46 protein-coding genes and 1 pseudogene are annotated in these 57,671 nt (G+C 40.5%); 21 read left to right on the forward strand and 26 right to left on the reverse strand.

What is annotated here, in order from left to right; genetic code table 11:
• Positions 1 to 42 precede the first annotated feature (42 nt).
• A complete protein-coding gene (locus tag PSR9079_RS00475) occupies positions 43 to 396 on the reverse strand; it encodes a MarR family winged helix-turn-helix transcriptional regulator (RefSeq protein ID WP_246175457.1) in 354 nt (117 codons plus the stop codon).
• Here PSR9079_RS00475 and PSR9079_RS23610 point away from each other — a divergent pair.
• Positions 388 to 573: pseudogene (locus tag PSR9079_RS23610) on the forward strand (hypothetical protein); the annotation flags it as partial. The gene PSR9079_RS00475 and the pseudogene PSR9079_RS23610 sit on opposite strands and share 9 nt — an antisense overlap.
• A 357-nt stretch (positions 574 to 930) precedes the next feature.
• Positions 931 to 3,663 (forward strand): choice-of-anchor I family protein, encoded by a 2,733-nt coding sequence (locus PSR9079_RS00480; RefSeq protein WP_149980022.1) that lies wholly within the window; start codon positions 931 to 933, stop codon positions 3,661 to 3,663.
• A gap of 305 nt (positions 3,664 to 3,968) precedes the next feature.
• On the opposite strand, the gene PSR9079_RS00485 is transcribed toward PSR9079_RS00480, so the two are convergent.
• From PSR9079_RS00485 to PSR9079_RS00495, 3 genes are all read right to left on the reverse strand, one after another.
• Entirely contained in the window at positions 3,969 to 4,361 is a 393-nt protein-coding gene (locus PSR9079_RS00485) for a GreA/GreB family elongation factor (RefSeq protein ID WP_145234244.1), read from the reverse strand.
• A gap of 230 nt (positions 4,362 to 4,591) precedes the next feature.
• Positions 4,592 to 7,681 carry an efflux RND transporter permease subunit gene (locus tag PSR9079_RS00490; RefSeq protein ID WP_149980023.1) on the reverse strand — a complete coding sequence of 1,030 codons (3,090 nt, stop codon included), beginning with the start codon at positions 7,679 to 7,681 and terminating at the stop codon, positions 4,592 to 4,594.
• Entirely contained in the window at positions 7,681 to 8,730 is a 1,050-nt protein-coding gene (locus PSR9079_RS00495) for an efflux RND transporter periplasmic adaptor subunit (protein ID WP_149980024.1), read from the reverse strand. The genes PSR9079_RS00490 and PSR9079_RS00495 overlap by 1 nt, the downstream gene beginning before the upstream one ends.
• A gap of 170 nt (positions 8,731 to 8,900) precedes the next feature.
• On the opposite strand from PSR9079_RS00495, the gene PSR9079_RS00500 reads away from it, so the two are divergent.
• On the forward strand, positions 8,901 to 9,506 hold the full coding sequence (locus PSR9079_RS00500) for a TetR/AcrR family transcriptional regulator (RefSeq protein ID WP_145234238.1): 606 nt from the start codon (positions 8,901 to 8,903) through the stop codon (positions 9,504 to 9,506).
• A gap of 17 nt (positions 9,507 to 9,523) precedes the next feature.
• Here the strand turns inward: PSR9079_RS00500 and PSR9079_RS00505 are convergent, their stop codons facing one another.
• On the reverse strand, positions 9,524 to 10,213 hold the full coding sequence (locus PSR9079_RS00505) for a VC0807 family protein (RefSeq protein WP_149980025.1): 690 nt from the start codon (positions 10,211 to 10,213) through the stop codon (positions 9,524 to 9,526).
• 107 nt (positions 10,214 to 10,320) lie between these two features.
• Positions 10,321 to 11,229, reverse strand: coding sequence for a LysR family transcriptional regulator (locus PSR9079_RS00510; RefSeq protein WP_149980026.1), 909 nt, complete (start codon positions 11,227 to 11,229; stop codon positions 10,321 to 10,323).
• A gap of 120 nt (positions 11,230 to 11,349) precedes the next feature.
• Here PSR9079_RS00510 and PSR9079_RS00515 point away from each other — a divergent pair, with 120 nt between their 5' ends.
• From PSR9079_RS00515 to PSR9079_RS00530, 3 genes are all read left to right on the forward strand, one after another.
• A complete protein-coding gene (locus PSR9079_RS00515) occupies positions 11,350 to 13,338 on the forward strand; it encodes a ligand-gated channel protein (RefSeq protein WP_149980027.1) in 1,989 nt (662 codons plus the stop codon).
• Positions 13,339 to 13,770: 432 nt separating this feature from the next.
• Entirely contained in the window at positions 13,771 to 15,789 is a 2,019-nt protein-coding gene (locus tag PSR9079_RS00525; protein WP_145234230.1) for a hybrid sensor histidine kinase/response regulator, read from the forward strand.
• Positions 15,790 to 16,042: 253 nt separating this feature from the next.
• Positions 16,043 to 16,906, forward strand: coding sequence for a diguanylate cyclase domain-containing protein (locus PSR9079_RS00530; RefSeq protein WP_145234228.1), 864 nt, complete (start codon positions 16,043 to 16,045; stop codon positions 16,904 to 16,906).
• Between the two features lie 72 nt (positions 16,907 to 16,978).
• Here PSR9079_RS00530 and PSR9079_RS00535 read toward each other — a convergent pair whose 3' ends face one another.
• The 3 genes from PSR9079_RS00535 to PSR9079_RS00545 form a co-directional block, all read right to left on the reverse strand.
• On the reverse strand, positions 16,979 to 17,842 hold the full coding sequence (locus PSR9079_RS00535; protein ID WP_149980028.1) for an EamA family transporter: 864 nt from the start codon (positions 17,840 to 17,842) through the stop codon (positions 16,979 to 16,981).
• A 131-nt stretch (positions 17,843 to 17,973) separates the two neighbouring features.
• Entirely contained in the window at positions 17,974 to 19,548 is a 1,575-nt protein-coding gene (locus tag PSR9079_RS00540) for a PepSY-associated TM helix domain-containing protein (RefSeq protein WP_145234223.1), read from the reverse strand.
• Entirely contained in the window at positions 19,545 to 19,841 is a 297-nt protein-coding gene (locus PSR9079_RS00545) for a hypothetical protein (RefSeq protein WP_145234221.1), read from the reverse strand. The genes PSR9079_RS00540 and PSR9079_RS00545 overlap by 4 nt, the downstream gene beginning before the upstream one ends.
• A 355-nt stretch (positions 19,842 to 20,196) precedes the next feature.
• On the opposite strand from PSR9079_RS00545, the gene PSR9079_RS00550 reads away from it, so the two are divergent.
• Complete coding sequence (locus PSR9079_RS00550; RefSeq protein ID WP_179959130.1) at positions 20,197 to 22,272, forward strand: TonB-dependent receptor; 2,076 nt, start codon at positions 20,197 to 20,199, stop codon at positions 22,270 to 22,272.
• A 61-nt stretch (positions 22,273 to 22,333) separates the two neighbouring features.
• On the opposite strand, the gene PSR9079_RS00555 is transcribed toward PSR9079_RS00550, so the two are convergent.
• The 5 genes from PSR9079_RS00555 to PSR9079_RS00575 all read right to left on the reverse strand — a co-directional run bounded on the left by PSR9079_RS00555 (position 22,334) and on the right by PSR9079_RS00575 (position 26,865).
• Entirely contained in the window at positions 22,334 to 23,995 is a 1,662-nt protein-coding gene (locus PSR9079_RS00555; RefSeq protein ID WP_149980030.1) for a methyl-accepting chemotaxis protein, read from the reverse strand.
• Positions 23,996 to 24,212: 217 nt separating this feature from the next.
• Entirely contained in the window at positions 24,213 to 25,202 is a 990-nt protein-coding gene (locus PSR9079_RS00560) for a Gfo/Idh/MocA family protein (RefSeq protein WP_149980031.1), read from the reverse strand.
• Between the two features lie 2 nt (positions 25,203 to 25,204).
• Complete coding sequence (locus PSR9079_RS00565; protein WP_145234211.1) at positions 25,205 to 26,008, reverse strand: class I SAM-dependent methyltransferase; 804 nt, start codon at positions 26,006 to 26,008, stop codon at positions 25,205 to 25,207.
• Positions 26,009 to 26,016: 8 nt separating this feature from the next.
• A complete protein-coding gene (locus PSR9079_RS00570; RefSeq protein ID WP_145234209.1) occupies positions 26,017 to 26,388 on the reverse strand; it encodes a hypothetical protein in 372 nt (123 codons plus the stop codon).
• A 57-nt stretch (positions 26,389 to 26,445) separates the two neighbouring features.
• Positions 26,446 to 26,865, reverse strand: coding sequence for a DUF3429 domain-containing protein (locus PSR9079_RS00575; protein WP_149980032.1), 420 nt, complete (start codon positions 26,863 to 26,865; stop codon positions 26,446 to 26,448).
• 245 nt (positions 26,866 to 27,110) lie between these two features.
• Between PSR9079_RS00575 and ahpC the strand changes: the two genes are divergently transcribed.
• The 3 genes from ahpC to PSR9079_RS00590 all read left to right on the forward strand — a co-directional run bounded on the left by ahpC (position 27,111) and on the right by PSR9079_RS00590 (position 29,897).
• A complete protein-coding gene (gene ahpC / locus PSR9079_RS00580) occupies positions 27,111 to 27,680 on the forward strand; it encodes an alkyl hydroperoxide reductase subunit C (RefSeq protein WP_149980033.1) in 570 nt (189 codons plus the stop codon).
• 103 nt (positions 27,681 to 27,783) lie between these two features.
• Positions 27,784 to 29,358, forward strand: coding sequence for an alkyl hydroperoxide reductase subunit F (gene ahpF / locus PSR9079_RS00585; protein WP_149980034.1), 1,575 nt, complete (start codon positions 27,784 to 27,786; stop codon positions 29,356 to 29,358).
• A 134-nt stretch (positions 29,359 to 29,492) separates the two neighbouring features.
• Positions 29,493 to 29,897 (forward strand): GFA family protein, encoded by a 405-nt coding sequence (locus PSR9079_RS00590; protein ID WP_145234201.1) that lies wholly within the window; start codon positions 29,493 to 29,495, stop codon positions 29,895 to 29,897.
• 98 nt (positions 29,898 to 29,995) lie between these two features.
• Here PSR9079_RS00590 and PSR9079_RS00595 read toward each other — a convergent pair whose 3' ends face one another.
• Both PSR9079_RS00595 and PSR9079_RS00600 read right to left on the reverse strand, forming a co-directional pair.
• Positions 29,996 to 30,466: a DM13 domain-containing protein gene (locus PSR9079_RS00595; RefSeq protein ID WP_145234199.1), complete on the reverse strand. Its 471-nt coding sequence runs from the start codon at positions 30,464 to 30,466 to the stop codon at positions 29,996 to 29,998.
• Between the two features lie 200 nt (positions 30,467 to 30,666).
• Entirely contained in the window at positions 30,667 to 31,479 is an 813-nt protein-coding gene (locus tag PSR9079_RS00600; RefSeq protein ID WP_246175458.1) for a type 2 periplasmic-binding domain-containing protein, read from the reverse strand.
• A gap of 140 nt (positions 31,480 to 31,619) precedes the next feature.
• On the opposite strand from PSR9079_RS00600, the gene PSR9079_RS00605 reads away from it, so the two are divergent.
• The gene (locus PSR9079_RS00605; RefSeq protein WP_145234197.1) at positions 31,620 to 33,245 is read left to right on the forward strand and encodes a methyl-accepting chemotaxis protein; all 1,626 of its coding nucleotides are present in this window, start codon (positions 31,620 to 31,622) and stop codon (positions 33,243 to 33,245) included.
• 156 nt (positions 33,246 to 33,401) lie between these two features.
• Here PSR9079_RS00605 and PSR9079_RS00610 read toward each other — a convergent pair whose 3' ends face one another.
• From PSR9079_RS00610 to PSR9079_RS00645, 8 genes are all read right to left on the reverse strand, one after another.
• Complete coding sequence (locus PSR9079_RS00610; RefSeq protein ID WP_392352556.1) at positions 33,402 to 34,241, reverse strand: patatin-like phospholipase family protein; 840 nt, start codon at positions 34,239 to 34,241, stop codon at positions 33,402 to 33,404.
• Between the two features lie 32 nt (positions 34,242 to 34,273).
• Positions 34,274 to 35,509: an ABC transporter permease gene (locus PSR9079_RS00615; RefSeq protein ID WP_145234192.1), complete on the reverse strand. Its 1,236-nt coding sequence runs from the start codon at positions 35,507 to 35,509 to the stop codon at positions 34,274 to 34,276.
• The gene (locus PSR9079_RS00620) at positions 35,509 to 36,705 is read right to left on the reverse strand and encodes an efflux RND transporter periplasmic adaptor subunit (RefSeq protein ID WP_149980035.1); all 1,197 of its coding nucleotides are present in this window, start codon (positions 36,703 to 36,705) and stop codon (positions 35,509 to 35,511) included. Before PSR9079_RS00620 ends, PSR9079_RS00615 begins: the two co-directional genes overlap by 1 nt.
• On the reverse strand, positions 36,702 to 37,862 hold the full coding sequence (locus PSR9079_RS00625) for an efflux RND transporter periplasmic adaptor subunit (protein WP_149980036.1): 1,161 nt from the start codon (positions 37,860 to 37,862) through the stop codon (positions 36,702 to 36,704). Before PSR9079_RS00625 ends, PSR9079_RS00620 begins: the two co-directional genes overlap by 4 nt.
• Entirely contained in the window at positions 37,852 to 38,823 is a 972-nt protein-coding gene (locus PSR9079_RS00630) for an HlyD family secretion protein (RefSeq protein WP_149980037.1), read from the reverse strand. The genes PSR9079_RS00625 and PSR9079_RS00630 overlap by 11 nt, the downstream gene beginning before the upstream one ends.
• Positions 38,817 to 39,491, reverse strand: coding sequence for an ABC transporter ATP-binding protein (locus PSR9079_RS00635; RefSeq protein WP_149980038.1), 675 nt, complete (start codon positions 39,489 to 39,491; stop codon positions 38,817 to 38,819). Before PSR9079_RS00635 ends, PSR9079_RS00630 begins: the two co-directional genes overlap by 7 nt.
• A gap of 317 nt (positions 39,492 to 39,808) precedes the next feature.
• Positions 39,809 to 40,261, reverse strand: a complete 453-nt coding sequence (locus PSR9079_RS00640; protein WP_149980039.1) for an NfeD family protein — start codon at positions 40,259 to 40,261, stop codon at positions 39,809 to 39,811.
• A gap of 18 nt (positions 40,262 to 40,279) precedes the next feature.
• On the reverse strand, positions 40,280 to 41,233 hold the full coding sequence (locus tag PSR9079_RS00645; RefSeq protein ID WP_145234179.1) for an SPFH domain-containing protein: 954 nt from the start codon (positions 41,231 to 41,233) through the stop codon (positions 40,280 to 40,282).
• A gap of 491 nt (positions 41,234 to 41,724) precedes the next feature.
• Between PSR9079_RS00645 and cas6f the strand changes: the two genes are divergently transcribed.
• Together cas6f and tkt are read left to right on the forward strand one after the other, a co-directional pair.
• A complete protein-coding gene (gene cas6f / locus PSR9079_RS00650; RefSeq protein ID WP_149980040.1) occupies positions 41,725 to 41,934 on the forward strand; it encodes a type I-F CRISPR-associated endoribonuclease Cas6/Csy4 in 210 nt (69 codons plus the stop codon).
• Positions 41,935 to 42,667: 733 nt separating this feature from the next.
• On the forward strand, positions 42,668 to 44,668 hold the full coding sequence (tkt, locus tag PSR9079_RS00655) for a transketolase (RefSeq protein ID WP_149980041.1): 2,001 nt from the start codon (positions 42,668 to 42,670) through the stop codon (positions 44,666 to 44,668).
• A gap of 107 nt (positions 44,669 to 44,775) precedes the next feature.
• On the opposite strand, the gene tal is transcribed toward tkt, so the two are convergent.
• Positions 44,776 to 45,729, reverse strand: coding sequence for a transaldolase (gene tal / locus PSR9079_RS00660; RefSeq protein ID WP_149980042.1), 954 nt, complete (start codon positions 45,727 to 45,729; stop codon positions 44,776 to 44,778).
• Positions 45,730 to 45,967: 238 nt separating this feature from the next.
• On the opposite strand from tal, the gene PSR9079_RS00665 reads away from it, so the two are divergent.
• The 8 genes from PSR9079_RS00665 to PSR9079_RS00700 all read left to right on the forward strand — a co-directional run bounded on the left by PSR9079_RS00665 (position 45,968) and on the right by PSR9079_RS00700 (position 56,893).
• Entirely contained in the window at positions 45,968 to 47,620 is a 1,653-nt protein-coding gene (locus tag PSR9079_RS00665; protein ID WP_149980043.1) for a ribulokinase, read from the forward strand.
• A complete protein-coding gene (locus PSR9079_RS00670) occupies positions 47,617 to 48,318 on the forward strand; it encodes an L-ribulose-5-phosphate 4-epimerase (protein ID WP_064665185.1) in 702 nt (233 codons plus the stop codon). The genes PSR9079_RS00665 and PSR9079_RS00670 overlap by 4 nt, the downstream gene beginning before the upstream one ends.
• A gap of 22 nt (positions 48,319 to 48,340) precedes the next feature.
• Positions 48,341 to 49,840, forward strand: a complete 1,500-nt coding sequence (gene araA / locus PSR9079_RS00675) for an L-arabinose isomerase (RefSeq protein WP_149980044.1) — start codon at positions 48,341 to 48,343, stop codon at positions 49,838 to 49,840.
• An 88-nt stretch (positions 49,841 to 49,928) separates the two neighbouring features.
• The gene (locus PSR9079_RS00680; RefSeq protein ID WP_149980045.1) at positions 49,929 to 50,519 is read left to right on the forward strand and encodes an HAD family hydrolase; all 591 of its coding nucleotides are present in this window, start codon (positions 49,929 to 49,931) and stop codon (positions 50,517 to 50,519) included.
• 216 nt (positions 50,520 to 50,735) lie between these two features.
• Positions 50,736 to 51,803 carry an aldose epimerase family protein gene (locus PSR9079_RS00685; RefSeq protein WP_246175459.1) on the forward strand — a complete coding sequence of 356 codons (1,068 nt, stop codon included), beginning with the start codon at positions 50,736 to 50,738 and terminating at the stop codon, positions 51,801 to 51,803.
• Positions 51,803 to 53,770, forward strand: coding sequence for a glycoside hydrolase family 97 protein (locus tag PSR9079_RS00690; protein WP_149980047.1), 1,968 nt, complete (start codon positions 51,803 to 51,805; stop codon positions 53,768 to 53,770). The genes PSR9079_RS00685 and PSR9079_RS00690 overlap by 1 nt, the downstream gene beginning before the upstream one ends.
• Complete coding sequence (locus PSR9079_RS00695; RefSeq protein WP_145234164.1) at positions 53,742 to 55,712, forward strand: family 43 glycosylhydrolase; 1,971 nt, start codon at positions 53,742 to 53,744, stop codon at positions 55,710 to 55,712. The genes PSR9079_RS00690 and PSR9079_RS00695 overlap by 29 nt, the downstream gene beginning before the upstream one ends.
• A 416-nt stretch (positions 55,713 to 56,128) precedes the next feature.
• Complete coding sequence (locus tag PSR9079_RS00700; RefSeq protein ID WP_145234162.1) at positions 56,129 to 56,893, forward strand: substrate-binding periplasmic protein; 765 nt, start codon at positions 56,129 to 56,131, stop codon at positions 56,891 to 56,893.
• 289 nt (positions 56,894 to 57,182) lie between these two features.
• On the opposite strand, the gene PSR9079_RS00705 is transcribed toward PSR9079_RS00700, so the two are convergent.
• Entirely contained in the window at positions 57,183 to 57,602 is a 420-nt protein-coding gene (locus PSR9079_RS00705; RefSeq protein WP_246175461.1) for a hypothetical protein, read from the reverse strand.
• Between the last annotated feature and the right edge of the window lie 69 nt (positions 57,603 to 57,671).

Genomic DNA, 57,671 nt, shown 5'->3' on the forward strand with positions numbered 1-57,671 from the left:
CATTCTTTAACTTATTGGATAAGTTTTTAAGTGGGGTGTACTTTATTTAATTGCATTTTCTACTGGGCAACCACGCTTTCTACATACACCTTCGTTACATAGTTTGCATATTTTACGGGCTTTTATCTGCTCGCTTGTTATGCTGCTAAGCGCTAGTTCTATCAAGCTTAAAAAGCTTTGTTTTTGTTCATCATTAAAGCTATTTAGTATTTTAGAGGTGGCTGTTTCTCGGCTGTTTAGTACTCGTTTAACCCTTTGACTTCCTTTATCAGTTACGTATAAAACAACAGAGCGAGCATCCTTTACCGATTTACGCCTCTTTACAAGCTCTTCTTTTTCAAGCGTATTTATTAATCTAACCGCACCAGAGTGCGTTAAGCCTAAAACCTTGCTCATTTAGGTAAAGAAGCGCGTTTAGTGATGTTACCTTACGAAGCTCATGGTTATCGTGCTCGTAAGGGTTTACTGCATGTGCTTTGGGAGCAAGAGCAATGGCTGGATAAATACTTGTTAACTGACGAAGCTCCTGCAAACGATGCTCAAGCAAATACTGAACCTTCTGTATCAGAGTAAATTGAAAGCGCGGATTATGCTGCGCTTTTTATGCCAAAAAGTGTCCCTCACAATTTTAAGCATTTTATAAATTTTTTCTATTGCGCAGAGTTACAACCTGATATTCAGTACATCACTACAGCTATTAGTTAGAGAGCAACGGCAAGTAAATTCAACGTAGTTAGAGTTGGAAATTACTACCTGCACGTCTGAATTTTGGTTATTTAGAATGAGGTGAATTATAAATTAAATCATGATCTTATAGTTTATTCTCGTTCGCAATGTCATCCCATTGACATGATAATTACATTTAGCTGTCAATATTACGCTTTAGGGTATCGTGATTAATTAAAACTAAAACGATACCAAGGAAATGTGATGAAATTGAAACCGATAGTAGGCAGCTTATTAATGCTAGGTCTATTGAGTGGCTGTGATCTAGCAGATGATGATAATGATTTAGAGCCTTTGCGTTACCAACTGATATTAAATATCACAGAGCAAAGTGCTGGAAACGTAGTAATAAGTCCAGAGCGTGCTGATTATGAGCAAGGTGCTATTGTTATGCTAAACGCTCAGGCTGCACAAGGATATAAATTTGTTTCATGGTCTGGCGATATTGGTAATGCAGACTATAGCGCGACTTCTTTAACTCTTACAATGAATAACCATAAAGAGGTTACTGCAACATTTAGCCAAATTACTGAGACACCATCAGCAGGGCAAGTGGTGATCAACGAGGTGCGTTCAAATGAAGGCGGTTATGATTTTATTGAGTTGTTTAATAACTCTGAACAAGCATTTACCTTTAGTGACGCTAATTGGGCAGTAAATGATTTAAAAGGCTTTGAGATTGATAAAGAGCCGGGCATTAAAATTCCACAAGGTACAACCATCGCTGCAGGTGGGTTTTTAGTGATTGCCACAGATCAAACTAGCATTCCATTTGATGCACCAACAGATACTTTAGTTGCCACTGCTGGCGATACTGATTTTGGTTTAGGTAAAGGCGACACCGCATTACTGGTGCACAACAATCAAATTGTAGATAGCGCACATTGGAGTGATGGTAGCCATGTGTCTACATGGGGGCGTTTACCAGATGGTGGTAATTGGCACACTCAAGATGAAGCGCTCGCGCCAACGCCTGGTGCTGCCAATAAATTACCAGCGCCGGTTGATGGTGCAACTGCCGCTAATATTGTGATCAATGAAGTGGTTTCAAAAGGCCGTGATGACGCCGATTTTGATTTTGTTGAGCTGTACAACACATCTTCTGAACCATTTGTTTTTGCAGCTAATGAGTGGGAGTTAGTTGATTTAGACCGTGAAGCGAATAACCAAGCGGGTTTAACTATCCCTGCAGGTACAGAAATTCCTGGCCACGGCTTTATTGTATTATTGCCGAATTTAGTTACGGGTGCTCAGTTACCTAACGGTGCACCCGCAACGGCTATTTTAAATAATAATGAAGACTTTGGCTTAGGCAAAGGCGAAACCATTAAACTAAAATACCAAGGCCAAGTGCATCAACAAGTCAGTTATGGCGATTTCCATGTTAATAGTTATGGCCGTTTTCCTGATGGTATGGAATTTATAGAGCTTGTTGATGAGAATGCGCCACAACTTTATGCCAGCCCTGGACGTAAAAACTTCAAAACTCCTATGCATGTGGGTGCTGCAACTACATTAAATTTCACATCATTTAATGATCAAGAAGCGGCTCTTGAAAGCAAAGGCTTCCGAGTATTTGGTAAAGGTGCAGATTTAGCTGCAGACGTTGAGCCTGAGTATGTCGCCGTATCAGCTGATTCAAGCACTGCATGGGTGTCATTGCAAGAGAATAACGGCCTTGCAAAAATAGACTTAACCACGAAAACTATCACTGATATTTTTCCGCTGGGCTTTAAAGATTATGGTATGGCTGGCAATGAAATCGATGCCAGTGATAAAGATAATATGATCAAACTACAAACCCGCGCAAACGTAGTGGGTGTGTATCAACCTGATGGCATCGCAACATTTACACAAGATGGCATAGATTACGTTTTAACTGCCAACGAGGGGGATATACGTGACTGGTTTAGCAACTTCGCTGAAGGTGAGAAAGTTGCAGATATCGTGCTTGATGAGTCGGTATTTACAGACGTAAGTATATTACAAAACAACGTCGAATTAGGGCGTTTATTAGTATCGCAATATGTTGATTCTGATACTGCAGCATCAAGTCATAATAAACTCTATAGTTTTGGTGCACGTTCATTCTCAATCTTCAATGGTGATACCGGTGAGCAGGTGTTTGATAGTGGTTCATCACTTGCCTTTGAAGCTAATAAAGCCGGCGTTTACCCAGATGGTCGCAGTGATGCGAAAGGCACTGAGCCTGAGAGTGTAACAACAGGTATGGTTGCCAATAAGCGCTATGCATTTATTGCTTTAGAGCGTGCTGATGCGGTTGCAGTATATGATATTAGTGATGTTAATGCCGTAAGTTTTGTGCAAATGCTCGTTACCCAAGGTGATGATGCGCCAGAAGGGGTGTTATTTATAACCGCTGATCAAAGCCCAACGTCAAAAGCGCAGCTGGTAGTTGCAAACGAAGACAGTGGTAATATCACCGTCTATAGTGAAAACAACGAAGGCAAGTTTGATTTTGCATCACGCTTGTTAATTGAAGGTGGTGAAGGCGCCGCAGAGATCACGGCTTATGATGCACAAACAAAACGTTTATTCGTAGTAAATAACGGCAGCTTGCTTAACGCTCCTCGTATTGAAGTGATTGATTTTGCTAACCCAAATAACATTGCAACACTTGGCGCAATTGATATTAGCTATTACGGTGCAGGTGTTAATTCTGTCGCAGTATCAAACGGAAAACTTGCCGCTGCGATCGAGTCAGGCGTGAAAACTGATACTGGCGTTGTTGCTATGTTTAACACGAGTAGTTATGAGCTTGAAATGATATCTGCGGTCGGAGCACTGCCAGATATGGTAACTTTCAGTCCCGATGGTAAATTAATCATCACCGCTGACGAAGGCGAACCGAGTGAAGACTATAACGTAGATCCGCTAGGCTCTGTATCAATTATTACCGTGCCAACAATACAGTAGCTAATTCAGTTTTATTTAAACTTCATCTATAACAAAGGTCTCTATTGAGGCCTTTGTTATTAATATATTTAAACGATAAAAGCCCGACATTTTTATAATGCCGAGCTTTGGACTTTATTAAGGTTTCCATGAAACGTTATATGTAAAGTGACAACTCTTTACTTTTCGGTTGTCTTTGTTTTCTCCTTACGTATTTTTCGCTTTTCTTTTAACGTCATTTTTGCTGGTTTTTTAGCTTTTTCTTTACTCATTATAAATAACTCCAATTAAATATATAAAAATTAATAAATAAAAATTGAAATGATTTACTCTATATAATTCTCCTTACTATTAATTGCTAATATTTGCCAAGAGTGAAAACATCCATATTCTTTACACTCAAAAATGTGACCTATTTTATGTCCTAAAAGATCAGTACCTATAGAAGAGTGTAATGACACAACATTATTAGATAGCTCCTTTTCTGTAGCCGGAACTAAGCTTATACGGCGTTTATAACCCGTATCAGTATGCTGGATGACTACGGTACAGCCAATTTGTACATGTGGGCTAAACTTTGACCAAGGTCGTTGTGAATACTCTATTTTTTGCAACACATGCGCGAGTTTCAGCGGATGTAAAAATGCTGAACTTTGGCTTAAATAGTTTTTATACTTATAAAAAGCAGGGGTTTTGTACCCGAACAGAAAAGCAAACACGGACTAAATCTCCACGAAAACTGAACCGAACTTAAATTTAAAATAATACAGTGAGACTGCCGAGTGTAAGAGTTACACTCGGCTTAAATGTCGAAGGTGAGATTTGTTTTTTGTGGATGAGATATTAATATAAACATGATGTTCCTCTTATTTAAAGTAATCATACCTCATAAAAATATTATATCAATGGTGTTTTATAATTTAAAAATAAAGATATTAATTTAAATTTACTAGTGTGCGTTAATTCCATGTTTTTTTGTGCGTAGCGTGCGTTTTGATACTAAATAATATGCCACAGGAACAAAGTAAAATGACAACACAGTGGTTAATACAGTACCACCTGCGATAGCGACGGCAAACGGAGGCCAAAAACCTCCGCCGGCGAGTATGAGTGGTAAAAAGCCACCAACGGTGGTGATAGTAGTGGAGCTGATATGGCGTGAGCAAGTCATCACAGCGGCAACGATTTTGTTTTTATCAGTGAGGGCTTGCAGTGAATTTAACTCTGATAAAATGACAATGGCGGCATTTATGGCCAGTCCCATTAAGCCCAATAAACCAATGATCACAGTAAAACCAAACGGGTAGCCAGCAATAAATACACTGAGCAAGCCCAGCATTGCAGCTTGCAGGGCGTTTATTAAGATTAGCCCTGTGGTGGTAAATGAATTAAATGACATCACCAGTACGGTGATCAATAACACGACAATAATCCCCACTTGGCCAAGCAATTTACCAACCGCTTCGTTGCGTTTTTGCGACTCACCACCGAGCTCTAATCTGTAGCCATGGGGTAATACAAAGCCTGATTGTGCAATGGTGGCGGTCACTTCATTCAGTACGGTTTGCGGTAATACGCCAGTTGCTAAATAAGCTTCGATAATATTAACACGTTCACCGTCACGGCGAGCGATAGAGCCACGAGAAGGGCTCAGTGTTGCACTGGCAAATGATTCAACCACTAGCGGTTGTGCAGTATCTATTTGGCTTGAACTGGCTGGCGTATTTAACTGCGTACTAAATAGCGAGCTAATATCATCTCGGCGCTTATCTGCAACTCTAACACGTACGGGAACGGTTTCGGTATTATCAATAATACTGCCGACCACGACACCATTGAACTGGTTTTGTAGTTGTGTTGCCATATTACTTAGGCTTAATCCTGCATGAGTCAGCGCTGCTTCATCGGTGTTTAACCATAGTTTAGGCGAGCCCGACAATAAGGTTGGACGGGTGTGGGTTATATCGTTATGAGCAATGAGCTGCGTGCGTAATTGTTGGCCCAGTTCAGAGAGAGTATCTAGGCTTGGGCCATAAATACGCATTTCGATTGGTGCATTGAATGGTGGACCTTGCTCAAGCTTTCTGACTAAAGTTTGTGCGTTTGGAAATGCTTTATCAAGTTGTATTTGCAAGCTTTTTATTAACTCGTTGGCACGTTCAAAGTCGGTTACTTTTACCATCGCTTGCGCATAGTTATTGGCGCCGCGATTACGCTGGAGCATATTATAGTAAAAGCTTGGGAAATTAGTTCCGATCATCCAATCGAGCTTTTCAATGCCTTCAGATTGCCGAATTAGTTGATCCATTTTCTCTATGGCTTGTCGAGTTGATGTAATACTCACATGAGGGGCAAAATGCACTTCAATTTGAAACATATCGCGATCTGAGGGCGGGAAAAACTGCTCGGTGAGTTGTCCTGCCCCAAAAAAACCGGCAACAGGGAGTATAAAGACCAGTAGTAAAGTGAGTATTGGTTTTTCTAGGCTACGCTTTAACGTTGCTTCAAAGCGTTTACTGAGTCTAGGTGTGCGTATACCTTGATAAAAGATACCAGTACGCTGTTCGTTATTGATGAATTGCCCTGCAAATACCACCACTAAAGAGTGTGAGATCAGGTATGAACCAATTAAGGCAAAAATAACACTTAAGGCAATACCGCCAATAAACTCTCCTGCAGCACCTGGCATCAGCACAATCGGTGCAAACGCTAAAATAGTTGTTAGAGTTGAGCCAAGCAGTGGAAGCCAAAAATGTGCTACGGCTTTTTCTACTGCGGCTAAAGCTGTTAGGCCTTGTTGGCGAAAGCGCTGAACAGCATCGGTGATGACAATGGCGTTATCAACCATAATGCCCAGTGCCACGACTAAACCGGTAACCGACATTTGATGAATAGGTAAGCCATAGAGCTGCATACTTACTAACGTAAACAATACGGTTAAAGGTAACGCGGTGCCGACAACCAGAGCAGCTTTAAAACCTAAAGTGATAAATAATACCACTAGAATAAGCACAAACCCCACGGTAATATTGCTGAGTAAATCGGCTAAACGAGTTTGGGTATAACCGCGTTGATCAAAAATATCTTGGAGTAAAATTTGGCTTGGTAAGTCTTGGCTAAAGTTATCGATGGCGACATCAACACGCTTAGAAAAAGTATCGATACGCAAGTTTGGTAACATGCGGATCGCAATATAAATACCGGGTTTTCCATCAATTAATGCAATTTCGTTCACGGGGGTTTTTACTGAGCGAGTAATTTGGGCTACATCAGAGAGTTGATATTGCCCTGCATTTTGATTACTACTTAGTGGAATTGCGCCAATGCGAGCAATCGAGTCAAACGCACCGGTCACTTCAATTTGCATTTGCGATTTGTCATTTGTAAGGGTACCAGCGGCTACTTTTGCATCTGCACCTTGAATAGCTGCATGAATATGCGCTAATGGAATACCGGCTAAACTGGCTTTTTGTTGATCAACCGCAACTAAAATTTCCTCATCAACTTGGCCAAAAAAATGCACCAACTCCACACCCGAAACATTACGTAATTGATTTTGCAGTTCTTTTGCATAGCGATTAACCGTTGCTAATGTGGTTATATCGTCATTGGCGTTAAGCGATAAGATACGAGTATAAGCATAGCCACGCTCGTCATCTAGTAGCGGTGATGAAGCATTTACTGGCAACTGGTTGTTGACATCACCTAATAAATCACGCATTCGCGACCAAATGGGTTTAACGTTCGTGACTTCGTCTTTTAGCTCAATGGTGATCACTGAGAGCCCAGGACGAGAAATCGACGATAAATGCTTTACTTCAGCTTGGGATTTTAGTTTTTGTTCGATTTTTTCACTTATTTGCACCTCAACTCGTTCAGCACTGGCGCCAGGTAAAGCGGTGGTTACGATAGCGATGCGATTAGTTATTCGAGGATCTTCACTGCGTGCTAAGCCACTGATCGCAGCTAAACCACTAACGATAAGTAACGCCACTAAAAGCGCTTGGACACGCCCGTGATTAAATAAATAGCGGATCATCACAGCACCTTGGTTGGTTGATTTGCAACAACATTAACCGAAATGTTGGCCGACAGCTTATGCATGCCATTGGCAACAATTTGCGCACCATTGTGTAATGGGGCGCCAATAAACGCATAGCCATCATGGGCATAATAAAGCTGCACAATGATAGGTTTTAGTACCTTGTTTTTTATTTGATAAACCTGCCAAGTACCGCGCACACCATCGGCAAGGGCATCAAGAGGCACCCAAAAACCGCTTTGTTGCTGATATTGTTGCACTGTTAATTTTGCTAATTGGCCAGCATAAACAACTGCGCTAGTTGGCAAAGCAAAGCGCATTGTTAAGGTTTGTGTATGTGGGTCGATACTCGCTCCTTTACTGATAGATTGTGCAGTAAAGTTTTGTCCGGCAATCTCAATGTCCATGCTATTTTGGATGGTGCTTTGCAGTGTCAGTGGGATCCCCATGCTAACTTGCGCATGTTGGTTTTCGATTAAACGCACAATCGCTGTACTGGCTGCAACAATTTCACCTTGTGAGGCAAAGCGCTGGCCTAAAATACCGTTGAATGGCGCGGTTAAATGTGCCTTTTCAGTGCGGATACTGACTTCATTCAAGCTTGCTGCTATTGAGGCTAGTTCTGCGTTAAGTACAGCGATATTGGTTTTAACTTGGTCAAGTGCCGAGGTGGCCGAGTAGTTCTTTTTATCAAGTTCTGCTAAACGCTTTTTTTCAAGTTCAGCGAAGGTAAGTTGTGCTTGAATTCGTTGTTTTTGCGCCTGAAGTTTTTGTTCTTCGATAACTAAAAGCTGCGTATTTTGGCGTGCAATAATATCACCATGTTTTACTTGCTCGCCTTGATCAAAATAAATTTGTGCAATTTTTCCTGGAAATTCAAAACTCAACTTTGCATCGTTTTGTATGACCACTTTGCCACTAAGCGTACGTGTTTGATAATAGCCCGCCTCTTGTTGTACTGTGTAGGCAGCTACATGAACCAGACTTTCGCCGTAACATATAAATGGTGTGAATAAAATGAATGCACTAAGCAGATATTTTTTCATTATAATATCCTTATTTATCGCCATGTTAAATCAGCGTGGTTAGTCAGGTGCATTAAACACAGTTATGCTTTGTGCTAGACGCAGAATGATTTAGAATTGGACTCAAGAGTCTAATTTTGTATAAATATAAACCAATCAAACTAGACTGTCTAGTTTGATTTGAGGTGAAAATGGAAATAACTACCCTAAGTCGGTCAGAACAAAAACGACAACAAATTATTACAGCTGCAACGACCTTGTTCATGGATAAAGGCTTTCCTAATACCAGCATGGATCAAATTGCTAAATTAGCCCAAGTATCTAAACAAACGGTTTATAGTCATTTCAAAGACAAAAATAATCTATTTGTTGAAACTGTAACAGCGCATTGTTCCTCCTCAAACTTACGTAAAGAGCGTTTTGAGCCAGCGCAAAGCCTAGAGGAAAACTTACTACGTGTTGTGACTAATTTTATTACACTGGTATTTTCACCCGAGGCATTGAAAGTATACGACACGTGCGTAGCGCACAAAGATGAATACCCTGAGTTGGCCTTATTGTTTTATGACGCCGCCCCTAAAGTAGTGATGCAGCAGGTAGAGGTCTGCTTATGTAGTATTGCACAGGCGGGCTTGCTTGATATCGACAACCCTAAGTTTGCCACGTTACAGTTACTGGGCATGGCCACAGGTGATTGGAAATTACGCCATGCACTTGGGCACGCAAAAATTAATGATGTACCGCCAGCAGCATATATTGAAGATTGCGTAAGGCGGTTTATTAAAATGTATCGCTAAGGCTTTTGAGTAACCACTTACTGCAATATAAATTCATCGATAGGTTGTTTAGTTAATTTACCTATTTGCTTAAAAATGAAAATAATTGCTCCGCCTAATAGCACCATAGTCGGCGCCACAATGACTGGGTAGCTTAACCAAGTCATACGTCCTAACTCTTCGGCATAAGCTGTGGTGCCGGGCATACTAACAACAATACTTTTCGCTAAAAAGTAGTTGAGTGTTGCAGATAAAAAGAACGCACTGGCAACAATAAAACCGGCAAGACGCATTTTTGCATCAAATACCGCGGTGTTGTTTTGTTGCTCTAACGAATGCATAAGTTTATCAATATCAAGCAATTCAGGGTTAATTAGTAATTTACGGATCAGCGGATAAGGGGTGTACTGGCTGATCAATACAATCACACCAATAATTGCTGGTACCATCGCTTCTTTAATCGCGATATAAGCTGGGTCAAGTTCAAATAAACTGATACCGCCAGTAAGTAGTACGCTGATAATGCCAAGTACTGAGAAAAAGTTTACTTTGCCTGATTGTTTAAGTTCCCACAAACCAAATAACAGCGGAAAAGCAAGTGCTACCACTACTGCCCATACCGGGCCTAACGTATCAGGTGTACTAAAGCGGCTTAAAATCACCGCAGGTAAAATAATATTAAAAATTATATTACTAAAAAAATTACTCTTCTTTTTTGCCGCTGTCATTATGCATCAATCATTGGTATTCAATACATAAAGTATATACACAAGTTACTTTAAGATATAGACCCGCTGTGTTGCAGTAGTTACAAGTAAGTTTAGGATAATTTGCTTTATGCAGACTGCTTTAATGAATCTGAGATTTCATCACAGTGCTGTTTTAAAATTTCGATAGCCAGTTTGGTTTTACCTGCCAAAATATCTCTTGCTGGGGTAATTGCATACACACTGTAGGTGGGCAGTTGCCAGTCAGTGCATAACTCAACGAGTTCTCCTTCTAGCAATAATGATTGTACTTCTGGCTTTGGTAAAATTGCATAACCAACGCCATCACACACTAATTGAATAATACTGTGCATGTTATTAACCACGATACGTGGTTTTGGGAGCGCTTTTTTTTGGCTGTTTAAACTATGCGTTAGTGGGTGATCTGCAGTGCAATGCGAGATACGAGTATGATGGTTTAACTGCCAAGGCGACAGTGTGCAATGCTCAGCCAATGGGTGACTTTTATGCACACATAATACGAGTGGCCACTTCGCCAAAGGCCGAGCAACTAAACTTGAATCATCCAGCGGGCCAATCGCTATAGCCAAATCAGCGCCCGACTTTATTATATCAAGGGGTTCGTCAGATAAAGTCAGTTGCACATCAAAATCAGGGTACTGGTTGGTTAATTTTTTAAGCGGTTCACTTAATATTCCGCCACCAAATCCAACCGGTGCTACTAACTTTAATTGACCACTAGGGCTGTTTTGTAAATATTGCAGCTTTTCACCAGCTTGTTTTGCAGCGGTGAGGATGGTTACACAGCTTTGATAATAAATCTCGCCAGCCTCGGTGAGTGTCAGTTCTCGTGGACTGCGATTAAATAAGCTCAACTTAATATCAAGCTCTATTTGTTTGATTTGTTGGCTAATTGCTGATGTGGTCATGGCAAGATCAACTGCGGCTTTACTCATACTACCCGTTTCAACAATGCGCACAAATACAGTTAATGTGCGAAGTAATTTTGTATTCATTTGGTTAAGTCTTACTTAATACAGTTTTAAGAAAATACACATTGTAGAAAAAGGAACATCTCACTACCATGCAAACGCTAATTATTATCATTTAAACTGCATTTGTCACGGAGAAAAATCATGAACACGGTAAGTTGTAAGTTAATACCGTTAACTAGCGCCATTTTAACCGCGCTTAGTTTATCCAGCTCAATAGTGTTAGCTGATGAAATGAAACAAGATATGGAAGTTATCGTGGTATCAGCGTCAGGTTATGAGCAAATGTTAAAGGACGCGCCAGCAAGCATCAGTGTGATTGATCGCGCAGACCTGGAAAAACGCTTTTATCGTGACTTAACCGATGCAATGACCGATGTCCCTGGAGTTGTGGTTACTGGCGGTGGCGATCGCAAAGATATAAGCCTGCGAGGCATGGCTAGCCAATACACATTAATTTTAGTTGATGGCCAGCGACAATCATCACGTGAAACAAGGCCAAACAGTGATGGACCAGGTGTTGAAGGTGCATGGACACCGCCAATCTCTGCAATTGAACGCATTGAAGTGATACGTGGGCCTATGTCGTCCTTGTATGGCTCAGACGCTATCGGTGGGGTGATAAACATTATTACTCGAAAAACACCCCAGCAGTGGTATGGTGAGCTGCGTTTAGACAGTACAGTTCAACAAAGTAGCGACTCAGGTAATACTAATCAAGGTAGTTTTTTCGCAGCTGGTGGACTTGTCCCAGAATTATTAGGTGTGCAATTATATGGGCAGTTTTCAAAACGTGACGAAGATAACTTTACTTCAGGCTTTAGGGGCAAAGAGCAAAGTAACCTTAAAGCAAAGTTTATTTTAACGCCAAACGATAATCACGAAATAATGCTAGAGGTTGGCAGCGCGCAGCAAAAATTTGAAAACACACTGGGTAAAACAGTTGAACCATTGGCGCCGGGTGAAAGCTGTGGCCGAAGAGGTTGCCCAGAATCATCGACAACAGAGTATGAGCAACAAACTTACTCGTTAACCCATAACGGTTATTATGACTTTGGTAACTCGCGCAGCTATTTAAAATACGATAAGTACGATAATACTTCTCGTGAAATGTTTGTTGAAAACACGGATGCGCAAACCAGTTGGACTTTACCGATTTTTGCCGGTCATAACGCGACGCTTGGTGCAGCCTACTTAAAAGAAGTGCTTGATGATTACACGAGTAATAGGATCAGCGAGTTAACCCATGTAGAAAATAAACAGTGGTCGGTATTTGCTGAGGATGAGTGGAGCACCAGCGACAAATTTAAGCTCACCACAGGTTTGCGTTACGACCACGACGATAATTTTTCAGGCCATTGGAGTCCACGTTTATATGGTGTTTATACCGCCTCTAAGGCTATCACTATCAAAGGTGGTATTTCGACAGGTTTTAGAGCGCCTAATATTCGTCAATCAAATGCAGACTGGGGACAAGTAAGTCGAGGCGGCAATATCTATGGCAACCCAGATCTTAGTCCTGAAAAGTCATTGAATTATGAAATGGGTATTTATTACGATCCACGTGGTGATTACACAATCTCAAGTACGGTGTTTTACAATGAGTTTGATGACAAAATTACGCGAATTGCATGCCCACTTACGCAATGCACGGATGGCCAAAATCAGTTTGGTTCAGATCCGACAACCTATGTAAATGTTGATGAAGCCGTGACTCAAGGGTTTGAATTTTCAGTTTCTTACGACTTAACCAGCGATTTAGGTTTAAGCGCTAATTACACTTATACCGATTCTGAGCAAAAAACCGGGCAATATAAAGGCAGTCCTCTCAATCAGTTACCTAAACATATAGTGCAAACATCGTTAAACTGGCAGCCAAGCGATAAGTTAGGGGGGTGGTTACGTGTGCATTATCGTGGTGAGGAAAGTCAACCAACCACAGGACCTTCACAAAGCAGCCTAATTGCACCTAACTACACGTTAGCCGATGTGGGTGGTAATTATGTTTTGACTAAAAGCGTAAAGTTAGGCTTTGGTATTTATAACCTATTTGATAAAGATATCACTGAGAATGAATATGGTTATGTCGAAGACGGACGCCGTTATTGGGCATCGCTCGGGTGGCAGTTTTAATGCATACCACTTAGTAACCCCTGCTTAGGTTAAGTAATAAGGTCTCAATTGAGGCCTTATTTTATAAATGGAGCTTTATAACTAACTGAAAATATAAATAAACTATTGCTGATGAAAAGTTTCTACTCTAAAGTTAGGGTAGCGTGTGTTTCTATTTCGAAGTTTGCAGCAATGTGTTTGGCTTTTAGGCTAGGCTGAGCTTATGTAGTGTGGTAATTCCCCATAAATAGGCGATAACGCAGCATAACTGGCAAACATACTATGCTCTAAGTGTTAAACCTAAATTGAACAAATTTTAATCCCGAAAGGTCAGTCTCCTTAGTAAGGTAAATATTTAATTACACGCTATAATAATTAACCAATATGAAGTGGTTAGATAAGATTTTTTAGCTATAGCATCTGTCGCTATGCAAAATAATACGAGGTATTTATTTGAATTTCCTTCGAAGCTTCCATGATATTGTATCTGATCAAAGTCAAAGTTTTGACGAGAAAACGCATAGTTTGCTCAAGTTTGGGCTTGATGTATTTAATTTAGATATCGCGATTGTTAGTAAAATTGAACAAAATATTTATACCGTGCTCTACGTTATAACACCTGATAATTCTTTAGCTTCTGGTACAACGTTTGATTTAGAAGGCACTTATTGTGTACATACACTCGCAGCAAATGCCGCGCTTACTTTTCATAAAGCGTCGAGTAGTCGCATTGCAAACCACCCATGTTACCTAAATTTCCAGCTCGAATCTTATATTGGGGCGCCAATAAAAGTCGGTTCAAATGTATTCGGTACAGTTAACTTTTCATCACCGGCTGTTTCAACTCCCTTTTCACAACAAGCCCATGACTACGTTGAGCTATTTGCACAATGGCTGGGTGCTGAGTTTGCCCGCAAGATCACCAATGAACAGCTTATTAAAAACAACAATACGCTGTTAAAATTAGAGGCTGTAGCAAATATTGGCACGTGGGAAGTTGATTTACTCACTGATAAAGTCACTTGGAGCGAGCAAACACGACGTATTTACCAAGTTAGTGATAGCTATGTTCCTGATCTTAATGCTGCGACTGAATTTTTTAAAGCAGGAGAAAGCAGAGAAAGCATCGTTAATGCAGTGAACTCTGCAATACAAAGTGGCGAGAAATGGCATCTCGACCTCGAACTTGTTACCGCTAATGGACAGACTTTGTGGGTATCAACATTTGGTGAAGCTGAATTATTAAATGGTCGATGTGTGAGGTTATTTGGTACCTTACAAGACGTGACTGAATCGGTCATGCTTCGCGAAGAGTTAAAAAATAAAAAAGCAGAAGCAGAGCGCATGTTAGAAGATAGAAGCATGCTACTAGCTAAAATAAGTCACGAACTCAGGACACCATTGAACGGCATAACCGGAATGTTAACTACGCTATTAGGTGAGCGTCGTGAAGATAAGAGAGTTGAAAAACTAAAGATAGCTTTGCGTAGCGCGGATATTTTACTGAGTATAATTAACGAAGTGCTCGACTTTTCAAAAATAAACCACGGTGAGTTAAAACTCGAACCAAATCATTTTTTATTAAAAACAATTTTTGTTGATCTTGCTTCGTTGTACATTCCATTGTTTAGAGATAGTAAGGTTGATTTTCAAACAAATATAACGATAGCAGATGACTGTTGGGCTTATTGCGATAATGCTCGGCTGAGCCAAATTGCGTCAAACTTATTAAGTAACGCGTTAAAATTCACTGACGAAGGCTTGGTAAAATTTAATGCTGATGTGAATGTAGTCGGTGATAAATTAGCCTTGCATCTTGAAGTGTGTGACAGCGGAAGGGGGATGACCAACTCATTTTTAGATTCATTGTTCTCACCTTTTACACAAGAAATAGACGCCAAAAAGAGTAAAGGTGGTACCGGCTTAGGCTTGGCAATCGTAAAAGAATTGATTGATTTTATGGGGGGGACAATAACGGTTGATAGTACTTTTAATCAGGGGACGACATTTATCGTGGATATCCCACTTGCAGTCGGCGCAGTACAAATCGAAAATAATCCTCGGGTAAACGTTGTCATAGCGGCAACTAATTTATCGGTTTTAGTTGTTGATGATAACCAAATAAACCGATTGGTACTGGACGCTTCGCTTGAAAAATTAAATATTAAAGCCGATTTTGCAGTTGATGGCGAAGACGCAATTTTAAAGTGTAAGCAAAAAAAATACGATCTTATTTTTATGGATTGCGTGATGCCGCAGCTGGATGGACTTGAGGCCACTAAAATTTTGCGAGCACAACATATTTGTCCTTATGCAGATACCTTAATAGTGGCATTAACTGCAAATACATCATCTACCGATAAAGTTGCGTGCAAAGAAGCTGGCATGGATATGTTTATTTCAAAGCCTTTTAAACTACATTCGATTGAGGAAGCGGTAGTTAATGCTGTAGGAAAGAGCAAAACTAAATAAATAAGCTAGTTTATTAACAGAGAAACATAACGTGGCCTAATATTTGTATGTTTTTTAATGTGGTATTTGATAAAACGCACTATGATTAGTTTTATTATCGCAATATATTATTATTTCTTTATAGCTCTCAACAGCAATGAACCGTATCCTAAGATACGTTATACACTATTACGCAATGATTGATTGCTTAACTGATGGGTACTGTAAATAAATAATAAAGACTGTATTTTTACTGTTTGAGGCATGGAGTTGAATGAAAAATAGTGGTGTGATTTGTCTCTCGGATGTACTTGAACTGATGCTTGACGCTGTTTGCGTGGTTGACAAGCAAGGGGTATTTGTTTTTGTGAGCGCGGCTTTTAAAGACATTTTTGGTTACGAGCCTTGCGAAGTAATTGGTAAACCAATGCTCGACTTTGTTTATAAAGAAGATATTGAGATCACGCTTGACGCAGTAAATACGTTATTATCTGGGGGCTCTAAACCGCGCTTTGAAAATCGTTGGGTGAGAAAAGACGGGCGAGTGGTGCATATATTATGGTCTGTCCGCTGGTCTGATTCACATCAGTTCAGAATTGCTGTTGCTCATGATATCACCGAGCGCAAAAAATTTGAAAAGCAATTACAACATATGGTGGGACATGATCAGTTAACTGGGTTGCCCAATCGCATGCTGTTACTTGACCGAATTCAATCAACATTAACGAAAGCTGACCGACAGCAGGTTGAATTATCGCTACTATTTATAGATTTTGATGGTTTTAAAGAAGTTAATGATTCATATGGGCATCAATGTGGTGATCGATTATTACAAGCCATTGCTGCTCGGCTACAAGGGTGTATTCGAGGGTCTGATACTGTTGGGCGTTTAGGTGGCGACGAATTTTTAGTCTTACTTCATGGGATTAGCTTACGCTCAGACGTACATAAAACAGCTGAAAAAATCCGCAAAGAGTGCGAACAAGCTTTTGTGATAGATGAACATTCATTACAGCTTTCAGTCAGTATCGGTATCGCCAGTTATCCTGAAATGGGCGAGAATGAACAACAACTTATTCAACATGCAGATCAAGCAATGTATGTTGCAAAAAATGCAGGGGGTAATCGTATTGTCTAAACACGTTACTCCCCTTTGATCAAAATCAACATTTAGCTTTATAACTAATATTTTTACGTCTTTTTTGGTTTGTTAGTTGCTGTCTTTACTTGTAGACATTGAACTGCCAACCGATGCAACTATCACCAAAAGAATGGCTAACCATTGCCAAAGAGTTAATAACTCGCCTAAAATTATAAAGCCAGCAAGTGCCGCAATAGCGGGCTCTAAGCTCATCATAATACTAAACCCTTGTGCAGGCATATTACGCAGTGCAACCATTTCCAGTGTATAAGGTAGGGCACTTGACATAATAGCAACCAATAAACCTAAAGGGATCACTTCCCAGTTTAGTAGTGCACCACCTTGAGAAATAGCACCATAAGGCACTAATATAAGTGCAGCGACACTCATACCAAGGGCAACAGTCATCCCGCCAGAGCTTTGATTACCCGTTTTTTTGCCAAATAAGATATAGCCAGCCCAACACGCACCAGCTCCCAGTGCCAGAATCACGCCCAGTAGATCGAGACTTTCTTCACCTTTCATATCCGGGAGCAACATTACAATCCCCGCTATGGCACAGGCGACCCAAAATAAATCTCGCTTACGTCGCGATGATAGCAGCGCTACCGCTAACGGGCCGGTAAATTCAAGTGCGACTGCAATCCCCAATGGAATACGCTCAATGGCGTAGTAAAATAAAATGTTCATACCGCCTAAGCATAAGCCATAAACAATAATTGGCATGCGTTGACCCAGTGGTGGAAAGGCGCGCCAAGGTTTAAACACTAAGCACAATATAGCTGCTGAGAAACCTAAACGAAGTGCGGTTGTCCCTTCTGGACCAATTATTGGAAACAGTTGCTTAGCAATTGAAGCGCCTGATTGAATAGTCACCATGGCAAGTAATACGCAAATAACAGCAATGAAAAAAGGAGAAATAACTCGAGACATAACGTATAAAAAATGAAAAAGGAAATTATCTGCAGAGTGTACAGATTAATGTAACAATTTAATATATTTGCGATAAATAGCAGCCATTAAGTGATGCAGGCTCACGTATTAAACAATGCGTGAGCCTTTATTTACCTTATGAACTCTATTGTTTTGTGATCCAGAATTACTTTATCTTTAATGGGTTTTTGCTTTAAGCGTTTAGCGATAAAGAAAAACATAACTGAGAAAAGTGTGGCTATAAAATCAACAGAATAGCTTTCGTAATAGGGGAGCAGAGCTAAATTATTCAGGCCTTGAATAACACTCGAGATGGGTAAACATACGGTTAGAATCGATAATGTTATTAAGCCAGTATAGCTTGCTTTGTTAGCGCCTAGTGTAAAGCAGTAGGCTAAGGAAATAAAAAAAACAACATAATAACACTGCATATAATGGTGATTAATGTTATTTATCAGTATGTTACTCCATTTTGCTAACAATAATACTGCAACAACAGCGAGCATGGATCCTAAACACACGCCAATCGTTAACTTTGCCATAATATGTGTGCCGGTTTTATTTGCATCTTTTTTCATTCGTTTGTCTATCCATAATAAGTTGCCTGAATAAAAAAGCAATGCGCCGAATAGTCCCATTATAAAGTAAGCCCAGCGACCCCACTCACCGCCATATGTTCCAAAATGCAGTGAAAAGATACTCGCGACAAAATTGCCCCAGAAGCTTTCTTCACCCTGTGGGTAAGTTGATCCGCTGATCTCTAAAGTATACGGGTTCATAAATAAATAATCCGTATCAGGTCCACGTACCACTGCAGAATCATTACTCATTTTAAATACAGCGGAAGGGGACGCTAAATTCAATCGACTGTAGCTAATATGTATTGGCTCATAGCCTGTAGCATAGCCCTTAGCCGCTAGTATTTGTGTATCAATACGTTTCAGTTCGCTGATGTTATAAGCGTGTGTTGCGGTTGGGGGACGCTCAAATAGTGGTTTGTCACCATAAAACTGGGCCAAACCATCATAAATTAAGTCGTGAAAAGCAAATACAATAACAGTAAACGCAATGATCAAATGAAAGGGCAAACTCGCAACGCCAATAAGGTTATGGCTATCTAACCAAAAGCGACTCGGGCCTTTTTCTTTTCGCAGCGCAAAAAATGTTTTTACCAGTGTTGGTAAAAGGATAATTACACCGGACACCAAGGCTAAAAAATACAGTCCTGCAGCAATACCAAGAATGTAAACGCCAGATTGGTCGTGGCCAATTTCACCAATAAAGCCTGCGGTACGGTGTAGGTAATCGATTAAATCAGCAAGTTTATGTTCTGCTTGATCAGCAATTATCAGCTTTTGATCTTCATCAAGATATGCTGTTTGCTGTTGATTATCTAGGTGCATGCCACGAGCTTGACCTTGTGTATACCACGACAGTGGCGCAGCTGTTGTTAAAAGGTCGAGTTCAAAACCTTTTGCCATTTGCTCAGGATAAACAGTGATGGCTTTGTCGACTAAGCTTTGATAGTTTGTAGTAGTGGGATCGGTAAGTGGTGCAGTAGTTGGCTCTGCCCATTGTTGGATTTCATGTTTAAACATGGTCAAACTACCAGCATAAAAGCCGATGAAAAGTACTAAACCTGCAATGATCCCCGTCCATGTATGCACACCTTGGTAGGTGCGTAAAATATCGGCTCTTACTTTCATAATCCACCCCTTAACAGCAAAAATAAACTATACAAGATAACATTTGCTCCACCGAGTATGAGCCAAGCTTGCCTCGCTGAATTAAATAAATAAGTAAAACTAAAGAGCGTGAGCCATAAAATCGGGATCATCCACATATTAAATTGAACCTTGTCTTGGGCATCAATTCCGCCTGGGCCGTACCAAGCAAAAAAAGCAATCAGAATATAAGCCAGCGCTAAACCCAGCAATACACCAGCTAAACTTTTACCAAGCCAAGTTGGTTGAATTTTTTGTCTTTGCTCAGATGTCATTTCTTAGCCCTTTCACTTTAATTAAGCTTGCAAATGGCATGACCATTAAAGCGAGCATCAGTATTAAAATAATAAAGAAGCTTGCTGCTAATTTAGACAGTGTAGAAAAAGAAATGATAATTGCAGTTATAAACAGCATTAGCGCAAGTGTACGCCAGTGTTTAGAAATAGGTTTAGTAAGTAATCTTTGATGGCGATTACTGCAGTAGAGCACAGTTATAGCAATGAGTAAGATAACAATAACGGTAAATTGAGACATAAGAGCAATAATAGTTTATTTTAATGCCATTCTAAATGATAAGCAAACTCAATTGCAATACTATACTTGATATGGTATTTTTTCGCGCAATTTAAAATGTCTCAAAAAAAGGAAATTATTTTGGCTGCTTTATTTAAACGCAATAAGCTTTCACTGCTTATTGCCAGCGCGCTGTTATTTACTCAAGCTCAGGTATTAGCAGATGATGAGGGTAATCGCGAATCAATCGATACTATCGTTGTTACGGGTGAAAAAATAGCAAAATCACTTAAAGACACTATTACCTCAGTTGCGGTCGTCGATAAGTCGTTATTAGAAAATGGTCAGCTAGCATCTGTTTCAGAAGCGCTTGCAGAAATGGCGAATGTAGTGGTGTTAACGGGGTCAGTTCCTGATATGCGTGGTGTGTCAGGTAACGGTGGAGCAACAGGGTTTAATTCGTTTAGTGGTGGCTCTAAAGCGCGAGTATCAACGTTAGTTGACGGTGTAAGTCAGCCGTTTGTCGCTGATTTAACCGGTGATACTGGTTTGTGGGATATGGAGCAAATAGCAGTGTATCGAGGTCCACAATCAACAAGTAATGGTCGTAATAGCATTGCTGGCGCTGTTTATATGACAACCAAAGCACCGACTCAAGACTTTGAAGGCGCAGTGCGAGTCGGTTACCGCAATCAAGATAGCTACCTTGACACCGCAGCCGTTGTTTCCGGTGCATTAGTTGAAGATGTACTTGCTTTTAGGTTATCGACTCAATATGTTGATGGTGAAACTTACAGTAACCCAACTGTCTATGAAACAAATCCGACAGATCGCGATCTAAATAAATTAAACACCTCAAGCACCCGAGCAAAATTACTTTATACTCCATTTGATGATCTATCAATTCAACTAAGTTATTCAAACTACAGTGAAAAAGGAAATTCTGGTCGTCATTATTATGAAGGTGACAACCCATCTGATTATATACCACTGTTTCAACGTATAATGGATACAGATTCAGATACAACACAAATCGATTTTGAATATAAGATTGATGAGAACTTCTCTGTGGATCTGCTGGTGGCATATATGGATTATCATTGGGCGTTTGATGCTTATGAGCCGCTAGCAACAGCAGAATCTGATGTTACTATGGATGAAAAAAATATTACCATTGATGGTAAATTAAACTTCGGTCTTAGTAGTGATTTTTACTCAGGTTTTATTGGCTTAGCTTATTTCGATCGAGATCAAGATTTCGACAGTACTGGAGCAACAGATTATTTTGGTGATGATAGCAGTGATTCGATAGCTATTTACTCAGAGGCAAGCTTCAACCTAACAGATAAGTTAATAGTAACAGGTGGCTTGCGGGTTGAACATGAAAGTCAACTTCGTAACTTTAACATGGCATTTAGAGGCGATACCTTAGCTGAACAGCTAGATGATTCTAATACTATTAAATTACCTACCTTAGCTATTCAATACAAAGTTACCGAGGCAACTACTTTATCAGCCAGTGCGCGGCGTGGTTATAATTCCGGCGGTGGTGCACTCGACTTTAATGCTGAAGATTATTATTACTATGATGAAGAAACTGTTAATACCTATGAGGTAGGCACACGTAGTGTATTAAATAACGGCGACATTAATATCAGTGCAAATGTCTTTTACAATAACTTTGACGGTTATCAGGCATTAAGTTCAGATCGTAGAATTACTAATATCGATGACGCTCATAGTTATGGTTTAGAGCTTGAGGCTTACAGTATGTTAGGTGAGCAATGGCAGTTACATGCTGGTCTAGGATTGTTAAAAACAAAAATTGACGCATCTACAACGTATTCTGAAGCGGTTGGTAACGAACTTAATTCAGCCCCTTCATTTACAGCCAGTTTAGGTCTGTCTCATTGGTTTACTGACAACCTTAAAATCAATGTCAGTGCAAATTATGTCGATGAGTATTACGGTGATCTTACTAACAGTGAAGAGCGCATGGCAGGTGATTACACTATTACTCGCGCTACAATAAGCTATGACACAATGAATTGGTTAATTAGCGCTTATATTAATAATGCCTTTGATGAACAAGGTTATACCAGTGTAGAGCCTGTAAGTGGCAGGTATCCAACTGGTTATGTCTCTGTTGTTAGCCCACAAACATTAGGTGCTTCAGTTACTTATCGTTTTTAGCTACTCTAAAACCTTAGGCTGTTGCTGTATAAAAGCCTGAGGTTTTTAATCCAGAGATCCGTTAACTTAATTTAAACTTATTTATTTGTGTATTTAAATTAATCGCAACTTGCGCGAGTTCACTAGACGAAGACGAAATTTGTGCGGTTTGCGACTTCGACTGCATACTGGCATCTTGAATACCAGTTAAGCGTTCAGCTATATCTTCGGTTACTTGTGCTTGTTGCTCGGATGCAGCTGCAATGGTTCGGTTTGCATCTGAAATTAAGCGCACTTGGGTGCTTATTTCTTTGAGCATTGAGCCCACTTTTTCTGAGTTTGATACTGCGTCTTTAACCCGCGTATCACTGCTACGGATCCGTTCGGTTACAGCGTTACTTGCAGACTGTAAGCTATTGATTTTTTGTTGTATCTCAACTGTTGAGCTTTGTGTTCTGCTCGCTAATGTCCTTACCTCGTCGGCAACGACGGCAAAACCTCGACCTTGTTCGCCAGCTCGTGCGGCCTCAATTGCAGCATTAAGTGCTAATAGATTAGTTTGTTCAGCAATATTGCTGATCACATTTAAGATCACCGCTACTTCGTTAACTGAAGATTCGAGATCATTTAAATCATTAATTGACTCGGTTAATATTTCAGCAACCGATTCGACAGAATGAATACTCTGATTAACGACATCGATCCCTGCTTGTGTTTTAGCATCTGCATCTCCTGCGTTTTGAGCCGCTTCAGAGCAGTTTTTTGATACTTCTTTGACGGCGGTGGAGTTTTCATATACTGAACTTGAGATCACCTCAATTGCTTGACTCTGCTCGTCATTAAGCAGTCTTGCCTGCTGTGCAATAGAATCTAGCTCGTTGGCAGCAATTTGGGCTTGTTGGGATTGCGAGTTAATTTCTGACAGTAAGGTAGATAGTTTATCGATCATAATATTAAAACTGGCTGATAACTCTGCAATTTCATCGTTACCGGAGTGAGCAATTTTATGCGTTAGATCACCATTGGCGATTCGTTGTGCTTCATTGACTAATAGCGTGGTTGTCTTTATTACGCGCTTCTCAAGCTGTAAGTAGCATAAAATTAAAATAGTGATTATAACTAATACCATCACAATACTAATAAGGCTTAAATTAGCAACACGATTGTTATTATTCATTACTTCTTGCAAGCTGCTGTTTTCTACCGCAGCTAAAAATTCTTGCACCGGTGTCTGTATTTTAGCTACTTCATCCATATATCCCTTATCGGTTAGCAGTCCTATTGCCTGTACCCACTGTTTTGATTCGCTCGTATTTAATAATGATGGTGATTGCCCAGCAAAACTACTTACCAATTGAAAAGCTTGTTCTTCAGTGCTGACTAACTGCAAAGAGAGCGAGTTAGATTTATTTAGCAAAGCAAGTTCTTGTTCATTCACATTAAATTCTTTTAAGCGATCAATATAAGATTTTTTACGACCGTCTAACCAGGGTTCAGTCCCTTCAATTTGATTTACAAGTTCATAGTATTGTTTTTTATAGCTAGGTTGAAGGGTTACAACATATTGTCGGGCGAGTTCTGTTAGCTTGATTGAGTTGGAGGCAGACAGCTTAGCAAAATGACTTAGTTGATAGCGTTGCTGAGCAGATTGTTGACTATCAGATAATCCTGTTTTTAACAGTAATATGATAATGAGTAGCCCTGCTGCAATTGTGATTGCTAGAGCAAAAACAGTTCTTAGCATTAATCTTATTGTCAAAATTGCCTCTGATGCGATTTAATAATAATGCTAAATAACTATAGAATATAATTTCAATTAACTAAAGAATTCATGAATTTTATTTATTATTGGATACGCATTAAACTAGTGAGCAGATTGCAAGAGTATGATAAAAGTGACAACAACATTGACAAGCCTCAAAGCATTGAGGCGTTGTTTTGCGTGAATAATATTTTGTAGCTTATAGTCGGTCGGCTGGATAAATAACACCAAGTTGCTGTCTTGCTTTATCAAGTACAGCCATCACATTGATACTTAGTTGATGGGTATTGATAGGTGATTCGAGTTGTCCTGCGTTGGCAATTGTAATGAAATGGGCAACTTCGTGGCGCATAAAGTGTTCATCAAATGGCTGTGATAATTCTTCAACACTGCCATCATTAGCAATAAATTGTATCTGTTTTAATAACGAAACGGCTTCAATTCTGATACGGCCCAGCTCACCTTGGATTTCTGTAAAATTATCACCTTGAGATATTTTTGAATAACTGATCACTGCTTGCTTATCACTATAATTTAGTAATATATCACCAGCACCATCTACCCCTGTTTCAAGTAATACTCCACTGGCTTTTACCGTGTTTGGTGCACCCCAAAGTGCAATCAAGATATATAGCGGATAAACCCCTAAATCGACGAGCGCACCATTAGCGAATGCTGGCAAAAAGGTGTTAGGGCGCTCACCATTTTTGTATTTATCATAGCGTGATGAATATTGACTATACTGACCTATGTATTTACGTGGCGTCCCAATTTTGGCAATGGCTTGTTGTAAAACGGCAAAGTTAGGCAAGTGAGTGGTCATCATCGCTTCCATATAAAGGCGATTATTTTGTTTTGCTGCGTCCACTATCGCGGCTAATTCTTGGCTATTTGCTGCTGCAGGTTTTTCACCTAACACGTGTTTTCCTGCATTTAAACAGGCCACAGCATAGCTTTTATGCAAACTATTGGGGGCTGCGATATATACAGCGTCTACACTGTCGTCGCTGCATACTTGCTCAATAGTCGTAAATACTTTTGCATTTTTTATAGCGTGCTTAGCTAAAAATGCATGACCGCTTTGCTCGGCTCGCGAACATACGCCATATAATGAAAACTCACTGACTGTTTTAGCCGCTGCAAGTAAAGTATCGCTAATAAAATTAGTGCCGACTATCACAAAATTCATGGTCACTCCTGATTGTTGAATTGTGCAAGCCAAGCTTGCCAGTCTGCCTCAAAGCCTAACATTTGTTGGTGCTTTTTAGCTAATAGGTGTTTTTGTTTATCTTCACTGGCTTGAAATGGACCTACTCGGCACAGCGAACAGCTATCAACTGCTAAGTAGTTTGGTATAGTTAATCGATTATGGAGTTCAGTCGTTTCTTTGGGGCTGAATACATAAGTGGTGCCACTGGTGTCTTTTACGTGTTTGTCACGATCAACATTACGGATTTTATAGCCAGGGAAAGGACTGATATCAAATGGCATTTGGCCGATATAGCGTGATGCTAAGCCATAATTTAAGCTGCCTTCAATATTCCACTCACGATATGGTTTAACATCTTTTGAGGTGATGTAGCACAACATTGGGCCATTGTTATCAAGAGCATAGCTGGTGGCATATTTAATATATTGGTGTAGCAAAGCCCGGTTGAGGGTGTTCATACTGGTTGTTTGGGTGTTTTCACGATAAGCACTCTCCCCGACAAAAGCAGGAATAAGCGGAAATTGAAAAATCACCACATCAAATAGCTCGCCATTTAAGCGTTGCCAGGCTTGTGGGTCAGTCACATCAAAACTATCAAGTACCGTAATGTGATGATCTCGCAGTGCATTTAGTGCGTTATCAGCATATTTGAAGGTAATCGTGGCTGCACTATCATAGGTAGAAGCAACTAACTTGGCCGGCTTTAGATCAGTAGATAAAGCATGAGAAAACGATAAGTCGCCATCGCCAACGGTAAGGATCCGCCAATTAGGATTTAAATACATTAATTCAATTATTCTAGTGGTGTGTTTTTAGCATCATGATCAATTAAACGTAAAAACGCTAAGCGAGTCTTTAGTCCTTCAATCGCGATTTGTTTGATAATTAAATTAAACGTGATTAATACTGCAAACGCAATATGAATAGGGCCATGAGTAAAGCCTGCGTCTGGATCGAAGAGCATTAAGCCAAACAGTAAAAAGAGTACCACGAGTGCAATTTCAAGCCATTGATTAGAATAAAACGATAATCGGCCTTCACTCTTATGATCTTTCTTGATTTGAATAGCACAAAAAAAAGGGATCACTTTAATTTTGAAATGAGCGCTTTTCTCAACATAGTTTTCACCGAGTTGATCAAGCTGTTGGCGCAATTGGTCTATCATTTTAGTTCCTCAAAAAGCAGTGCACGGATGGTACATTAATCCGTTTTAAAGGGCGAGCTAGTTAGGGTATAAACTAATGCCTATTACTAATATATGGCAAACAAACACCACTGAGGTTAATACAAAGCGCATTTTTTGATAATCAGCATGGTAGCTTTGCCATTGCGGGCTGGTTTTTTCAAATAGTAATACCAGCCAAAAACTAACCGCTAACCAAGCCAAGGTTATGTGTTGTGGTAAAAAAGCTAAAAAGCCAAGCGGTAAAATCGGTAGTATAGCCTTAATCGCATCTCGATAACTCTGTTGTCCAGCGTGCCATAAGTTACCACTCATAAAAGCCAAAATTGCAATACTATAAAAAGTAAAAAACTGCATATTAAAGTTATTACTACCGACTAATAACGGCCAACCGACACACGCTAAAAAGGGCAATAAGCCTAAATAGCCTAACTGGATATGATTGATGAATTTATTCATGGCTTACCCCAAAATTAACTAAAAATACGTATTCGCGATATTTTTCAGTGGGCATTGTAACATTAGACGCAAAAAAAGCTTTAGCCCTATCTGTCCAGATGACAATGACCACTTCTTTCAATAAAATCGATTGAATTAATCTAAACAATCAATTTTATTAACTTTCATTTACACCTTATTGTATTACTCAAGCCAACGCAGCAGCCTGCGTTGTTTACACTTTAAATAAACAAATGAGGAATACTATGAGCACTTCATTAATTAACACTAAATTACAACCTTTCCATGCAACGGCTTACCACAATGGTGATTTTGTTGAACTTTCAGAACAAGATGTTTTAGGTAAGTGGTCTATTTTCTTTTTCTACCCAGCTGATTTTACCTTTGTATGTCCTACGGAACTGGGTGATGTTGCAGATCACTATGCACAATTACAAGAAATGGGTGTAGAGGTTTACTCAGTATCGACTGATACTCACTTTACTCACAAAGCATGGCACGATACATCAGACACTATTGGTAAAATTACTTACCCAATGATCGGTGACCCAACAGGGCGTATTACACGTAATTTTGGTGTAATGATCGAAGACGAAGGCCTAGCACTTCGCGGTACGTTTGTAATGAACCCTGAGGGCGAAATCAAAATCATTGAAACACATGATTTAGGTATTGGTCGTAGTGCCAAAGAACTAGTACGTAAAGTACAAGCGGCACAATACATTGCGACTCATGATGGTGAAGTATGTCCGGCTTCTTGGCAGCCAGGTGAAGAAACATTAGCACCATCGCTTGATTTAGTTGGCAAAATTTAAATCGACTATTACAAAGCATTAATATGCTTGAAGGCTCATCATCACAATTTTATTAAGCACATTAGCGTGATGATGGGCATTTTTGCTAAAACAAGGGTAAGTCATGTTAGATACCAACATTAAAAATCAATTAAAAAGTCACTTTGCAGCTATTGCTGATCCTGTAGAGCTACTTATCGCCTTGGATGACAGCAAAAAATCAATAGAAATTGACAATTTAGCCAACGATATTGCGTCGTTGAGCGACAAATTTTTGGTGCGAGATAATCCAGATAGTGGCGTACGTCGTCCATCAATAACGGTATCTTCACCTATTCGAGATAGCCAAATTACCTTTGCTGGTGTGCCTATGGGGCATGAATTTACCAGTTTGGTATTAGCGTTGTTACATACGGGCGGGCATCCGAGTAAGGCATCGGCCGCTGATCTTGACCAAATCAAGTCACTGACTCAGCCACTTGAGTTTGAAGTGTATATTTCATTAAGTTGCCAAACATGCCCGCAAGTCGTACAAGCGCTTAATTTAATGGCTGCGAACAATAGCAACATCAAAGCAACTATGATTGATGGGGCATTATTTCAAGATGAAGTAGAGCAGCGAAATATACTTGCAGTACCGGCGGTGTACTTAAATGGCCAGCCATTTAGCCAAGGTGCGATGAGCTTAACTGATATTTTAAATAAAGTTGATAGTAAAGGGGCAGAGCGCCAAGCCGCTTCTCTCAATGAAAAATCACAATTTGATGTGCTTGTCGTAGGTGGTGGCCCTGCTGGTGCATCTGCAGCAATTTATTCAGCACGTAAGGGTTTAAATACGGGCATTGTTGCTGATCGATTTGGTGGACAAGTAGCTGATACGCTAGCAATAGAAAATTTTATATCTATTAAAGCAACCGAGGGGCCTAAGCTCGTAGCTCAGCTTGAAGAGCATGTTAAAGAGTACGATGTAGATGTCATGCACAATCAACGAGCTGTTGGTCTTAGTTATAAAAATGGTTATGAAATCACGCTTGAAAACGGAGCTGTGCTCAGTACCAAATCGTTAGTACTGGCAACGGGAGCTCGCTGGCGTGAAATGAACGTAGCTGGTGAACAACAATACCGTGGTCATGGTGTAGCGTATTGTCCACATTGTGATGGGCCGTTATTTAAAGGCAAACCAGTTGCCGTTATTGGTGGTGGTAATTCGGGCATTGAAGCGGCAATTGATTTAGCTAATATTGTTGAGCACGTTACAGTACTTGAATTTGCAGATACGTTACGCGCCGATGACGTCCTTATTCGTAAAGCCAATAGTTTAAAAAATATCACTATTATTAAGAATGCACAGACTACAGAAGTACTCGGTGATGGTAAAAAAGTGACGGGCTTAAGCTATACTGATCGCACCTCAGGTGAGAACAAACAGTTAAACTTAGCCGGTATATTTGTGCAAATAGGCTTAATACCTAACACTGAATGGTTAAAAGACAGTAATGTTGAACTCAGTCAGTTTGGCGAAATAATAATAGATGCAAAAGGAGCGACATCTTTAGCGGGAGTATATGCTGCGGGAGATGCAACGACCACACCATTTAAGCAAATCATCATTGCGATGGGCAGTGGTGCAACAGCAAGCCTCGGGGCATTTGATTACTTAATTCGTCAAACATCTAGTGAAGAGCAACGCGTAGCATAAATCAAATTATAGTCTCTTGATATAACAGCTCCCACCCATAGCTGTTTGTTCACCCAAGCCGCCCTCTCCAAAGGCGGCTTTTTTGTATAAAAAATTGTGCTAGTATTTAGACTTATTTTTTAAAGAGTTTTAGCATGTATCAAGGAAGTTGTTTGTGTAACAAGGTCACAGTGCAAATTGATGGCCCGATCCAGAGCATTATTCATTGCCACTGCTCGTTGTGTCGTAAAGCCAGTGGTACTGCATTTGCAACCAATGGATTTATCTCTCGTGTTGACTTTAAAGTAACCAAAGGCAATGAGTGGTTAAGCAGCTTTGAATTTAAACTAGGGCGTATCCGCTATTTTTGTAGTGCATGTGGCAGCCCAATCTACAGTGAAAACCTTGATGATATAAGCAGACTAAGGTTGCGTCTGGGTATACTCGATAGCGATATTACAGAGCGTCCTATGAGCCATAACTTTGTTAGCTCAAAAGCGAATTGGGAGCAAATAAATGCTGATATCCCACACTATGATGGTTTTGAACCGACCCGCTAAGTTCGTTGGCTGATAGTGTTTTTATAATAAGTAAACTGGTAAATAGTCTGTGCCGCAACTCTCTGTTGCTTTTAAAGCAGTTGTTTCCCAGTACTTGTTCATTGGTACTGAGCCGCGGTTATAAATTGTTCAAAACTCTCACACCACACAATAACAGTGTTAAAGCGTGCAATATTAATATCGGCTGGCACCTTAATTATAAAACCATCGAATGTATTTATGCTTGCAACCCTTGTCATTGTGCCTTTATAGGCTAAAAAATCGGCTTCATTATCAATAAAGCGATTAGCTAAATAAAGTTGGTAATCTGGGCCTGGGCTCAAGGTGCCATCAAAAGAGATCATTGCATTGGTTAATCTGACTTGGCCGTTACCATAATGCAAAGCATCGGAGCCTGCGAGATCAGCTTTGAATTCACCACTATAAAGTGCTTGCTGAGCATGTGTGGCTAGCTCAAGTTTGCTGGGGGATGGTGGGGCCGTTAAAATTGGCAGTGTGTATAACCCCGCAACAAAGCCAACACAAAATATCATCAGATAAACGACTACCTGCCACAATTTACGCATCATAATAAGACCTTATCCATGAGAGTATTCAGTATATAGGGCAAAACAAGCGGATGCCTTCATCTATAGTTATAAGCTAGCTTACAAAATTGGATTGGGCGAGTTCAATCTTCATTTAAGTATTTACTTTATTAGGGTGCTTGACCCTATTGTGAACTGACTTAATTGTTAGCTCGCAATAAGTAATGTGAGCTATGGTGTCGCTAATTTAGGTGAAAAACTTTTCTCGATGATAATGCGAGATCTCGTTCTTTCTCACCAAAAAATTGTTGATAAAGCTGCGCAAACTTACCGTTTTTTTGAAGTTTTAGTAACCCTGCCTCTAACTCCATTAGTAAAGCATCGTTTTGTTTATGAGTGTAAAAATAATAATGACTCGGGTATTGCAACATGATCGTTGGTTCAATCATTAAGTTTTGATGCTGCAGTTTAGTCACCTCAGCGGCAATAGCTGATACAGAGCGAGGAAAATAATCTGCCAAACCTGTCTCGAGTGCTCTAGTCATGCCTTTATAATCTAGCTCACCATTAACAGTGAAGCCATTGCGGATAAGTACATCATAATCAGACCAACTTTGCTTTTGTAATGCGATTAAAGGCTTAAGCTGTGCTGAAGTTGATATTTCAGCGAAGCGCGGTTGTTGATTTTTATTAATTATTAGTAATCGCTTGCCGTGTAAACCTTGGTAAATTGACAATGAGGTATGATGTAAATCTGGGTAGCTATTAGCAGGGAGCGATAGCCAAGCTAAATTAATACTGCTTGCTTTTGACAACTCTTCCACCACGCGTTTTTTATTCATTGGTCTAATGGAGTATATAAAATCAACCTGTTTTCCTTGCTCAGCAAAGGCGAGCGTTAACAGCGCATGAATATAGTGATTACGAGGGGTATCGGTGTTGCTGGGGCTGGCTAAATGAAGATTAACGATTGCTTCATTTGCGTGTACAAAGCTAGTAAACGCCAGAGGCAATAACAATAACCAGAGCACGCCAAAATTATACAATTTCATCATTGAGCTATAACTTAAAATTTTATGACTCTAGTATAGCAAAATTATAATACCTTATTGTTGCAAAAAATATTATAAAAACGTAGAGGCTTTTGAATTACGTATTATACTTGTAAATATTAAAGTTGTAGCTTTGGAATACTATGTTAAATAATTATTTGGTCCGTTCCCGTTTAATTGTATTAGCGCTTTTACCTGTTGTAATATTTACGATTACTGCCATATATTCAATTAGTACTATGGGAGGGTTAGTCAAAGGAATTGACAGTTTATATGAAAACCGTGTCGTACCATTGAAACAGATAAAAACAGTGTCAGATAACTACGCAGTTAATATTGTTGATTTACTTCATAAATTTAGAGCTGGGACTATAAGCCAAAATGATTTATTAGCGGCAGTACAGCAGTCTCAAAATACAGCCGATAAAGAATGGAATACTTACCTTAGTACAGACTTAACCAGTGAAGAAAAAAGCTTAGTAAATACTGTTGAACAAAAACTTAAGCCAGTTCAAGCGCACCTCAAAAATTTGTTGAATAAAATACGCAATGGGGATTTCCAGTCACTCTCTCAACAGCAGTTTGTTACTGATCTATATGATGTATTCGATCCGTTAAGTGCGAGCTATCAAGCTTTAATAGAGCTGCAATTAAATGAAGCGAATCACTTTAAAAAACAAGCCGACGAAAACTTTGCGTTAGTAAGTCTAGTGATGAAATTATCAGTAGCACTGTTGATTTTTTTGTTGTTAGCCATTGCTTATTTTATTTATCGTTCAATTCAAAATCCATTGATGGCGCTGCGCGATACCATTACGCAAATTGCAAATAATGCTGACTTGCGAATACGAGCCAATGTACTTGGTGAAGATGAAATTGCAGATACTGCGCGAAACTTTAATAATATGTTGTCACGTATACATACTTTAGTAACCGATGTATCTGGGGCGACGTTAACTTTATCTTCTGCGGCAGAAGAAATGAACTCAATTAGTGAGCAAGTGGCCTCAACAGCCACAGAGCAAGAGCAACAGTCTACAATGATTGCGACAGCCATTACGCAAATGAGTAGTGCGATTGAACAAGTGGCACAAAATGCGATGGCCACATCAGAAAAAGCCACTAATGCAGATAGTAAAGCACAACAAGGGCAGCAAGCCGTTGCTGATAATATTAGCTCAATCCAAACGTTATCTAAGTTAGTAAATACAAATACACAATTAATAAACGATCTTAATACACAAACAAATGATATAAATCAGGTTGTAATGATGATCCAAGGCGTTGCAGAGCAAACTAACTTACTGGCTTTAAATGCTGCGATTGAAGCCGCAAGAGCAGGGGATTCTGGTCGTGGTTTTGCTGTTGTTGCCGATGAAGTAAGGCAGCTTGCTCATAATACCCAAAAAGCCACAGCGAGTATTAATGAAATGATCAGCAAGCTACAAGGTATGGCTCAACAAGCTGTTGTTGCTATGGGCAACGCTGAAAGTAGTGCACAAGAAAGTGTTGATCATGCAGAATATTCATCACAAGTTTTAACTGAAATAAATCAAGAGGTAACCGAAATTGCCGATATGAACACGCAAGTGTCAACAGCCACTGAAGAGCAAAAAATGGTGGCCAATGAATTAAGTAGTAACATCAACGAGTTTAGTTCTAGTATTGCATCAGTGAGTGAAAGTTCACAGCAAAACGCACAAGCATCACAGGAGTTGGCCTTACTCGCAAGTATGTTACAACAACAAGTAAATGAGTTTAAAATATAACACTGTAATGAGTGTACCTTGTTATTAATAGAGTACGAATGACAAGGTACAGTCTAAATTTATTCGTTTTCACAAGGTTTGGTTCGCGCAGTTTTGTGACAACATCAGCAAAAAAAATAAGCTGCCACACACTTTTTTATAGATAAAATCATTGTTCTATAGCTGTATGCTTTGCAAATGTTGCTGTGCAGCCACAATCCCCATTTGGTAACCATCGCTGAGCTTTTGATAGTTTTTAGTGGTGCGGCCAACGTTAAAGTCAGCAGGTGGTGCGATGATATTTATTTTACAGTCTGCAGGTGGATTATGAATAAACGCAATACTGGCATTATAGTTATCAGCACGAGCTAAAGATGCACTGGCAAGTGCCGGGTGGTTTTTATAAATGCGGCGTGTAAACCATGGGGCCTTACTGGTTTTTTTACGATATCCAAGTGGTTGTGATAAAACTACCGTGATTTCTTCAGCCCCCATTTGATAGGCTTTTCGGATCGGAATTGAATCAGCCACACCGCCATCGGTCATGGCAATACCATCAATTACTGGGTAATCTCGATAAGCAATAGGAATCGCACAGGAGGCTTTTAACTGCTGCTCCATTTGCTCTGCTGTCGCTTTTAAATACTGCGCTGATGCTGTGTCTATATCGGTTGCGACTATATAAAATTCACAGTTCTGTGCTGCAAATGTGCCAAGATCTAAACGAATATCAGCCATGGTGGTTTGCCATAACCAATCTAAGTCAAATAAATGCCCACCACGGATAAAGCGCGCTAAATTAATAAACTCGGGTCGGCATGAATAATCAGTGATCACTTTATGATTACGTTTAGCTTGTTGGCATAAATAAGCCGCAATATTCGTTGCCCCAGCAGAAACACCAAAGCAGCGATTAAATGGTTGGTATTGTGCCCCTAAGAACGCATCAAGTACGCCGGTGGCAAATATGCCGCGCATTGCACCACCTTCTACAACAAGGGTGTGTTTGTTGTTCACTGAATTTTCTCCTTTTACTACTAACATTCGAGTTAATCACTTTGCAGTGCTTCAATAGGATCAAGCTGTGACGCTTTGATCGCGGGGTATACACCAAAAATAAGGCCGACTAACGCACAAATACTAAACGATAGCACGATGGCGGTCATTGACCACGATACCGCCCACTGCGAGTACATAGAAATAATTTCAGACAAGCCAATACCAAATACCACACCCAGTAGGCCACCTAAAATAGAAATGGTAAAGCTCTCGGCAATAAATTGTATTCGAATGTCTTTTTGTGTTGCACCAATAGCACGCAGTAAGCCAATTTCTTTAGTGCGTTCAAGCACCGTCGCCAACATGATATTCATAATACCGATACCGCCAACCAAGAGTGAAATGCCTGCCACGCAGGACATCACAATATTAAATATTTGCTGGGTTTGTTTTTGCTGGGCTAATAACGCGGCAGGAATAACTAATTCAAAATCATCAATATCACTGTGGCGATTTTGCAGTAAATGTTCCAGTGCTTGTGCGGCAACAATTGGATCAACCGATTTATCAATGGCTAGTTTCAAGCTGCTGACTTCACTATCAAGTAAGCCACTCTCAAAGCGGTGTAATGCAGTACTAAGTGGAATAAATACTTGGTTTTGTTCGTTACCAAGTTTGACTCCTTGAAATTCTTTTTTCTTTAAATAAGGCGCTTGTAAAATACCGACTACTTTAAACCATAAGTGGTTAATTTTTATTTGTTGACCGAGTGCGTCACCTAACGGAAATAGTTGCTTGGCAGTATTTGCGCCAAGCATTGCCACTTGAGCAAACCGTTGTTGATCGTTTTTATTTAATATACGCCCAGCAAATAGTTGAAAATGTGACAGCTGAAAATAATTAGCGCTTACACCTACGGCATTGGCGTCGCTGTTGTTGTATTGGCTAAAAATATGATACGTCTCGATGGTTTTTTGTGCGGCAAAATCGGTAACAAAAGGCAGCGAGTCGTGGGCAACTTGGGCATCACGCAGGCTTAAACCGGCCGAATGCTTACGTTGCTCTTTGAGTTCTTTTTCATCGAACTCTTTGCCATTAACAATCAAATTATATAACCCCATAGAGTCAATCATTTTCATGGCTTCACGTTCAGCACCTTCACCAATATTGAGCATAGCAATGACGGCACCGACACCAAATATCATCCCTAATAAAGTCAGTAAAGTACGTAACTTATGCTGTGCAAGCTCTAAGGCGGTGTCGATAAATAAAGTTAAATATTTCATCAGATGTCCTTTATATCAATGAGTGAGATCACATCATTAGCAGCTAAACCTGCGAGGATCTCTACATGACTAAGGTTATGTTTGCCTAATAAAACGGTCTTTTTGACAAATTCGCCAGCTTCTTCAACATAGACATAATGCGCATTTTGTTCGGTAAAAACACTTTGTTTGGGTACCACTAAACGCTCACTTTGCGGTGTCACTAAAATAGTCGCATTGAGTTTTAAACCCGGGCGTAAAGCGTTATTTTGCTGATTTATCGTTGCTTTTAGCTCGTAAAATTTTTGTGGATCGCCGCGTTTTATTGATTTAGGAAACGGTGATACTTCAATTAACTCGCCACTAAATTGCTGCTCAGGCAATGCAATAAGTTTGAATGTAAGTGACTGACCTACGGATAAATCGATTGCTTCACGTTCAGACACATATAACATCAACTGCATTTGGCTAACATCAGGCAGTGCTGCTATTTTTTGACCAGGCCATAAGGATTCACCCGCTCGCGGTTTTTCGCCGCGCCAATTAGTACTATGGGTTAATAAGCCATCGTGAGGGGCGATGATCTCAAGCAATGATAGGTTAGTGTTCAATGTTGCTAATTTTTGTTTGTATTGGTCTTCTTTCATTTTTAATAACATCAACTCTCCGGTGGCACTTTGCTCAAAACGGCCAGTTTGCCAGTCGTAGTAGTTATGCTTTGCATTTAAAAACTCAACATTTTGTTGTGACTCTAAAATATCTAATTTAGAGCGAATACGTTCATCTTCAATTGAGTAATCTTCGGCAAATTGCTTTTCTTCATTAACCAATACAATATCGTGTTCTAAAATAGTCTTATCTTTATCTATTTCTCCTGATTTTTGTGCTAAATCTTGCGCAGCTAAAGCCGCTTGGTTGGCGTTCTTTTGGCTTTGCCGACGCATTTGTTCGCCATCAAAACGAGCAATGACCTGACCTTTTTTAACTTGGCTATATTCTGGCATTAACCACGCTAAAGTTTGTGGCCCACGGCTTGATGCTGGCGCAACAATTAGGGTTTCATTTGCTGCGATCAAATGCCCTTTGGCTTCAACCTCAGTTTTAAAACTGTGTTCACTAACCGTATAAGTGAGCGCGTTTTGAATTTCATGTTCTTCTGAACAACCGCTGATAAATAAAGCCGTAACAATTAAGCTAAGTGCAAAACACGTTTTCATAATTTTACCTCGTCGCCTAGTTGTAGGCCGCTTTTAACTACGGCGAGATTATCGGTAAAGTGACTTATCTCTATAAATTGTTTGTTATTTTCAGTGGTTGTAACATAGGGACCTTGTTGATCATATTGCAAACTGGTTAAAGGAATACTTAATACTTGAGGTAAGCGAGCTGTGGTGATTTCTAAGCGCGCAGTAAGTCCTGGGCGAATAACACTGGTGTCAATATTATCAATACTAACAATGGCATCCACAATCCGACGCTTATCTTGATATGACTTTTCTCTAAATACACGACCCAAACTCTTTATTTTCCCTGACACAACTAGTTCGCTACTGCCATCAATGGTTATTTTAACGGTTTGCCCTGGGGCAATTTTACCGCTGTCGGGTTCATCAATTTGTGCTTTTACTTGCATATTTTTAAGTACAGCAAGCTCAATAACAGGCTGACCATATTGCACACTTTCACCAATGGATGACTTTTCACCTTCATAATTGGTTTTATAAATTACCAGCCCATCAATTGGGGCTTTTACCTTAAGGCGTTCAATATCTTGCAAATACCCGTCTACCTCACTTTGCAGCCGTGCAACTTTGCTTTGCACCATTTTTAAGTTTAGTTCTTTGCTCTGTTGCTGAAACGCTTGCTTACTTTTAGCAAGTGTTAGATCGTTGTTTGCAATAGTAAAATCAATTTGTGACTTTTTACGTTCAACTTCAGAGCGGGATTGATCAATAATCTCTGCTTTGCGTTTAGCTTTATCGTAGTTCATTTTCATTTCGGCAACGCTGAGGGTCAGTTCTTGCTCTTTGATAAGCTCTTTATTTTGCGCATTTTCGAGTTGTTTTTTTGCTCGCTCTAATGAAGATTGTTTGTCGATTAGCTTATCGCGAACTTGCTTGTCGTCAAACGATACCACCACTTGGCCTTTTTTAACTTGGGTGTTTTCCGCTAGCATAGTCTTAATTTGGTATTGCCACATACGAGCAACCGACGGCGGGGCAATGATCGCACTGGTTGATGACTCCAGTTCGCCATTGGCATTAACCGTGATAGCAATATCACTCTTTTTCACCAGATAATATTCTTGCTTATCGTCATTACATGCAGTTAATAGCAACATACTCAATATTATGCATAAAACGTTATGATTCATCAGAGTCTTCTCCGATTGTTAATTTTGCACTCATGCCTGGTAACAGTTTTAAATTCTGAGCGTTAAAGTTAAAGCGAGTTCTAAAGTAGGCATCTTTGCCCCACTGAAGGCGTTCTTCTGGCTGAGTTGAAATTTCGCTTAAAGTCGCATTGAGCGGCTGTTGTAAATAGGCGTCAAATAACAATTGCGCCTGTTGGCCAAGTTGTAAATGTTGATAATCAATTTCGTGTACCCAGGCTTCAATGTAGAGTTCACTCATGGCCGGTATTTCGACAATTTTCCAGCCTGGTTGGGCTGTCATACCGACAAATGCTTTTTCGCCATTCCACGGATGGTTTGCATATAAAACGGGCCCTGTACGCTGTGCCTTAATGCTCATACTTGCCAGTTGCGTTTTATTGTATGCAAGGTCTGTTTTTAGTTGTTCAATAGTCAGTAACTGCTTATTGCGCGCAACGGTGTTTTCAGTTTTAACTTGGCTGAGTTCTTCGGATGATTTTTGTTTATTGATCAGGGCTTTTTCAAGTTCGAGCTGATTTTTTTGATAATCATAGGTACTCAAGTTAGCGTGTGGAATAGCTGCATCAATACGGGCACGCGCTAGTAAAAGCTCCGTGCGCTTAAAGTTAAACTCAGCTTCTATTTGTTTTTCTTGATTGCTGGTAGTGATCCTAAGCAGCTCTTCTTCGGCGGCCTCTAAACTTACTTCATCTTGTTCAATTTCAGTGGCAATCGAGCCGCTATCAAACACCACAACAACATCATCTTGTTGCGCTATTTCGCCTTCTTTCATCATCCATTGCACTTGTACTCGCCAATTGTCTGATTTTGGAGCATAAAAAATTTGCTTATCGCTGGCTTTTAGCTCACCGCTGAGTAACAAACTTTGCGCATTGCTTGAGAAAGCTAAGCTGCAAAGTAATAATCCTAAACAGGCTTTGAAACATTGACTTTTTAACATCCGCTATCCTCTATGACTATGCCATCTTTCATCCGAATAATTCGCTTAGCATAAGCAGCAATATCTTCTTCATGGGTTACCATGACCAAAGTATGTCCTTGTTGGTGGAGTGAGCAAAGCAACTGCATAATTTCATGAGACGTTTTACTATCGAGGTTACCCGTTGGTTCATCAGCAAAAATGACTTTTGGCTCGTTTACTAATGCTCTGGCAATAGCAACTCGTTGCCGCTGACCACCGGACATTTCAAAGGGTTTATGGTGTGCGCGATTTTGCAAGCCAACTTTATCCAGCATCGCCATAGCGCGCTCACTGGCTTGCTGTTTTGGGGTGTCAGTATAGCGCAGCGGCAAAGACACATTTTCTTGAGCACTAAGGCGAGTTAATAAGTGAAAGGTTTGAAATATAAAGCCAATTTTTTTATTGCGGATAGCTGACAAGCTTTCGTCATCTATTTCTTTAATACTTTCACCAGAGAGCAAATAACTGCCTGAGGTTGGTGTATCGAGACACCCAAGGATATTCATTAAAGTCGACTTCCCTGAACCGGAAGCGCCCATCACGGCGACAAACTCACCTTCTTCAATATGTAATGAAACATTACTTAATGCAATGACTTGCGTTTCGCCTGCACCATAAGTACGGCAAAGATTTTCGACCCTGATCATACAGTTACTTTTGTTTTTATTATTATCTGATTAGTTAAACTAGCGAGTTTTATAGCGAGACACAAGTCCAAATATAGTAGTTAAACATACGTCTATTTGCAGCCTTTAATTGTTTTAACATTTAAAGGCTAATTTAATCATTGTCAGTTAACAATTGCGTGGTTTTATATTTCATTTATTGCGTTTTAGCTAAGAGTTGTGCGGGTTTAGCGAATATTTTTTGTTACAAAAAAGCCAAGTAATTCGATAAAAACTTCTTGGCTGGCTTTATGGTAAAAATCATACAGCATATTCAGAGTGTTATACCCACATCTAGGTTAAATTGCTGCAACCCACATAACACCGACTTCTTTTTTTACCACTTTTACATGGGTGCCAGCACTTAGTGGTTGCTGGCTTTTTAGTTTCCAGCTCACTCCGGAATACGAGTAGGTACTAACACCTAACTCATCAACATCGCTAGTGAGCACAAAATCAAGCTCAGCAAAGTCACTTTTCACTTCTTTATTATCAACATTCTCTTGCATGCGTTTTAGCGGTTTCCATAGTAAAACAGCGCATGCGGCGGTGATCAAGGTGTTACTCCAAAGTGCGGTGGTTAATGAGTCTTCTAACAGCGCGAAGTTCATCATTAATCCAGTTGCAAATAATGATATACCCAAAAACAATAATATAAAGGTCGACATTCCCAGCACTGCTACTTCAATTATCAGTGCCAGTACACCTAAGATCATCAGTGTTTGGGCTAAATTATTGGTAATGAACTCCATAGTTTGCTCCTTTACAGCTTAACCTTTTTGTTTGGTATTTAAGGTATTAATAATCGACATCGCTTGCGCTACCATAGAGCTGGCATCGGTGCCGTTATCGGGTAATAAAACAACTGACGATTCTTTAGCAATGGCTTGTTTCGCGGCAATGGCTTTTGAGGCGAGGTCTAATTGAATGGCTTTTTGACCTTGCTCAGTATCAGCTGCTTCACCGACTTTACGTAGTGCATCAGCTTGTGCTTCGGCTACCGCAATAATGGCTTTAGCTTCACCTTCAGCACGCAGGATTTGTTCGGCTTTTTCTGCCTCAGCGGCTAGTACTTGCGCTTGTTTTTTACCTTCAGCGACATTGATATTAGCTTGACGATCACCTTCTGATTCTAAAATTTGTGCACGTTTAACACGTTCCGCTTTCATTTGTGCTTCCATCGCTTCCATTACTGATTGCGGTGGCACAATATCTTTAATTTCATAACGTAATACTTGAATACCCCAAGGATCTGCGGCTTGGTTAATTGCCGCAACAATATTAGTATTTAGTACATCACGTTCTTCAAAGGTTTTATCTAGCTCCATTTTACCAAGCTCTGAACGCATCGTTGTTTGCGATAATTGCGTAACGGCAAACACATAATCATCAACACCATAAGTGGCTTTGTATGGATCCATCACACGGAAATACAATACACCATCAACAATCAATGAAATATTATCTTTGGTAATAGCAGATTGCGACGGCACATCTTGAGCTTGCTCTTTTAAGCTACGATCAGCGGCAATACGATCAACAAACGGCACAATAAAGTTTAGGCCTGCTTCTTTAGTTGATTGATACTTACCAAAACGTTCAATGAGCCACGCACGGTTTTGCGGCACAAATTTAACACTACTTTTTAGCAGTACTAAAACAAAAATGAGTAAAAACGCCTCAACAGTGAATAACATGTTGAGAACTTGCGTTATCGGGTCCATAGATACTCTCCTTTAATAGTGGCCAATATGGCGTGTCACTTAAATACCAATCGAATTAAATATTTAACCATTCTAGCGTGCTAAATAAAGCGCTAACTGCGTTATAAATTTTTCATGTAGAACAACTACATGTCAAAATTTATGCCTTGTTATCACTCCATTTATCGGTCGCTATAAATGGTCAGTAACTTAATACGATTGGTATTTTTAATTTATATATGTGACTAACCCTACATTACCATTGAGCTGTAAGCCCAGCTAGTGAAAAATCGTGACAAAGTATGTCGGTAAGTTAATTACGATTGCAATATTATGGTCATGTTTTTTGAAGATGCACACAGAAAGTATGTTTGATTTTTGAACTAAAGCAAATCGTTCAGGCAGAAAAGGAAGTCTGTTTGTGAGCCTCTCAGTTAATTTAAGATTAGCAAACTCAAAGTGAATACCTTACATAGTTAAACTCACCTTCATATAAGAATAGACCCCGCACCATGTTTAGCTCAAAACAAAGTGCACATTTTTTCAAACAATGTAAATATGTACTTGGTGCTGCTGATAATCCTTATCTAGATTTGTTCAGCGGTTCAACAGAACAAGTGCATCGCAAATTCTTTGCGTTTAGTGATTTAAAAGATAAACTTATTGATGGTAAGTTTGATTCTTATGGATTAAGTAAAGTTGCCACGATACCTTGGTTTTAACCCTTTATTTTTCTCTTTAAAATTTTCTATAAAAACAATGGGTTATAACATATCGTTTTTGATAAGGTAAAATAGTAATATTTAACCTAATGGCTTGTTGTAACTTATTTTTATGCTGATATTCTATAGTTTACTGCCGCACAGGCAGCTTAGGTGATGAGTGACCGAAACGAAGTTTCGCAGCGCGAAGAAGTGAGGTCATGGCAGATTTTTGTTCCCGACAAAATCTAAGTACCTAAATCCATTTAGGCAATGACCGATGTGACCAAGCTCCATGGACGGATTGTTAAACCTTTGGTTTATTTGAAGTACTGTCGCGCCAGCAAGCTTAGCGCCTACGGTGGATAATATTGAAAATGGTGTCGTATATTTGTGCGCCAGCAAGCTTAGCGCCTACGACACAGACCGCTTAGGTGGCGAGGCAGTGGAACGAGTTTTTTGATCACTATTCGGCGCTAAAGCGATCTCCTACAAGCCACACTACGGATGTTTACGGCGACGATATGCTTAACGTGCTAAGCACGAGCTACAAATTATTTCATGGTTTTTCATTTACCCTCACTGTCTGTTTTTTTGTGCAAAAAATCGTTAAGTTCTAGGTAAATGATTTGCAGAGCTGCATTTGTATGTGCTGAAGAACTGTTTTTAGCGAGTTCGGGCGATTTCTGATTGCTATTTATATTACATTTTGAGATATTATTTATAATATAATATTAACAGGAAATAGTAACAGATGACTCTTCCCAGTTCTCAATCTGCAAATGCAATCCGCATGCTTGCTGTCGATGCCGTTCAAAAAGCTAATTCAGGTCACCCAGGTGCACCAATGGGGATGGCCGATATTGCTGCTGTACTTTGGCAAAACTTTCACCGCCACAATCCATTAAATCCTGATTGGCCTAACCGCGACCGGTTTGTGTTGTCAAACGGCCATGGCTCTATGTTGCAGTACGCATTACTACATTTAAGTGGTTATGATGTCAGTATTGAAGACATTAAACAGTTTCGCCAACTGCATTCTAAAACGCCGGGTCACCCAGAGTATGGTTATACACCAGGGGTTGAAACAACAACAGGGCCACTTGGTGCTGGTATTGCCAATGCTGTTGGAATGGCAATTGCTGAAAAAACCTTAGCTGGACAATTTAATAAACCACATTTTGATATCGTTGATCACTTCACTTACTGCTTTTTAGGTGATGGTTGTTTGATGGAAGGTATCTCTCATGAAGCATGTTCATTAGCAGGTACATTAAAGTTAGGTAAACTCATCGCTTTTTGGGATGATAATGGCATCTCAATTGATGGCGAAGTAGAAGGCTGGTTTACTGACGATACCCCAAAACGCTTTGAATCATACGGTTGGCAGGTTATTAGTGGCGTTGATGGTCACGATATGGCCGCGATTGCCAGTGCTATTGAAGCTGCGCAAGCTAACCCAGATCAGCCAACGCTTATCTGTTGTAAAACGGTGATTGGTTTTGGTTCGCCCAATAAATCGGGTAGTCATGATTGTCACGGTTCACCACTGGGTAATGATGAAATTGCAGCGGTTCGTGAGCAACTAAATTGGCCACATCCAGCGTTTGAAATTCCTCAAGATCTATACAATGAGTGGAATGGCCAAGCCAAAGGCCAAGATTTAGAAAGCGCATGGCAACAAACCTTTGCCGCTTACAGCAAAGCACACCCAGAGCTGAGTAAAGAATTTAACCGCCGTGTAACGGCTAAATCATTACCGAGCAACTTTGCAGAAATTGCTGATCAGTACATTGCCAAGTGCCAAGAAGATATGCAAAACATAGCAACCCGTAAATCATCACAAAATGCCATTACCTTCTTTGCTGAGCATTTGCCTGAACTTATGGGAGGCTCCGCTGATTTAGCCGGTTCCAACTTAACTTTATGGCCTGACGCGAAAGGCTTGCAAGATGATGCTGCCGGTAACTATGTATTTTATGGCGTACGCGAGTTTGGCATGAGCGCGATAATGAATGGTATTGCGCTGCATGGCGGCTTTATCCCATTTGGTGCAACTTTCTTAATGTTTATGGAATACGCGCGTAATGCTGTGCGTATGGCGGCATTGATGAAAGCACACAGTATTTTTGTGTATACCCATGATTCAATTGGTCAAGGTGAAGATGGCCCGACCCATCAGCCGATTGAACAAATTGCTAATTTGCGTATGACGCCAAATATGTCGACTTGGCGCCCATGTGATGAAGTTGAAACAGCGGTTGCATGGAGTCAGGCTTTAATCAAAGAAGCTGGCCCAAGTGCATTGATCTTTAGTCGCCAAGGTACTAAAGCAATGCCGCGCACTAAAGAGCAACTAGCGAATGTTGCTAAAGGTGGCTATATCTTAGTTGATAGCGAGCACACACCTGAGCTGATCATTATTGCCACTGGTTCTGAAGTTGAATTAGCGGTTAATGCAGCAGCTGATCTAACTGCGCAGGGTAAACAGGTTCGTGTTGTATCTATGCCATGTACCAATCAGTTTGACTTGCAAGATAAAGCCTATCGCCAGAGTGTATTACCTGTTGGTGTTGCTAAAATTGCGGTAGAAGCTGCACATAGCGATTTTTGGTATAAATATGTTGGCCAAGATGGCGATGTACTAGGTATGACTACCTTTGGTGAGTCAGCGCCAGGACCAGTTCTGCTTGAATACTTTGGCTTTACTGTGAGTAACCTAGTTGCTAAGGCTAATGCGTTACTAGACGCTTAATTGTTTTGAACTTGGGTTAAAAATTTACCTGAACAAAAAGCCCGCTGATTTAATTAAATCAGCGGGCTTTTTTATTTGCAGAATTGATTTTATATAACGACTGAAGCTTAGATCAGCTCAGCTAGAATGGCTTCTAGTTTTTCTTGGTCAATTGCAAATTGGCGAATACCTTGGCTTAGTTTTTCAGTGGCCATGGCATCTTGATTCATTTCCCAGCGAAATGCTTGCTCAGTCATAGGCGTTGGCGGGGCAACTGTTTCAGTAGCAGCAGTCAGTTGACGCGCTAATGGGGCATCTGTTGCGGCTAGTTCTGATAATAGCCCTGGGCTGATAGTTAATCTATCACAACCTGCCAGTAATTGGATTTCGCTGATGTTTCTAAAGCTTGCACCCATAACGATGGTTTTATAATCGTGCTTTTTGAAGAAGTTATAAATATGTGCAACAGACTGTACGCCTGGATCATTAGCACCGCTAAAATCGCTATCAGTTTGGTTTGCTTTATACCAATCAAGAATACGACCAACAAAAGGCGAGATTAAATAAGCACCTGCTTCAGCACACGCACGAGCTTGAGCAAATGCAAACACCAACGTTAGGTTACAGCGAATACCTTGTTGCTCGAGTACTTTTGCTGCTTGAATACCTTCCCATGTAGACGCCACTTTGATCAGTACGCGCGAGGTATCAATATCTTGCTCTTTATAGAGCGCAACAAGCTCAAGGGCTTTATCAATAGTTGCTTGAGTGTCAAACGATAAGCGCGCATCTACTTCGGTAGACACTAACCCTGGCACTTGAGCCATTAAATTTGCACCAATTAGTACCGACAGTTTGTCAGCAGCTTTGCTGATCACCTGTGCATTGTCACTTGTTTGTTGCTTAGCCCAAGCAACGGCTTCAACAGCCAGTGGGCGGTATTTTTCAATTTTAATCGCATTGAGCAATAACGATGGATTGGTAGTGGCATCTTGCGGCTTATATTGATCGATCGCTTCAAAATCACCGGTATCAGCAACCACAGTGGTCATGGTTTTTAATTGTTCTAATTGGCTAGACATAGACATCCTATTTTCATCATACAAAATAAATTAACGGCTTTTAGCATTGCTTATGACATGGTTTAAGCCCTTTATTAGTGCAAAACATTAGTTTAAAGGGCACAGGTGTCACGAATATTTCAGAATAAATCTGTTAATAATATTTTTATAATACCTTTACAACCCGTCATTATTGATATTATCATACAAATAACAGTAATGACTAACATTGTTAGTATCCAATTAGTGAAAGGTATTTATGTCTCGTTATACATTGGGCTTAGATTATGGCTCTGATTCAGTAAGAGCACTGCTTGTTGATGTAACCACAGGTAAAGAGCTGGCTAGCCATTTAGTGAATTATCCGCGTTGGGCGCAAGGTTTATATTGCGATCCAAGTAAAGATCAATTTCGCCAGCATCCACAAGACTACATCGACAGCTTGATTGAGGTCGTCAATGGTCTATGGCAACAAGTACCTGCGGGAACTGCGGATAAAGTAATAGGTATGAGCTTTGATACCACAGGCTCAACGCCAGTGGCGATTAATAGCCAAGGCACGCCTTTAGCGCTGACTGAAGAATTTGCTGAAAACCCTAATGCGATGTTCATTCTTTGGAAAGACCATACGTCGATTAAAGAAGCGAATGAGATCACCAAAGCCGCGACCAATAACGAGGTTAATTATCTTTCACACATGGGCGGCATCTATTCATCAGAATGGTACTGGGCTAAAGCATTACATATTTTTAGAGATGATGCGGCTGTAAAAGCGGCAACTTACTCGTGGGTTGAGCATTGTGATTGGATGACGGCATTGATGTGTGGCACCACTCACCCAGAAGTATTAACACTGGGACGCTGTGCAACGGGCCACAAACAAATGTGGAATGAGCAATGGGGTGGTTTCCCACCAAATAGTTTCTTCAGCAATATTGACCCATTATTAGATGGTGTGGTTGATACGCTTAATGCAGCAACCCAACCAAGTGACCAAGTCGCTGGTAAATTAACAGCGCAATGGGCTGATAAACTTGGTTTATCACAGAATGTAGTTGTAGGTTACGGTGCGTTTGACTGTCACATGGGGGCAGTTGCTGCCAATGTGCGTCCAGGTGTTTTAACTAAAGTAATGGGTACTTCAACTTGTGATATTACTGTTACTTCAAAACAGCAACTTGGCGATACCTGTGTTAAAGGTATCTGTGGTCAAGTAGATGGCTCAGTGATCCCAGGCATGATTGGCCTTGAAGCGGGTCAATCTGCGTTTGGCGATTTATACGCATGGTTTAAAAACCTGATGCTATGGCCGACTCGCCAATTAGCAAATTTAAACGACGTTGAACAAAGCTTGATCAATAAAATTGAAGACTCAATTTTAGTTGATTTATCAAAAGCTGCCAGTGCGTTACCGGTTAAAAATACCGATGTAACAGCACTTGACTGGGTCAACGGTCGTCGCACACCTGATGCAGATCAAAGCGTAGCAATGGCCATGACGGGCATGAAAATGGGCACTGACGCGCCGCAGTTCTTTAAAGCATTAGTTGAGGCGACGGCCTTTGGCGCTCGTGCGATCACCGAACGCTTTCAAAATGAAGGCGTGCCGATTGATTCAGTAGTGGTAATTGGCGGCATTTCAAAAAAATCAGATTACGTAATGCAAACCTGTGCGGATGTATGGAATTGCCCAATTGACGTACTTGAAAGTGAGCAAAGCTGTGCGCTTGGCGCTGCAATTATGGCTGCTGTTGCTGCAGGTGAATATGCGACGGTTGCTGATGCGCAACAGGTGATGGCGTCTGCCGTGTGTCATCAATATTTACCTAACCCTGAGCGGGTTGCTGTTTATGATGAGCTATACGCTAATTATCAAGCCCTTGCACAGTATGTTGATGGAGCAAAATCATGAGCTACACAGAGTTAAAGCGTGAAGTATTTGAAGCTAACATGGAATTACAACGTCGTGGTTTAGTGATTTATACCTTTGGTAATGTATCGCAAATTGACCGCGACAAAGGTGTGATTGCGATTAAACCAAGTGGTGTGTCGTATGACCAAATGAAAGCTGAAGACATGGTGATTGTTGATCTCGAAAACAACATCGTTGAGGGCAGCATGCGCCCTTCTTCAGATACCAAAACTCATATTCACTTATATCGTCATTTTAATGACATTGGTGGCGTTACCCATACTCATTCAACGTATGCCACTGCATGGGCACAAGCAAAGCAGAGCATTCCTTGCTTTGGTACGACTCATGCTGATTATGTGCACGGTGACATTACCTGCACCCGCGAACTAACTGATGCGCAAGTAAATGGCGATTATGAGCTTGAGACCGGTATTCAAATTACTGATGCTTATAAAGACCGCGACCCAAAAGCAGCACCAATGGTGATTGTGGCAGGGCACGCACCGTTTACGTGGGGTAAAGATGCAGCGCAATCTGTGTATCACGCAGCGCTGCTAGAAGAAATTGCTCGCATGGCTTACTTAACTCGCACGCTTGATCAAAATGCGGGTGCGCTTAAGAAGTCTGTGATGGATAAACATTATTTAAGAAAACACGGTAAAGATGCCTACTACGGCCAAAGTAACCGTGGCTAACAAGTACAAGAGGAATTTATATATGCCGTCGTCAATGAAAGAAGTTTGGTTTGTAACTGGGTCACAACATTTATATGGCCCAAAAGTGTTAAACACCGTTGCAGATAATAGCGCTGCAATTGTTGCTGGTTTAAATAGCGAAGCAAATTTACCGGTTAACTTAGTCTGTAAGCCAACGGTAAAAACACCTGAAGAAATTCATGCGGTTTGCCAAGCAGCAAACACCGATCCTAACTGTGTAGGTTTAGTATTGTGGATGCATACATTCTCACCAGCAAAAATGTGGATTGCTGGTTTAAACGAATTACGTAAGCCATGGTTACACCTTCATACACAATTTAATGCCGCGTTACCGTGGGCTGACATTGATATGAACTACATGAACACCCACCAAAGTGCGCATGGTGATCGTGAGTTTGGTTTTATTGGTACTGTAATGCGTAAAGAGCGTAAAGTAGTGGCTGGTCACTGGCAACGTGCTGACGTGCAAAAGCAAATTGATGATTGGTGCCGCGCTGCTAAAGGGTGGGCTGAGAGCCAAACACTTAAAGTGGCACGTTTTGGCGATAACATGCGCCAAGTTGCGGTTACAGAAGGTAACAAAGTATCAGCACAAATCACTTTTGGTTATGAAGTACATGCCTTTGGCGTAGCGGAGCTCGTTAAAGTTGTTGATACCGTAACTGATGCTGAAGTCGATGCCCAGCTTGAAGTATACAAAACTGACTATGTGATCAGCGATGAAACGTTGCAAGATGACTACAAAGTATCGATGCTACGCAACGAAGCGCGTTTAGAGCTTGGTATGGAACGCTTTTTAGAAAAAGGTGGCTTTAAAGCATTCACTAACTGTTTTGAAGACTTGTCTGGTTTATCAGGTTTACCAGGACTTGCAACGCAGCGCTTAATGGCTAAAGGCTATGGCTATGGCGGTGAAGGCGACTGGAAAACAGCCGCTATGGTACGCATCATGAAAGTAATGGGTGAAGGCCGTGAAGGCGGTTGTTCATTTATGGAAGATTACACGTATAACATGGGTGATACCGACCAAGTACTAGGTGCTCACATGTTAGAAGTATGTCCATCGATTGCAGCGCAAAAACCACGCCTTGAAGTTCACACGCACACCATCGGTGTGAAATGTGATGTGGGCCGTTTATTGTTTACTGCTAAAGCCGGTGCTGCGATTAACGTTTCGCCAATTGATATGGGTAACCGTTTCCGTATTTTGATCAACGAAGTAGATACAGTAACGCCACCGGCTGAATTACCGCATTTACCAGTTGCATCAGCATTGTGGGAACCAAAACCGAATCTATCAGTGGCGTCTGCTGCGTGGATCCATGCAGGTGGTGCACACCATACTGCGTACAGCCAAGCTGTTACAACCGATATGATTGTTGATTTTGCTGAAATGGCAGGTGTTGAAACGATGATTATCGATGCTGATACCAGCATCCGTGGTTTCAAAACAGAGCTACGCCACAATGCAGCGTATTACATGTTAAAACGTGGGCTTTAATCACCTATAACAGCAGTGATCTAAGTTAACTAAATAAGCCAACTTTATAGTAAAGTTGGCTTTTGTTTTCTAAGACTTTGGAGTACACATGCTCGATCTCACAAAATACCAAGGCATTATTTTTGATATGGATGGCACGCTTATCGATTCGATGGGCTCTCATTTACAAGCATGGGAGCTGACCTGCCATGCATTAGGTTATCCGTTTGACTATGACTATATGTATAGTTTAGGTGGTGTACCAACGCTTGCTACTGTTGATATTCTCAATGAAAAATATGGACTTAGTCATGATCCTGATGAAGTTGCCAAGCAAAAACACCAATTTTGGTTAGGCTTAAACCATCAGCCAGAAATCATTACTGAGACAGTCGATGTATTAAACTATTACCATGGCAAAATGCCTATTGGGGTAGGTACTGGCGCGGACCGTGCGCATGCCATTGAGCATCTAACTCAAACAGGGTTAATCGATAAAATAGACGCATTAGTTACTGCCAGTGATGTTCGCCACGGTAAACCACACCCAGAAACTTTTTTAAGCGTAGCCAAACAAATAAACATTCAACCACAAAATTGTGTGGTGTTTGAAGACACGCAAATAGGCTATCAAGCAGCTCAGGCTGGTGGTATGGACTGCATTTTAGTCAAAGACGGCAAAATACAACTAGAAAGTTAGGCGAATAAATTTGCAATCGATCACTATATTGTATTATAAAAGTATAAATACAATTATAATAAGGTTATTGTCATGTCATTGCAATGTGTAACTCAGCGCCTAACAGCGGTTCATCAGTCGTCAACATCGATTAAAAAATTATCTCGCGGTATCTTTGCAATAGCAGTGTCCTTTGGGATTGCTTTAACCCCCGCGTGTGCTCACCAAGGAGACAATATGACCAATTCACCTTCTGCATTACTGCACGCTTATGGCAAGCTGGCAGACCAAACTCCGATCAACCAAGTTACCCTAACCAATAGTAATGGCGTGAGCGTTGATGTGATCAATTATGGTGGCATTATTACCCGTATCGAAACGCCAGACAGCAATGGCAACATGGGTAATATTGTTTTAGGTATGGATAATTTAGAAGATTACACTAATGCAACCACTTACTTTGGCGCGATCATTGGCAGATTTGGTAACCGTATTGCTAATGGTAAATTTAGCTTAAACGGCACAGACTATCAGCTAGCAACTAACGATGGTGCTAACCATTTACACGGTGGTGTGCAGGGCTTTGATAAAAAAGTCTGGACCATGGCGCCATTTAGTACAGAAAACAGTGCGGGTGTTACACTTAGTTTAGTGAGCCCTGATGGTGACCAAGGTTATCCTGGAGAGCTTACAACACAAGTTACCTACACACTGACCAACAAAAATACTCTAGATATGCAATTTGTGGCAAAAACAAATAAGCCAACCATCATCAATATGACCCAGCACAGTTATTTTAACTTAGCCGGTAAGGGCGATATTCTCGATCATCAAATGCAAATCAACTCAAACGCAATCACCCCTGTGGATGGCGGTTTGATCCCAACGGGTGAGTTAATGCAAGTGGCGGGTACACCGTTTGATTTTAGAAATCCAAAAGCAATTGGTAAAGAAATTAATGTGGATGATGAGCAGCTGAAGCTTGGTAAAGGTTATGACCATAACTTTGTGCTGAAAAACAAACCTAATCATGATTTGATTGAAGCAGCTAACGTTTATGAGCCAAGCTCAGGTCGAACCCTAACTGTGTATACCGAAGAACCTGCGGTACAGTTTTACTCAGGTAACTTTTTAGATGGAAGCAGTAAGCAAGCCTCTGGATTAGTTCATAAGCAGCGCAGTGGTTTTTGCCTAGAGCCACAGCACTTTCCTGATGCACCGAATCAGCCAACATTCCCAAGTACAACTTTGATGCCTGGTGAGGTTTATTCAACGCGTATTGTGTATGAGTTTGGCACTAAGTAATGCACTTCGTTAATCAAATAGGGCTGCTGTTTGCAGCCTTAGTGGTAACAACTGTGGCGCAAGCGACTGAGGTTGCGACTATTCATAGCCCAGATCAGCAGTTAGCCGTATTGGTTGATTTAGATGAGCAAGGGCAGTTAAGTTATCAAGTACAGTCAGGTAGCGATAAAGTAATTGAGCCATCTTTATTAGGTATCACGCTTAATAATACTGATTTTACTAAAAAGCTTAGATTATTAGCTGTTAAACAACAGCCGACAGTGAATGATAGCTACCAGCTTTTTACTGGTAAGCAACAGTTTGTTGATTACCAGGCTAACAGTACGGTTGTTAGTGTGACTAATCAGCAATACGAAACATTGAATGTTCGCTTTCAAGTGAGCAACGATGGGGTTGCTTTTCGCTACGAGTTAGATGGGGAGTCCTCGGATACGCGGGTCGTTATGAGTGAACAAACGGGTTTTAACTTTCCAAGTGAAACCGTTGCGTGGTTACAGCCTAAAGCGCAAGCGCAATCTGGCTGGATGAACACTAACCCTTCTTATGAAGAAGAATATTTACAAGCGACAGCATTAACGACCCCTGCAATAACCAATAATGGCTGGGTGTATCCGGCATTATTTAAGCACCAAGAGCAGTATATTTTAATCTCAGAAGCTGGTGGTGAAGACTATTACAGTGGTACTAATTTAACCAATAATAGCCAAGGGCAGTTTAAGGTTCGTTTTCCTGATCAGCGTGAAGTTACTTCTAATGGTGGCTATTTACCAGAGCATACACTGCCGCTGTTATCGCCTTGGCGTTTATTGGTAATTGGCACGTTGCAAACGGTTACTGAGTCTACTTTAGGGACTGACTTAGCCCGACCAAACCAGCTAACTAACACTGATTTTGTTAAACCGGGGATTGCTGCTTGGAGTTGGGGGTTATTAAAGGATGACTTTACAACCTTTCCTGTGCAAAAACAGTTCATTGATTATGCAGCAGATATGCACTGGCAATATGTATTGATTGATGCGGATTGGGATCAAAAAATAGGCTGGGAGAAAATGCAGCAGTTGGCAGCCTATGCTAAGCAAAAAAATGTTGATTTATGGGTTTGGTATAACTCATCAGGCGCGTGGAATAACACGGTTTATTCTCCTAAAAGTGCATTACTAACGCGTGCTGATCGCATTAAACATTTTGCAAAACTTCAAGCTATGGGAATTAAAGGCATTAAAGTCGACTTCTTCCCGGGTGATGGTTCATCTGTGATGGCCTATTACGAAGCTATGCTGAAAGACGCGGCAGCACATCAGTTAATGGTCAATTTTCATGGCACCACTTTGCCAAGGGGCTTGCAGCGAACTTATCCTAATCTAATGACCTCCGAAGCAGTAAAAGGCTTTGAGATGATAAGCTTTTTTCAAGCATTTGCCGATAAAGAAGCGCAGCATGCAGCGACCTTAGTGTTTACTCGGAACGTGTTTGATCCAATGGATTTTACACCTATGGTACTTGGTGATATTCCTAATATTGAACGCAAAACCAATAATGCCTTTGAGCTCGCGCTGCCGATTTTATTTACATCTGGGGTACAGCACTTAGTGACAACGCCTGAGCAAATGACGAAAGTTTCAGAACCAGTAAAAGCTTATTTGAAATCGCTGCCTACTCTGTGGGATGAAACAAGGCTCTTGCAAGGCAGCCCAGGTAAGCATGTGGTGATGGCGAGACGTTCTCGCTGCAACTGGTATGTTGCAGGTATTAATGCGCAGGATAAAGCTATTACGTTAGATATTGACTTAAGCTTTAGTAACTTCAGTTCAGCCCAGCTACTTAGCGCAGGTAAAAAATTAACACAGGTTGAGGCGCAACAGCTCAACTCAAAACTGTTTTCTATAAAATTAAACCCCAATAGCGGGTTTGTTATAATAACTAAGGGTGATAACAACAATGAATGCACAACATCACTTGCGCACTAAATTAAAGCGTACTGCTAAAGCAACAGGCCTTGTAGGTTTATTCGCTTTGTCATTAAGCTCACTTACAGGGTGTGAATCTACAACCCGCGCAGACACACAACAAACACAAGATGCAGCACCAATCGCGAGCGCAAAAGCACCCACGCAAGATGATGGCGTATTCACTAATCCATTATTTCCTAATGGTGCCGATCCATGGCTTGAGTACTGGGATGGTAACTATTACCTAACGACGACAACATGGACATCTGAATTGGTGATGCGTAAATCACCTACTTTAGCAGGACTTGCCGATGCAACCCCAGTAAATGTATGGTCAGCGACCGATCCTGCGCGTTGTTGTAACTTTTGGGCGTTTGAATTTCATCGTGTTAAAGGCCCTGACGGCTACCGTTGGTACATGATGTATACAGCAGGGACTGATGGTACTTTAGATAACCAACATCTTAATGTATTAGAAAGTGCCGGTGACGACCCAATGGGTCCGTATGAATACAAAGGCGCACTCATGCCTGATGTATGGAATATCGATGGTAACTACCTAAACTATAAAGACAAACTGTATGTGATCTACTCACAGTGGCAAGGAGATCAACAGTTAAACATTATTGCTGAAATGGAAAACCCGTGGACATTGAAAAAGAATTCACCGCACACGGTGATCACACGTCCTGAACTCGATTGGGAGATCAGTGGCCGTAAAGTTACCGAAGGCGCCGAGATTTTACAGCATAACGGTCGCACGTTTATGACTTACTCAGCAAGCTTTTGTAACACGCCAGATTATAAGTTAGGGATGTTAGAACTTGTAGGTGATGATCCGCTTGATGCAAACAGCTGGAAGAAGTTTGACGAGCCGGTATTTGAGCGGACAGATGAAGTATTTGGCCCAGGCCATAATGGCTTTTTTACCTCACCCGATGGCAGTGAAGACTGGCTGGTATACCATGGCAATGACTCAGTAGAGCATGGTTGTAGTGCCACACGTTCTTTACGTGCGCAAAAATTTACTTGGAATAAGGATGGCACGCCAAACTTTGCAAAACCTGTTACACCGGGTGTTGAAGTTGCTCCACCATCAGGTGAATACGGGCCACTTGTAACTCGTGTGCAAGGTCAGCGTTATAACTTAGTTAATGCAACCAGCGGTTTATGTTTAGATATTGCAGCGGATCCTCAAGATGCGCGTGCCGTGCAACGCCAATGTGCAAGCACCAATGGTCAATGGGTGATTGATGCCACCACAGATGGTTTTGTACGTTTAGCAAATCGTGAAGACAGCAAGTTTTTAGAGCTGGCTAATTGCAGTGATGCTGATAATGCGAAAACACAATCTGCGGCATGGCGTAACAACTTTTGCCAACAATGGAAAGTTGCCCCAAGCACTGATGGAAATGTCACCATTACGAATCGCTACACTGAAAAACCATTAGCCGTAGCAGGGTGTTCAGCCGCGCAAAATCAAGCGGTTTTACAACAAGGTAAAGATACTGCATGTGCTGATTGGCAGTTACAGCCTGTAGGCAGTGTCGCGGTAATGAGCCAACAAAGTGGTAAAGCATTGAGTGTAGCTGGAGCTGTTAAAGCAGGTACTAATGTTGAGCAACAAGCGTTTACTCACAGCGACGCCCAACAATGGTTCTTTGCACCAACAGACACAGGTTACGTTGCTTTAAAGCAAGACCTTGATAGCGATTATTGCGCTGCTGTGGCAAACAATGCTTTAGTGCCTGGCGCTAACGTTGAAATGGCTTCGTGCGAAACTAAAACAGCACAATGGCGCATTACTCCTGTTGCAGGTGGCGGGGTGATGTTGATCAACCGTTACACAAAGCAAGCGCTGGGTTTAAGTGATTGTGGCCTTGCAGATAAAACTAATTTTGCACAACAACCTGATTTAGGTAACAAGTGCCAAATTTTCCATTTACGCGAACCAAAGTAAATGTAAATAAGCGTTCGACTCTCACCAAGCCACTGTTTCGATAGTGGCTTTTTTATGTGTATGTAGCGTGCGTTTTAATTTAATTGACTTGCATTTGAATAGTCGTGTTATTGCTATCATTAATAAAGTGCACTCGCGGCCTGTACAGTTAGTATTTTTTAATAAAGTGTCAAAAGTTAAGCGATTAACTCAATATCAAAGGTGGTTGTATTTTAAGCTGTTGTCGCTAATTTAATTAGTGTAAGGTGACGCAGCAAAGGTACAATTTGATTGTCCATAATTGTAAGATACAGTGAACCAAGTGTAATGTTAGCATAGGCTGTTAATATGTAAGGTAAAGCCAAAGATAATTATAAAATAAACTTAAAAAATAATGCTTTTTATAGATAGAAGCAGGCACAGGAATAGGAAGCCTCATGATATTAAGAATGATTTTATTGAGTTTATTGTCAAATATAAATGCAAATGCTCAGGACCCAGAGCCTGAGCTTACAATTTTGTTGAACGACTGGCCACCTTATAATTTTAACAAAGGTGGTAAGCTAGTTGGTATTAGCACAGAGTTAGTAGAAGCCGCGCTGCAAAAAGCGAACATCAAATACAAACTGTTAGTTTATCCTTTTAAACGCGCTTTATACACTGTCCAGGAAACCCCTAACACTTTGCTTTTTACAGTAGCTCGCATTCCTGAGCTCGAAAATATGTATAAATGGATTGGCCCTTTGCACACCAGAGAGGTATATCTGTATAAATTAAATTCCCGATCTGATATACAGATCAACAAAATCGCAGATATCAAACAATATAAAACTAGTGTGCTGATGGGCGGTTCAGTTGAGCAATTCCTTAAACGTAATCACTTTCAAGAAAATATAGACTACTATGTTACTGTTAATTCAGAACAAATATTAAAAGCTTTATTTAAAAAAAGGACAGATCTGATCCCTGGAGATCCATTAGATTTAGCCTATCAAATGAAAACGCTGGGCTATGATCAGTCAGCAATTGAAAAAGCCTATTTACTGTCGAACGAAGGTGGCTATTACATGATAGCTAATAAAAAAACATCAGATGAAATGATAACAAAAATTCAGAAATCTTTAGATGAAGTGCTTGCATCAGATAAGAAAGATAAAACTATCGAAAAGTATCTACAAATAAAAAGCGGTTCCTTTAACTAAAAATCTATCGATTAAACAATCACTAATTATTTTGGTGATTAAATTGCAAAGCTTATTGCGCCTGGTAGCAGAAGGCATTTTAATGGCCGATTTACTTTTGTCAGTAAAAATTGCTGTAGCAAGGAAATACGAGTGCACCAATCTGCCTAGCGATTGGCCAGTTTTTATAACTCATAATTATGCCTAATTGTTGATATTGCGCTTATTTAAGTATAGCTAAAAACACGATTGCTAATAATAGAATATGAGCAGTACTACAATAGTAACAACTAATCGCGATTTCAGTTGATCACACCATGGCACTGACAAGTGCACCTGTGTCGGTAATACCAGCTTCTTTCATGGCTTCAGCGATGGTTTGAACTAACGAACCCATTTGAGCTTGCATTGATACAATCATATTAGTTTGCGCTTCGACTTGTGCTTTAACAGCTTCATCTTGCTGGTTATCTAGCGCTTTTAACTTTTCGAGTTGCTCTTTTTGTTGTTCAACCTGCTCTTTGATTTTTTTCAGCTGTTCGATCATTTTAGCGATATGATCGGGCATATCTGAACTGGCCTCTTTTTCTGCTTTCTCTTTAGTTTCCCGGCCTGATATATTGTCTAACTCTTTTTCTGATAAACGATAGCCAGTAGTATCGTTACTTTTTACCGTAGACTCTGATGGTGACGCAATTGGCTGTCCCAGTGGTTTATGTATCTGCATCATGGCTCTTTATAATGTGATTTAATCATACTTATCGGCTGAAAGAGGCGTTACTAAAGGGGAGACATGTAA

The organism is Pseudoalteromonas rhizosphaerae, assembly GCF_902498845.1.
Classification (GTDB): domain Bacteria; phylum Pseudomonadota; class Gammaproteobacteria; order Enterobacterales; family Alteromonadaceae; genus Pseudoalteromonas; species Pseudoalteromonas rhizosphaerae.

What these genes read in the sequence shown, in the direction of transcription:
- PSR9079_RS00475 (WP_246175457.1), bottom strand. Translation starts at nt 396, where the DNA reads ATGAGCAAGGTTTTAGGCTTAACGCACTCTGGTGCGGTTAGATTAATA.
- PSR9079_RS00480 (WP_149980022.1), top strand. Translation starts at nt 931, where the DNA reads ATGAAATTGAAACCGATAGTAGGCAGCTTATTAATGCTAGGTCTATTG.
- PSR9079_RS00490 (WP_149980023.1), bottom strand. Translation starts at nt 7,681, where the DNA reads ATGATCCGCTATTTATTTAATCACGGGCGTGTCCAAGCGCTTTTAGTG.
- PSR9079_RS00495 (WP_149980024.1), bottom strand. Translation starts at nt 8,730, where the DNA reads ATGAAAAAATATCTGCTTAGTGCATTCATTTTATTCACACCATTTATA.
- PSR9079_RS00500 (WP_145234238.1), top strand. Translation starts at nt 8,901, where the DNA reads ATGGAAATAACTACCCTAAGTCGGTCAGAACAAAAACGACAACAAATT.
- PSR9079_RS00505 (WP_149980025.1), bottom strand. Translation starts at nt 10,213, where the DNA reads ATGACAGCGGCAAAAAAGAAGAGTAATTTTTTTAGTAATATAATTTTT.
- PSR9079_RS00510 (WP_149980026.1), bottom strand. Translation starts at nt 11,229, where the DNA reads ATGAATACAAAATTACTTCGCACATTAACTGTATTTGTGCGCATTGTT.
- PSR9079_RS00515 (WP_149980027.1), top strand. Translation starts at nt 11,350, where the DNA reads ATGAACACGGTAAGTTGTAAGTTAATACCGTTAACTAGCGCCATTTTA.
- PSR9079_RS00530 (WP_145234228.1), top strand. Translation starts at nt 16,043, where the DNA reads ATGAAAAATAGTGGTGTGATTTGTCTCTCGGATGTACTTGAACTGATG.
- PSR9079_RS00535 (WP_149980028.1), bottom strand. Translation starts at nt 17,842, where the DNA reads ATGTCTCGAGTTATTTCTCCTTTTTTCATTGCTGTTATTTGCGTATTA.
- PSR9079_RS00540 (WP_145234223.1), bottom strand. Translation starts at nt 19,548, where the DNA reads ATGAAAGTAAGAGCCGATATTTTACGCACCTACCAAGGTGTGCATACA.
- PSR9079_RS00545 (WP_145234221.1), bottom strand. Translation starts at nt 19,841, where the DNA reads ATGACATCTGAGCAAAGACAAAAAATTCAACCAACTTGGCTTGGTAAA.
- PSR9079_RS00550 (WP_179959130.1), top strand. Translation starts at nt 20,197, where the DNA reads ATGTCTCAAAAAAAGGAAATTATTTTGGCTGCTTTATTTAAACGCAAT.
- PSR9079_RS00555 (WP_149980030.1), bottom strand. Translation starts at nt 23,995, where the DNA reads ATGCTAAGAACTGTTTTTGCTCTAGCAATCACAATTGCAGCAGGGCTA.
- PSR9079_RS00560 (WP_149980031.1), bottom strand. Translation starts at nt 25,202, where the DNA reads ATGAATTTTGTGATAGTCGGCACTAATTTTATTAGCGATACTTTACTT.
- PSR9079_RS00565 (WP_145234211.1), bottom strand. Translation starts at nt 26,008, where the DNA reads ATGTATTTAAATCCTAATTGGCGGATCCTTACCGTTGGCGATGGCGAC.
- PSR9079_RS00570 (WP_145234209.1), bottom strand. Translation starts at nt 26,388, where the DNA reads ATGATAGACCAATTGCGCCAACAGCTTGATCAACTCGGTGAAAACTAT.
- PSR9079_RS00575 (WP_149980032.1), bottom strand. Translation starts at nt 26,865, where the DNA reads ATGAATAAATTCATCAATCATATCCAGTTAGGCTATTTAGGCTTATTG.
- ahpC (WP_149980033.1), top strand. Translation starts at nt 27,111, where the DNA reads ATGAGCACTTCATTAATTAACACTAAATTACAACCTTTCCATGCAACG.
- ahpF (WP_149980034.1), top strand. Translation starts at nt 27,784, where the DNA reads ATGTTAGATACCAACATTAAAAATCAATTAAAAAGTCACTTTGCAGCT.
- PSR9079_RS00590 (WP_145234201.1), top strand. Translation starts at nt 29,493, where the DNA reads ATGTATCAAGGAAGTTGTTTGTGTAACAAGGTCACAGTGCAAATTGAT.
- PSR9079_RS00595 (WP_145234199.1), bottom strand. Translation starts at nt 30,466, where the DNA reads ATGATGCGTAAATTGTGGCAGGTAGTCGTTTATCTGATGATATTTTGT.
- PSR9079_RS00600 (WP_246175458.1), bottom strand. Translation starts at nt 31,479, where the DNA reads ATGATGAAATTGTATAATTTTGGCGTGCTCTGGTTATTGTTATTGCCT.
- PSR9079_RS00605 (WP_145234197.1), top strand. Translation starts at nt 31,620, where the DNA reads ATGTTAAATAATTATTTGGTCCGTTCCCGTTTAATTGTATTAGCGCTT.
- PSR9079_RS00615 (WP_145234192.1), bottom strand. Translation starts at nt 35,509, where the DNA reads ATGAAATATTTAACTTTATTTATCGACACCGCCTTAGAGCTTGCACAG.
- PSR9079_RS00620 (WP_149980035.1), bottom strand. Translation starts at nt 36,705, where the DNA reads ATGAAAACGTGTTTTGCACTTAGCTTAATTGTTACGGCTTTATTTATC.
- PSR9079_RS00625 (WP_149980036.1), bottom strand. Translation starts at nt 37,862, where the DNA reads ATGAATCATAACGTTTTATGCATAATATTGAGTATGTTGCTATTAACT.
- PSR9079_RS00630 (WP_149980037.1), bottom strand. Translation starts at nt 38,823, where the DNA reads ATGTTAAAAAGTCAATGTTTCAAAGCCTGTTTAGGATTATTACTTTGC.
- PSR9079_RS00635 (WP_149980038.1), bottom strand. Translation starts at nt 39,491, where the DNA reads ATGATCAGGGTCGAAAATCTTTGCCGTACTTATGGTGCAGGCGAAACG.
- PSR9079_RS00640 (WP_149980039.1), bottom strand. Translation starts at nt 40,261, where the DNA reads ATGGAGTTCATTACCAATAATTTAGCCCAAACACTGATGATCTTAGGT.
- PSR9079_RS00645 (WP_145234179.1), bottom strand. Translation starts at nt 41,233, where the DNA reads ATGGACCCGATAACGCAAGTTCTCAACATGTTATTCACTGTTGAGGCG.
- cas6f (WP_149980040.1), top strand. Translation starts at nt 41,725, where the DNA reads ATGTTTAGCTCAAAACAAAGTGCACATTTTTTCAAACAATGTAAATAT.
- tkt (WP_149980041.1), top strand. Translation starts at nt 42,668, where the DNA reads ATGACTCTTCCCAGTTCTCAATCTGCAAATGCAATCCGCATGCTTGCT.
- tal (WP_149980042.1), bottom strand. Translation starts at nt 45,729, where the DNA reads ATGTCTAGCCAATTAGAACAATTAAAAACCATGACCACTGTGGTTGCT.
- PSR9079_RS00665 (WP_149980043.1), top strand. Translation starts at nt 45,968, where the DNA reads ATGTCTCGTTATACATTGGGCTTAGATTATGGCTCTGATTCAGTAAGA.
- PSR9079_RS00670 (WP_064665185.1), top strand. Translation starts at nt 47,617, where the DNA reads ATGAGCTACACAGAGTTAAAGCGTGAAGTATTTGAAGCTAACATGGAA.
- araA (WP_149980044.1), top strand. Translation starts at nt 48,341, where the DNA reads ATGCCGTCGTCAATGAAAGAAGTTTGGTTTGTAACTGGGTCACAACAT.
- PSR9079_RS00680 (WP_149980045.1), top strand. Translation starts at nt 49,929, where the DNA reads ATGCTCGATCTCACAAAATACCAAGGCATTATTTTTGATATGGATGGC.
- PSR9079_RS00685 (WP_246175459.1), top strand. Translation starts at nt 50,736, where the DNA reads ATGACCAATTCACCTTCTGCATTACTGCACGCTTATGGCAAGCTGGCA.
- PSR9079_RS00690 (WP_149980047.1), top strand. Translation starts at nt 51,803, where the DNA reads ATGCACTTCGTTAATCAAATAGGGCTGCTGTTTGCAGCCTTAGTGGTA.
- PSR9079_RS00695 (WP_145234164.1), top strand. Translation starts at nt 53,742, where the DNA reads ATGAATGCACAACATCACTTGCGCACTAAATTAAAGCGTACTGCTAAA.
- PSR9079_RS00700 (WP_145234162.1), top strand. Translation starts at nt 56,129, where the DNA reads ATGATATTAAGAATGATTTTATTGAGTTTATTGTCAAATATAAATGCA.
- PSR9079_RS00705 (WP_246175461.1), bottom strand. Translation starts at nt 57,602, where the DNA reads ATGATGCAGATACATAAACCACTGGGACAGCCAATTGCGTCACCATCA.